At 40.3% G+C, this 57,398-nt stretch carries 67 protein-coding genes and 1 pseudogene (2 of these 68 cut by a window edge); 10 read left to right on the top strand and 58 right to left on the bottom strand.

Annotated elements, in window-relative coordinates:
• Together BLU58_RS10520 and BLU58_RS10515 are read right to left on the bottom strand one after the other, a co-directional pair.
• A protein-coding gene (locus BLU58_RS10520; protein WP_093292170.1) for a hypothetical protein crosses the window boundary here: on the bottom strand, positions 1–830 show its 5' portion. Its footprint begins 10 nt before the window's first position; only the first 830 of its 840 coding nucleotides appear in the window; it begins with the start codon at positions 828–830; its stop codon lies off the left edge, out of view.
• A gap of 279 nt (positions 831–1,109) precedes the next feature.
• The gene (locus tag BLU58_RS10515; RefSeq protein ID WP_093292169.1) at positions 1,110–1,478 is read right to left on the bottom strand and encodes a hypothetical protein; all 369 of its coding nucleotides are present in this window, start codon (positions 1,476–1,478) and stop codon (positions 1,110–1,112) included.
• Positions 1,479–1,940: 462 nt separating this feature from the next.
• On the opposite strand from BLU58_RS10515, the gene BLU58_RS10510 reads away from it, so the two are divergent.
• Together BLU58_RS10510 and BLU58_RS16465 are read left to right on the top strand one after the other, a co-directional pair.
• The gene (locus BLU58_RS10510) at positions 1,941–3,308 is read left to right on the top strand and encodes a helix-turn-helix domain-containing protein (RefSeq protein WP_093292168.1); all 1,368 of its coding nucleotides are present in this window, start codon (positions 1,941–1,943) and stop codon (positions 3,306–3,308) included.
• Positions 3,289–3,438 (top strand): hypothetical protein, encoded by a 150-nt coding sequence (locus BLU58_RS16465; protein ID WP_176786616.1) that lies wholly within the window; start codon positions 3,289–3,291, stop codon positions 3,436–3,438. Before BLU58_RS10510 ends, BLU58_RS16465 begins: the two co-directional genes overlap by 20 nt.
• Positions 3,439–3,504: 66 nt before the next feature.
• Here BLU58_RS16465 and BLU58_RS10505 read toward each other — a convergent pair whose 3' ends face one another.
• The 17 genes from BLU58_RS10505 to BLU58_RS10425 all read right to left on the bottom strand — a co-directional run bounded on the left by BLU58_RS10505 (position 3,505) and on the right by BLU58_RS10425 (position 14,934).
• Positions 3,505–4,098, bottom strand: coding sequence for an N-acetylmuramoyl-L-alanine amidase (locus BLU58_RS10505; RefSeq protein WP_176786615.1), 594 nt, complete (start codon positions 4,096–4,098; stop codon positions 3,505–3,507).
• Positions 4,091–4,336, bottom strand: coding sequence for a phage holin (locus BLU58_RS10500; protein ID WP_093292166.1), 246 nt, complete (start codon positions 4,334–4,336; stop codon positions 4,091–4,093). The genes BLU58_RS10505 and BLU58_RS10500 overlap by 8 nt, the downstream gene beginning before the upstream one ends.
• Before the next feature lie 15 nt (positions 4,337–4,351).
• Positions 4,352–4,660 (bottom strand): hemolysin XhlA family protein, encoded by a 309-nt coding sequence (locus BLU58_RS10495; protein WP_093292165.1) that lies wholly within the window; start codon positions 4,658–4,660, stop codon positions 4,352–4,354.
• An 18-nt stretch (positions 4,661–4,678) separates the two neighbouring features.
• The gene (locus BLU58_RS10490; protein WP_093292164.1) at positions 4,679–5,566 is read right to left on the bottom strand and encodes a hypothetical protein; all 888 of its coding nucleotides are present in this window, start codon (positions 5,564–5,566) and stop codon (positions 4,679–4,681) included.
• A gap of 6 nt (positions 5,567–5,572) precedes the next feature.
• Entirely contained in the window at positions 5,573–6,721 is a 1,149-nt protein-coding gene (locus tag BLU58_RS10485) for a Gp37-like protein (RefSeq protein WP_093292163.1), read from the bottom strand.
• A gap of 4 nt (positions 6,722–6,725) precedes the next feature.
• Positions 6,726–7,580, bottom strand: coding sequence for a phage distal tail protein (locus BLU58_RS10480; protein ID WP_093292162.1), 855 nt, complete (start codon positions 7,578–7,580; stop codon positions 6,726–6,728).
• On the bottom strand, positions 7,573–9,450 hold the full coding sequence (locus tag BLU58_RS10475) for a tape measure protein (protein WP_093292161.1): 1,878 nt from the start codon (positions 9,448–9,450) through the stop codon (positions 7,573–7,575). Before BLU58_RS10475 ends, BLU58_RS10480 begins: the two co-directional genes overlap by 8 nt.
• 200 nt (positions 9,451–9,650) lie before the next feature.
• Positions 9,651–10,040 carry a hypothetical protein gene (locus tag BLU58_RS10470; protein ID WP_093292160.1) on the bottom strand — a complete coding sequence of 130 codons (390 nt, stop codon included), beginning with the start codon at positions 10,038–10,040 and terminating at the stop codon, positions 9,651–9,653.
• 11 nt (positions 10,041–10,051) lie between these two features.
• Entirely contained in the window at positions 10,052–10,525 is a 474-nt protein-coding gene (locus tag BLU58_RS10465; RefSeq protein ID WP_093292159.1) for a phage tail tube protein, read from the bottom strand.
• The gene (locus BLU58_RS10460) at positions 10,518–10,931 is read right to left on the bottom strand and encodes a minor capsid protein (protein WP_093292158.1); all 414 of its coding nucleotides are present in this window, start codon (positions 10,929–10,931) and stop codon (positions 10,518–10,520) included. Before BLU58_RS10460 ends, BLU58_RS10465 begins: the two co-directional genes overlap by 8 nt.
• A gap of 2 nt (positions 10,932–10,933) precedes the next feature.
• Complete coding sequence (locus BLU58_RS10455) at positions 10,934–11,272, bottom strand: hypothetical protein (protein WP_093292157.1); 339 nt, start codon at positions 11,270–11,272, stop codon at positions 10,934–10,936.
• Positions 11,269–11,568: a hypothetical protein gene (locus BLU58_RS10450; protein WP_093292156.1), complete on the bottom strand. Its 300-nt coding sequence runs from the start codon at positions 11,566–11,568 to the stop codon at positions 11,269–11,271. The genes BLU58_RS10455 and BLU58_RS10450 overlap by 4 nt, the downstream gene beginning before the upstream one ends.
• A complete protein-coding gene (locus tag BLU58_RS10445; protein WP_093292155.1) occupies positions 11,565–11,924 on the bottom strand; it encodes a hypothetical protein in 360 nt (119 codons plus the stop codon). The genes BLU58_RS10450 and BLU58_RS10445 overlap by 4 nt, the downstream gene beginning before the upstream one ends.
• 59 nt (positions 11,925–11,983) lie before the next feature.
• A complete protein-coding gene (locus BLU58_RS10440; RefSeq protein WP_093292154.1) occupies positions 11,984–12,829 on the bottom strand; it encodes a phage capsid protein in 846 nt (281 codons plus the stop codon).
• A gap of 64 nt (positions 12,830–12,893) precedes the next feature.
• A complete protein-coding gene (locus tag BLU58_RS10435) occupies positions 12,894–13,454 on the bottom strand; it encodes a phage scaffolding protein (RefSeq protein ID WP_093292153.1) in 561 nt (186 codons plus the stop codon).
• Positions 13,455–13,610: 156 nt separating this feature from the next.
• A protein-coding gene (locus BLU58_RS10430) for an IS5 family transposase (protein WP_093292152.1) occupies positions 13,611–14,383 on the bottom strand; the annotation gives its coding sequence in 2 pieces (ribosomal slippage) (positions 13,611–14,053 and positions 14,053–14,383; 774 coding nt in all).
• Positions 14,384–14,532: 149 nt separating this feature from the next.
• Positions 14,533–14,934, bottom strand: a complete 402-nt coding sequence (locus tag BLU58_RS10425) for a nuclear transport factor 2 family protein (protein WP_093292151.1) — start codon at positions 14,932–14,934, stop codon at positions 14,533–14,535.
• A gap of 123 nt (positions 14,935–15,057) precedes the next feature.
• Here BLU58_RS10425 and BLU58_RS10420 point away from each other — a divergent pair, with 123 nt between their 5' ends.
• Positions 15,058–15,639, top strand: a complete 582-nt coding sequence (locus BLU58_RS10420) for a CGNR zinc finger domain-containing protein (RefSeq protein WP_093292150.1) — start codon at positions 15,058–15,060, stop codon at positions 15,637–15,639.
• A 174-nt stretch (positions 15,640–15,813) separates the two neighbouring features.
• Here the strand turns inward: BLU58_RS10420 and BLU58_RS10415 are convergent.
• The 18 genes from BLU58_RS10415 to BLU58_RS10330 all read right to left on the bottom strand — a co-directional run bounded on the left by BLU58_RS10415 (position 15,814) and on the right by BLU58_RS10330 (position 31,530).
• Positions 15,814–16,586 (bottom strand): IS5 family transposase gene (locus BLU58_RS10415; RefSeq protein WP_093292149.1). Its coding sequence is split into 2 segments (ribosomal slippage): positions 15,814–16,256 and positions 16,256–16,586, totalling 774 coding nucleotides; the frame shifts between segments, so codons are not numbered across the junction.
• 516 nt (positions 16,587–17,102) lie between these two features.
• On the bottom strand, positions 17,103–18,182 hold the full coding sequence (locus tag BLU58_RS10410) for a phage minor capsid protein (protein WP_093292148.1): 1,080 nt from the start codon (positions 18,180–18,182) through the stop codon (positions 17,103–17,105).
• Complete coding sequence (locus BLU58_RS10405; RefSeq protein ID WP_093292147.1) at positions 18,179–19,684, bottom strand: phage portal protein; 1,506 nt, start codon at positions 19,682–19,684, stop codon at positions 18,179–18,181. The genes BLU58_RS10410 and BLU58_RS10405 overlap by 4 nt, the downstream gene beginning before the upstream one ends.
• 4 nt (positions 19,685–19,688) lie before the next feature.
• Positions 19,689–20,948 carry a PBSX family phage terminase large subunit gene (locus BLU58_RS10400; RefSeq protein ID WP_093292146.1) on the bottom strand — a complete coding sequence of 420 codons (1,260 nt, stop codon included), beginning with the start codon at positions 20,946–20,948 and terminating at the stop codon, positions 19,689–19,691.
• Positions 20,941–21,396, bottom strand: coding sequence for a hypothetical protein (locus BLU58_RS10395; protein WP_093292145.1), 456 nt, complete (start codon positions 21,394–21,396; stop codon positions 20,941–20,943). The genes BLU58_RS10400 and BLU58_RS10395 overlap by 8 nt, the downstream gene beginning before the upstream one ends.
• Before the next feature lie 88 nt (positions 21,397–21,484).
• Complete coding sequence (locus tag BLU58_RS10390; RefSeq protein ID WP_093292144.1) at positions 21,485–22,219, bottom strand: hypothetical protein; 735 nt, start codon at positions 22,217–22,219, stop codon at positions 21,485–21,487.
• 263 nt (positions 22,220–22,482) lie between these two features.
• Entirely contained in the window at positions 22,483–23,232 is a 750-nt protein-coding gene (locus BLU58_RS10385) for a hypothetical protein (protein WP_093292143.1), read from the bottom strand.
• Positions 23,233–23,249: 17 nt separating this feature from the next.
• Positions 23,250–24,527, bottom strand: a complete 1,278-nt coding sequence (locus BLU58_RS10380; RefSeq protein WP_093292142.1) for a Tle-like phospholipase domain-containing protein — start codon at positions 24,525–24,527, stop codon at positions 23,250–23,252.
• Positions 24,528–24,650: 123 nt separating this feature from the next.
• Positions 24,651–24,821: a hypothetical protein gene (locus BLU58_RS16460; protein ID WP_176786614.1), complete on the bottom strand. Its 171-nt coding sequence runs from the start codon at positions 24,819–24,821 to the stop codon at positions 24,651–24,653.
• Positions 24,822–25,043: 222 nt separating this feature from the next.
• Positions 25,044–26,552 carry an alpha-helical endospore appendage domain-containing protein gene (locus tag BLU58_RS17185; RefSeq protein ID WP_093292140.1) on the bottom strand — a complete coding sequence of 503 codons (1,509 nt, stop codon included), beginning with the start codon at positions 26,550–26,552 and terminating at the stop codon, positions 25,044–25,046.
• A 330-nt stretch (positions 26,553–26,882) separates the two neighbouring features.
• Complete coding sequence (locus tag BLU58_RS10365) at positions 26,883–27,320, bottom strand: DUF1492 domain-containing protein (protein ID WP_093292139.1); 438 nt, start codon at positions 27,318–27,320, stop codon at positions 26,883–26,885.
• Entirely contained in the window at positions 27,286–27,615 is a 330-nt protein-coding gene (locus BLU58_RS10360; RefSeq protein ID WP_093292138.1) for a hypothetical protein, read from the bottom strand. Before BLU58_RS10360 ends, BLU58_RS10365 begins: the two co-directional genes overlap by 35 nt.
• A gap of 18 nt (positions 27,616–27,633) precedes the next feature.
• On the bottom strand, positions 27,634–27,792 hold the full coding sequence (locus BLU58_RS16455; protein ID WP_176786613.1) for a hypothetical protein: 159 nt from the start codon (positions 27,790–27,792) through the stop codon (positions 27,634–27,636).
• On the bottom strand, positions 27,789–29,120 hold the full coding sequence (gene dnaB, locus BLU58_RS10355; protein WP_093292137.1) for a replicative DNA helicase: 1,332 nt from the start codon (positions 29,118–29,120) through the stop codon (positions 27,789–27,791). Before dnaB ends, BLU58_RS16455 begins: the two co-directional genes overlap by 4 nt.
• Positions 29,117–30,022, bottom strand: a complete 906-nt coding sequence (locus BLU58_RS16450) for a hypothetical protein (protein ID WP_176786612.1) — start codon at positions 30,020–30,022, stop codon at positions 29,117–29,119. The genes dnaB and BLU58_RS16450 overlap by 4 nt, the downstream gene beginning before the upstream one ends.
• A gap of 33 nt (positions 30,023–30,055) precedes the next feature.
• Positions 30,056–30,253 carry a hypothetical protein gene (locus BLU58_RS10345; protein ID WP_093292136.1) on the bottom strand — a complete coding sequence of 66 codons (198 nt, stop codon included), beginning with the start codon at positions 30,251–30,253 and terminating at the stop codon, positions 30,056–30,058.
• Positions 30,243–30,992 carry an ATP-binding protein gene (locus BLU58_RS10340; protein WP_093292135.1) on the bottom strand — a complete coding sequence of 250 codons (750 nt, stop codon included), beginning with the start codon at positions 30,990–30,992 and terminating at the stop codon, positions 30,243–30,245. Before BLU58_RS10340 ends, BLU58_RS10345 begins: the two co-directional genes overlap by 11 nt.
• A 274-nt stretch (positions 30,993–31,266) precedes the next feature.
• Positions 31,267–31,530 carry a helix-turn-helix transcriptional regulator gene (locus BLU58_RS10330; RefSeq protein ID WP_093292133.1) on the bottom strand — a complete coding sequence of 88 codons (264 nt, stop codon included), beginning with the start codon at positions 31,528–31,530 and terminating at the stop codon, positions 31,267–31,269.
• A 173-nt stretch (positions 31,531–31,703) separates the two neighbouring features.
• On the opposite strand from BLU58_RS10330, the gene BLU58_RS10325 reads away from it, so the two are divergent.
• On the top strand, positions 31,704–32,189 hold the full coding sequence (locus tag BLU58_RS10325) for a helix-turn-helix domain-containing protein (RefSeq protein ID WP_093292132.1): 486 nt from the start codon (positions 31,704–31,706) through the stop codon (positions 32,187–32,189).
• A 1-nt stretch (position 32,190) separates the two neighbouring features.
• Here the strand turns inward: BLU58_RS10325 and BLU58_RS16445 are convergent, their stop codons facing one another.
• Positions 32,191–32,352: a hypothetical protein gene (locus BLU58_RS16445; protein WP_176786611.1), complete on the bottom strand. Its 162-nt coding sequence runs from the start codon at positions 32,350–32,352 to the stop codon at positions 32,191–32,193.
• A gap of 215 nt (positions 32,353–32,567) precedes the next feature.
• Between BLU58_RS16445 and BLU58_RS10320 the strand changes: the two genes are divergently transcribed.
• The 4 genes from BLU58_RS10320 (at position 32,568) to BLU58_RS10305 (ending at position 36,414) form a co-directional block, all read left to right on the top strand.
• Complete coding sequence (locus tag BLU58_RS10320; RefSeq protein ID WP_093292131.1) at positions 32,568–33,035, top strand: helix-turn-helix domain-containing protein; 468 nt, start codon at positions 32,568–32,570, stop codon at positions 33,033–33,035.
• A 36-nt stretch (positions 33,036–33,071) separates the two neighbouring features.
• Positions 33,072–33,476: a hypothetical protein gene (locus BLU58_RS10315; RefSeq protein WP_093292130.1), complete on the top strand. Its 405-nt coding sequence runs from the start codon at positions 33,072–33,074 to the stop codon at positions 33,474–33,476.
• A gap of 107 nt (positions 33,477–33,583) precedes the next feature.
• Entirely contained in the window at positions 33,584–35,137 is a 1,554-nt protein-coding gene (locus BLU58_RS10310; protein ID WP_093292129.1) for a recombinase family protein, read from the top strand.
• A gap of 23 nt (positions 35,138–35,160) precedes the next feature.
• Positions 35,161–36,414, top strand: coding sequence for a sulfatase family protein (locus BLU58_RS10305; protein WP_093292128.1), 1,254 nt, complete (start codon positions 35,161–35,163; stop codon positions 36,412–36,414).
• A 31-nt stretch (positions 36,415–36,445) separates the two neighbouring features.
• Here the strand turns inward: BLU58_RS10305 and BLU58_RS10300 are convergent, their stop codons facing one another.
• From BLU58_RS10300 to asnS, 16 genes and pseudogenes are all read right to left on the bottom strand, one after another.
• Positions 36,446–37,141, bottom strand: a complete 696-nt coding sequence (locus tag BLU58_RS10300; protein ID WP_093292127.1) for a DUF4937 domain-containing protein — start codon at positions 37,139–37,141, stop codon at positions 36,446–36,448.
• Positions 37,142–37,219: 78 nt separating this feature from the next.
• Positions 37,220–38,608: an alkaline phosphatase family protein gene (locus BLU58_RS10295; protein ID WP_093292126.1), complete on the bottom strand. Its 1,389-nt coding sequence runs from the start codon at positions 38,606–38,608 to the stop codon at positions 37,220–37,222.
• Positions 38,609–38,623: 15 nt separating this feature from the next.
• Positions 38,624–39,166: pseudogene (gene cysC, locus BLU58_RS10290) on the bottom strand (adenylyl-sulfate kinase); the annotation flags it as partial.
• A gap of 112 nt (positions 39,167–39,278) precedes the next feature.
• Positions 39,279–40,250: a CgeB family protein gene (locus BLU58_RS10285; protein ID WP_093292124.1), complete on the bottom strand. Its 972-nt coding sequence runs from the start codon at positions 40,248–40,250 to the stop codon at positions 39,279–39,281.
• A 4-nt stretch (positions 40,251–40,254) separates the two neighbouring features.
• Positions 40,255–41,025 carry a glycosyltransferase family 2 protein gene (locus BLU58_RS10280; protein ID WP_176786610.1) on the bottom strand — a complete coding sequence of 257 codons (771 nt, stop codon included), beginning with the start codon at positions 41,023–41,025 and terminating at the stop codon, positions 40,255–40,257.
• Positions 41,012–41,503: a glycosyltransferase gene (locus BLU58_RS16105; RefSeq protein WP_143123765.1), complete on the bottom strand. Its 492-nt coding sequence runs from the start codon at positions 41,501–41,503 to the stop codon at positions 41,012–41,014. Before BLU58_RS16105 ends, BLU58_RS10280 begins: the two co-directional genes overlap by 14 nt.
• Positions 41,504–41,520: 17 nt before the next feature.
• Complete coding sequence (locus BLU58_RS10275; protein WP_093292122.1) at positions 41,521–41,976, bottom strand: dTDP-4-dehydrorhamnose 3,5-epimerase family protein; 456 nt, start codon at positions 41,974–41,976, stop codon at positions 41,521–41,523.
• A complete protein-coding gene (gene rfbD, locus BLU58_RS10270; protein WP_093292121.1) occupies positions 41,969–42,835 on the bottom strand; it encodes a dTDP-4-dehydrorhamnose reductase in 867 nt (288 codons plus the stop codon). Before rfbD ends, BLU58_RS10275 begins: the two co-directional genes overlap by 8 nt.
• A gap of 21 nt (positions 42,836–42,856) precedes the next feature.
• Entirely contained in the window at positions 42,857–43,825 is a 969-nt protein-coding gene (gene rfbB, locus BLU58_RS10265; protein ID WP_218122192.1) for a dTDP-glucose 4,6-dehydratase, read from the bottom strand.
• 35 nt (positions 43,826–43,860) lie between these two features.
• Positions 43,861–44,574: a sugar phosphate nucleotidyltransferase gene (locus BLU58_RS10260; RefSeq protein WP_093292120.1), complete on the bottom strand. Its 714-nt coding sequence runs from the start codon at positions 44,572–44,574 to the stop codon at positions 43,861–43,863.
• 116 nt (positions 44,575–44,690) lie between these two features.
• Positions 44,691–46,022 (bottom strand): helix-turn-helix domain-containing protein, encoded by a 1,332-nt coding sequence (locus BLU58_RS10255; protein WP_093292119.1) that lies wholly within the window; start codon positions 46,020–46,022, stop codon positions 44,691–44,693.
• Positions 46,023–46,192: 170 nt separating this feature from the next.
• Positions 46,193–46,519, bottom strand: a complete 327-nt coding sequence (locus BLU58_RS10250; protein ID WP_093292118.1) for a c-type cytochrome — start codon at positions 46,517–46,519, stop codon at positions 46,193–46,195.
• A 21-nt stretch (positions 46,520–46,540) separates the two neighbouring features.
• Positions 46,541–47,392: a cytochrome c oxidase assembly protein gene (locus tag BLU58_RS10245; protein ID WP_176786609.1), complete on the bottom strand. Its 852-nt coding sequence runs from the start codon at positions 47,390–47,392 to the stop codon at positions 46,541–46,543.
• Between the two features lie 252 nt (positions 47,393–47,644).
• Entirely contained in the window at positions 47,645–49,864 is a 2,220-nt protein-coding gene (locus BLU58_RS10240) for a YheC/YheD family protein (RefSeq protein ID WP_093292116.1), read from the bottom strand.
• 115 nt (positions 49,865–49,979) lie between these two features.
• A complete protein-coding gene (locus BLU58_RS10235) occupies positions 49,980–50,699 on the bottom strand; it encodes a DnaD domain-containing protein (RefSeq protein WP_255404676.1) in 720 nt (239 codons plus the stop codon).
• A gap of 121 nt (positions 50,700–50,820) precedes the next feature.
• On the bottom strand, positions 50,821–52,116 hold the full coding sequence (asnS, locus tag BLU58_RS10230; RefSeq protein ID WP_093292115.1) for an asparagine--tRNA ligase: 1,296 nt from the start codon (positions 52,114–52,116) through the stop codon (positions 50,821–50,823).
• A gap of 175 nt (positions 52,117–52,291) precedes the next feature.
• Between asnS and BLU58_RS10225 the strand changes: the two genes are divergently transcribed.
• A complete protein-coding gene (locus tag BLU58_RS10225) occupies positions 52,292–53,476 on the top strand; it encodes a CapA family protein (protein WP_093292114.1) in 1,185 nt (394 codons plus the stop codon).
• Between the two features lie 363 nt (positions 53,477–53,839).
• Positions 53,840–54,619 carry a sulfotransferase domain-containing protein gene (locus BLU58_RS10220; protein ID WP_093292113.1) on the top strand — a complete coding sequence of 260 codons (780 nt, stop codon included), beginning with the start codon at positions 53,840–53,842 and terminating at the stop codon, positions 54,617–54,619.
• Between the two features lie 183 nt (positions 54,620–54,802).
• On the opposite strand, the gene glnA is transcribed toward BLU58_RS10220, so the two are convergent.
• The 4 genes from glnA to BLU58_RS10200 form a co-directional block, all read right to left on the bottom strand.
• Positions 54,803–56,140, bottom strand: coding sequence for a type I glutamate--ammonia ligase (glnA, locus tag BLU58_RS10215; RefSeq protein WP_369813742.1), 1,338 nt, complete (start codon positions 56,138–56,140; stop codon positions 54,803–54,805).
• A gap of 31 nt (positions 56,141–56,171) precedes the next feature.
• Positions 56,172–56,588 (bottom strand): MerR family transcriptional regulator, encoded by a 417-nt coding sequence (locus BLU58_RS10210; protein WP_093292111.1) that lies wholly within the window; start codon positions 56,586–56,588, stop codon positions 56,172–56,174.
• A 99-nt stretch (positions 56,589–56,687) separates the two neighbouring features.
• A complete protein-coding gene (locus tag BLU58_RS10205) occupies positions 56,688–57,170 on the bottom strand; it encodes a DUF456 domain-containing protein (RefSeq protein ID WP_093292110.1) in 483 nt (160 codons plus the stop codon).
• Positions 57,171–57,190: 20 nt separating this feature from the next.
• On the bottom strand, positions 57,191–57,398 hold the end of the coding sequence (locus tag BLU58_RS10200; protein ID WP_093292109.1) for a methionine gamma-lyase family protein. 1,055 nt of this gene lie beyond the right edge of the window; the window shows 208 of its 1,263 coding nt (coding positions 1,056–1,263); the start codon falls outside the window, past its right edge; it ends in the stop codon at positions 57,191–57,193.

Raw genomic sequence — 57,398 nt, 5'->3', positions numbered from 1 at the left:
GAGTAAGTCACGGAAAACGTATCATTTCCAACAAAGAAACGTAGAAGATTTGTGTAACTACCTGCGCCCCCTGTAAGCACATTGTCCCATCTTAGGTACGCTCTAGCCCAACTTGCGCTATCTTCCCTTTTTTTACTGATCGTGAATGCTCTTTGTGTAGCTGTACCCGCTCTTGCAGATACAGCAGGGTCCCAAATACTTTCGATCATATCTTCTGACCCTGACATGGTAACATATCGAACAAAAAATGATCCGCTTGTTAATGTACCCCATCGATAGACTTTGCGATCATATGTGCAATATCGTGTACTACATTGTTCTCTTATTTTTGTACTTGATGATCCATCACCTTTAACTTCAATTTTACCGGTTGAAACCAACTCATCCAAACTCAGTACACTATTTAACCTCACATCAGCTTTAGAATCAGCAATTAGGCTACTGTCCTTCACAGTGTAGACCTTACGTACAGTAGGTAAATTTGTTTTCGTAGGGGAAGACTCTGTTGGTACTGCTCCAAACTCTTCTACAGACCCATCTGGATATACGACCTGTTTGATTTCATTACTATCCACAGTCACATTGAAGCGGTGTGGCTTATCTGCATCCAACATTTTACCTTGTTTCAGTTTGGTAAATAATGCTTCCTGTGTCTTCTTTGGAATATTAAGAGCATTCATCCTCTCACTAATTGTAATAGTGTTCACACCATTTAAGTTTACACTATTTTGAGTATTTTTTTCAATTTGAATACTCTCTTTCGCCATTACCAGTTGAGGAGAAGCCACCACTACCAATGCCATCACCATTCCGGCAATTTGTTTTTTCATTAGAATTCACTCCATCATGTATATAATTTTTTGCACTAAAAAATAAGAGAAACTATTTTAACCATCATACATTTCGATCATTCATTTAACTCATATGGATTGCCCACTCAAAATTAGCTTCATTCTTTTACATTAGTCTTGCACGTGCCAAAATACAAAGGACGAGCGTACATTTCTACTTCCCTCGTACTTACTAAAGCCCAAACCGAATCGACAACTTGCTAAATGGAGTAGGTTTGCTTGTCCTACATGTGATCACCCCCTTCTCCTGTAGAATTTTCAACTATGTTCGTAAAAGGATGCTTTGAGCTTCTTCCACAATTCGTAAGCTTCATTTTCCTTCCTTATCACACTAAAAAAATCGATTGACCTCCCCGTATATACCTTTACATCCTCTACTACATTTGCTTGTACTAAATCGAACATCTCGAAATCAAACCTTATTCCATTTGTATCGATAATACGAATTAAATTCTTTCTTCTATCCGGAAGAGAACGAAGGGTACATCTTACGCAATGATGAACCTTGTTATCTACAATCTTGATTTCAATATGCTGATCTAATACCCTCACGCTAGGGCTTCTATAAAGTTCATACATGAAAGACTCAACCTCTTCCTTAGAACCTTCCATTTCAATCTCTACCATGTCATCACTACCTTTCTTTTATAGAAAAATAATTGCAAAATACATTTTTTTATATGAATGGAGTAATAACGAAGCTGTCAAGTATGTATTTTTGACAAATACTTTAGAACAAAATCCATCTATAGAGTGTTAAATAATAAATCCTAAATCTTAAGCTTCCGTTTTTATAGATCACCTTTTAAAATAACATTCGATCTAGTTAGATAATAATGAAAAAAAAGTTGATCGTCTATGCTTTTTTACAAAGTTGGCGCGCCAACTTTAAAATAACAATCTACGTTTTATGATTCAAATGAAAAATAATTCTATTTTTCTACAAAATCATAAGCTTGATTCTATGTTACTGATTTTTTATTTTATATGAAATTGTTGAATTATTTATAGCTTCACTATATATTACAATTATGATAGTTAATTTTTTCATAATTTCTTTTTTATGTCACAGAAAGGAGATCTACATATATGAAGACAACTGATTTAGATCCACAAGTTGTTCAGTTAATCGAATCTAATCAAAAGGAGATAGGACAACTGATTAGAAAGCTAAGGAACGAACAAGGTCTTCGTTTAAGAGATTTAGGAGATGGGGAGGCATCATCATCTACTATCAGCAAAGTAGAGCGTGGTGTTGGTAAGTTTAAACTAGATAGAGTCGTCTATCTCCTTGAAAAACTCGGTGTTCCACTAGCTAATATTTCCGACATACTAGATCAAGAAAGAAAGAACACATCTTTAATTGAGATTCAATTAAGATCTGTAGAAACACTCTTGAGGTTTGGACAGTATAAAAAAGCCTTATATCACCTAGAAAGGAAATCTATAAATGAGGCACACTATCTCGCACCGACGTATTATTATTTGAAAGGAAAATGTTTAATTGGATTTGGTAATCTCGATCAAGCCGAAAAGACATTTCTGCATACTATTAAATTGCTAGAAGATGAATCGAAAGAAGACAATATAGAAGCGGCTTGTTATGCAGAATTAAGCTTCTGTAAAGACTGTCAAAATGACATACAGGAAGCACTATGCTTGACCGATAAAGGAATTAGTTCGTTTGTTCCTGATGGGGATAGACAACACATTATATATGCTTTATATTTAAATAAATCACTATATTGTTATAAAATGAATAAATCTGAAGGTATTCTGGCATTAGATTATCTAGAATCGTCTCTCGATCAGATCCAAGATCCAAATGTTCAATTAGTCTATTATTGGCTAAAAGCAAGTCATACTCGTAAATCAGGTAAACTCACAGAGGCTCTACAGTATGCAGAAAAAGGGCTTAGATTGGCTGGTATGGCTAAATCCTATAACATGATGCTAGAGTTTTGGCTTTGTATTGGTGATTGCTTCTTTTCTATGGGGAATTTCGAAGAAGCCGAACATCATTTTGAATTGGCCCTTGAATTTGATGAAAAACAAATTAACCGCCCAGAAGCTGTCTCATTTATCTATCTAAAGTTAGGTAAACTCTATTTAGAACAGAAGCTGTGGGACAAAGCACTACCTTTTGTTTCTAAAGCATGTAAAACCGCAACAGACAATAACGATGCTCACAGTCTCGTCCATGCTCTATTATTATCGGGTGATATTGCTCTCAACCTAGATAATCATTCCTCAGCGGTTCAATATTACCAACAAGCACAAGTCCTTTCCCACCAGCACAGTTTTAAGATTCAAGAATACAAAGCATGGTCTCGTCTTGCTGATTCATGGCACCCTGTAAATCAAGTAGAGTATCAATTATGTGCAACTCAAGCTTTTGAATTGCAGAAGTCTGCGAATTTGAAAGGGGACTACTACGATGACGATGAAATCCTTTAAAGTTTTATTGAGTATTTCTATACTATCTGCGTCTGCTCTTGCTTACACGGTACAGAGTACAACATCAGTATCTTCTCTTACTACGGTTGCTCAAGGAATAAAACCAATACCGCCTCCAGTTCAGACATAAAGCCACTTGAATATATGTAAAAAAGGGGTACTGTTCAGATCAAGTGAACAGTACCCCTTTACATGTCTATTTTTTCTCTATTCCTAAAGCTGAAACAGTCCCCTGTACGATAACCTTTGCAAGCCCATCTAAGAAATTTGTATCCTTTAATAACTTGTTCTCGTTTGGATTGTCTATAAACAGGCACTCTAATAGGACAGCACTCATCTTTGTATCACGTACCACGGCGATTCTACCCCGTGCCGCCTGAGTATCATTTTTTGATGCATTCCCATGCGATCCGATCCTGTGACCTTTCAAGAACCCTAGTATATAGTCATTAATTATCTTTTGAATGCTCTTAGTACGGGCCGGTGCAGGTTGTGCCACATAAGACTCGAATCCGGACCCTTTACCAGCGTTGCAATGCAAAGAGAGGTAGAAGTCCGCACCCTTCGCATTTGCATAAGCAATCCGCTTTCGTAGCCCCTCTTTGCCATTGGGATAGCTTGAAGATGTATTACGGTTCCTTGTCAGTGTAGTAGAACAATTATAGCAGCCGAAATGCTGATTAACTAGTTCTGCCAACTTTAATACAACGTCAGCTTCTTTTAAACCAAATCCACAAGCCCCCGGATCTTTTCCCCCATGACCTGCGTCAATGCATATAAGTTTACTCATTATTAGTAACCTCCTTGTTATCTGAACCCTTTGCATCGTCTAGAAAGCCTTTATTTCCAGTAGTAGGATTGTTTAAGATTCCCAACACTACGAGCAACCCTACTATTGAGTCAATAAGGGTTGTAATTGCTCCTTGTTTGACTGGAGATACATCAACCCCGATATTTTGTAAAAATAAAAAGACTAGCCCCGTTAGACTGATCCACATACCACCGTTTTTCCATCGATTATTTTTCATATACTTAATCCCCCGTTATAATGTTTTTTTTAGAAAAGAAAAGAGAATCGTAATCGCCCCTGTGACTAAGGAACTAACTAAGATTCTCCATAACCATACTTGCTGATTTTCTATTTTCGAAGCCATATGATAAGCCTCATCCGCTTTCCTGAGTGCTTCACGGCTTCTTTCTTCCGTCTGTCCCAATCCTTCAAACTTTGATTCCAACACACTAAGACGAGTTAAAATCTGCTGTGATGTATCTCGAAATTCATTTCCAATCTGCGTTATAGACTCGTACATTTCCTTACCCGAAATGAATATGCCACTCTTCTCTGTATCCATCCAACTATCACCCCCTTTCTATGGCTCAACCTTAATAGGAGCGATCCACGTTATACCCGCTTCGAATATCTCTATGTCCATATCGTCACCAGTAATCTGCGCACCTTGAAGGTTTAGGTAGTCCCCTTTGAACATCTTGGCCATCCCTGAACAAGATATATCGATTGGATATCCGGCCGTGTAGACTTGATTGACTATACCAATGTCCTCTCCATTTTTTAGGATTTTCAATCCTCTGAGTCCCGGAGGTTGACTCCACGGAAATTTGATACGCCCATGTACCATATAGATTCCATCTTGGGGGACAATGATCTGATCCAATATCTTTTGACCAGACGTTGAATTCCACGCAAATTCACGTAGCGGAAGGGTTGTATAGACATCATTAGGAAGCGTAAAAACCTTGTTCGATTCAGATTTTTGCTTAGTTGATGGAACCAGGGCATAAGAAACAGAGCAATCCCTCATATCTTGTATGGAAAACACAGAACTATCTTCTGCATCTTTTGGAATCGTGATTTTGGCTAAAGCAATCTCCCAAATGGTCGAAGTTTGTGTTAGTGTGGTAGAAGCTTCTAGAACAGCATAATTCATGCTATTTGCGGTGAAATCTGCCCTTAGAACCACGGTGTCTACCCGTTCGGTTCCTGTCTGGTTGGGTTTGATTGATAGAAGATAATAATCTCCTGTGTGTTTAAAGAAGTGACCTTTTATGTAACTGTAGCCCGGTGCAATTTGGACTTGCATACCGATACCAGATGTAACAGCCAAGTCATACTCTTTTTCATCCATCACTTCCCCTCTAACGATCACTCCAGAGCTTCGGGAAAATCTCATCATCTCTCGCCACTCCACCTCTGAACTGGCTTGGTTTGACCAAGGGAAGCTACTTAATTCTGCTGTCATCTGTTCTCACCTCCTTTCTAGGTTTCCAATACGTGATTCTAAATTCCGATATTGGTCTAATAGACGTACTCCCTTTAGGGAATTCCCCACCGTAGGTACAATCTGTTCCCCGTCTTTATCTAATTTCAAAGTAATAGACCTAATCACATCTTGGATACGTTCCTGTCTAACTTCAACCGTGCAGATATCTCCTAAATCGTAATCAATCAGGTATCGTGTCGGCGAAACATCTAGAGGCGATATTTCTAGGTTGGCTTTTTCGTCGTTATCATCTAAGGATTTGTACAGGGATTGTAAAAGTTCTTCTTGTTCGCTTGTATTCCGCTGATCTACAAACATTTCTATCCTTCCGTACAGACTTCTATTAACTCCGTCACCGCCACTATACATAAATGTCCTTTCTGTATCTTCACCTCCTCCACCAATTATGATTAGATTGCCCGTCGGCGCTTCTAATTGATAACGATACGCCCCTAGGTTTCCTCTATCACGGGAGAATACCACGATATCCGTTTTATTTTGGGGTTGATAGACTTGGAAATCTAGAACTCCGTTTTGTGTCTGGATCATCCTAAACCCTAAACCACCCCCAATCGTAGCCGCCTCTTGAAGTTTTGTAATAAGCGGATGCAGACGGGAGCGGATCGCCACAACTTCCCCTCTTCTTAAATCTTGATTTGTTTTTAATCCCCTGATACTCCTAGACGATGAAGTCGTTTGATCTCCTATGTTCTTCCGAACTAGATGTATCATAGCGGATTCAGCTCTCCCTCTGAATTTGTCATATCCGTATCCCACTCCAGCAATGTAATGATAGGGAGGCGGCAAAGCTAATCGTGTGGCCAATAATCCGTTATCATCTATGCCGTAGAAGGTGTAACCGTCTTCGTCTCTCTGATCATCCTTTAACTCGACATTGCGAATCGGCCCCGAAAAGATAGGAACCCCATCACGGGTTACAAGAATCCCGCCAACACCATTTCCCTGTCTCCGCACCTCTAATAATAAATTAGCTTCTGGAGATTCAATAGGGACTTCCAGCACCCACTTACCTACATCATTGAACTTCATGACCATTTCAAACTTCTTAAAGTGCGTAACCGATCCGACCCTATTCAAATTCCGATCCCGTACCCAAATTTCATAGTTAGCCATACTATCAAGCTCCTAAGTAACGTTCTTGGTAAGAAATTTCTATTTTAGATGCTGGAGTCGCCTCTGACATCTCTACACGGATAATATTCGATCCTCTAACTAATTTCCAAAAGGTAGAACCATAATCGAGAAACGGATAAAGGCTTGTCCCGTCGTCTTTTTCGATTAACCGCTGTTTCGTATCAATGGTGATATATTGGCCTTGCCTTAAGGACACATCGTTAAAACTGATAGTCGATCCAGTCGTAAGGTTTTTGATTTTCGGGTTCTCCCCCTGACCGATTATTTTCCAAATAGGGTAAGTTTCAATATCTCCCGCATTTAGTATCGTAATCTCTCCAGAAATGGCCTCGCTCCCTAAACGTAACGGAAGAATCGGGAACCATTGAGGCGGTATACTGTCCATTTGAAAGGAGTTCGAGAAGATTGAAGTTGAATAGAAAAAAGGATCGAAAGCCCGAAACGTCAACGTCATTTTGCGAAACGATGCCATTTCGATAGAAAGTTCTCCTTCCATCCCTTTTGCATATACACAATGAAGGAACCGTTCTAATCCATCAGAAGTAACTACTTTCAGCTTCCCTATTCCTCTATAGCTGTTCAACATCGAACGCAGCCGTCGCAAATTCTGGTATAAATCGCCCCTATTCTTACCGTATACAATCAGATCTATATCCATTTCACGAGGGGGCGTTTTCACTCGTTTTAGTTGTGTTCCATAATCGAATAGGATTTCGCTTTCTACATAATCAAAAGAGGCCATATCAAAGCCCCGTAAGCCCGCCACATCCACCCAAACCTGATTAGTTAACTCTTGTTCCTGTCCCTCCGCCGATATCCAAATAACCCGCTCAACCATACAACCAATTCAACCGGATCAATTCATTAGAGATTGTTTTCTCTGTGAGTTGAGATCCGTTCCCCTCTATATGAAATGTATAGTGGTTGTTTCTGGTGGAGGAGACGGCAGAAGGATTAGAAGTCGCCGATATATTCGGCTTGGCGGCCATTGCTAGCCTGTCAGCATGTTTTGTAACATTATTTATTGAACGTTCCATACCAAGGGCTAATCCCTGACCTACAAATTGCCCTAACTGAAATGTCACTCTAGACGGTGAGTGAATGTCGAGTGCGCTTTTAATCTTATTCTTAATGCCATTAGCTATAGAGGCGGCTTTATTCATAAGTGAACCCACCATCGCACTAAGACCATTAATCAAGCCTTGGATAATATTCCGGCCAATCTCATACAGGTTGATGCTTTTGAGCGGTTGAAGGATCTTAGTAGAAAGCGTTTGAAAAACAGTAGCCACTAACTGAACAATTGGCCGAATCGCTGACATGAAACTATTCACCAAGCTACCTCCAAAACTAACCAATGAGGATATCCAACCCTTGACTACAGAAAGGGTTGAGCTTGTCATAGTCACAAACGGTTGAACCATCCGGCTTAATCCAATTCCCAAAATGCTAAACAGACTGCTAACCCATGTAGAAACGAGATTCCATATTGCAGACACGGCCGTGGAAACAATGTTTTTCGCCGCCTCCCAAGCCTTCGACCAATTACCCGTAAAGATACCCGAAAACAATTGAATGATATTCAGGATTTGGGTGACAGCCGTTTGTATTACTGTTTTCAACGTCTGCCACAGAGCGGGTAGAACTACGCCCAACACGTCTACCATCTGTTGTACAAACGGTTGCAGGAACGCCCATATATTTTGCAAAGCCTGCATAATCACAGCTCCGTTTTGTTGCCAAAAAGCTTGTAGCTGTTGACCTAGACTGATCATGAAGTGGACTGCATCTTGAACAAGTGACTGAATTACTTCAATTACAGGAGCTAGAAAGGTACTAGCTTGCCCGCCTACACTCGTAAACAGGGAGCCGACTTGTTGAAGGTACATAGGGATTTGTTTAATCATCTCAATTACAAAGGGTAAAGCCTCCTTGATACCATCAAACAGAGGCTTAGACAGCTCCGCCGCCGTCTGGAGAAAGGTATCTTTTAGATTCGCCATGAGTCCGTTAAACGTCCCCGCTTGCTTCTGCATCGCTCCGCCAAAGCTTCGATCCATACCTTGTATAATTTTAGGCAAGGCATCGGATGCCATGAGTTTCCCTTGTTCAGAGAGTTTCATCACTTCCGCTACGCTTAGTCCCATCGAATCGGCTAACAACTTCCAACTTGGTATGCCTCGTTCGGCTAATTGGTTCATTTCCTCGGCTGAGATCTTCCCCTTGGCTCCCATCTGGAACAATGCCATTGAAACGCCTTCTAACTCTTCTTGGCCGCCGCCCACGGCCGATACAGAATCCCCTACGATCCGCAATGTATCGATAAGGTTCTTTCCCTCGAATCCAGCCATATGAAGGAGTTTAGCGGACTTGTCCAATCCCTCAAACTCAAAGGGCGTTTTTGCCGCCAACGATTGCAATTCGGACATAATAAATTTCGCCTTCTCTTGTGATTTGGTTAACGTCTCCCATGATATAGCCGACTGTTCCAGCATCGCATTGTACTGAATTCCTTGTTTGAGTGCCGCTCCCATAGCGACGACACCTGCCGCAACCGCTCCAGCTATTGCCGCCCCTGCCGCCGCCATTGCTCCACTTGCAAGTGAACCCAACTGACCGAATCGGGAACCTAGTCCTCCTAGTTGTGTGTTAACCCCTTTATCATCAATCTTTAGAGTTGCGTAAAGCTCCCCGACTTGTAAAGCCATCTATCCACCTCCCCTCACAAACTTTAATACTTCTTGTTCCGCTTCTTCTGGATCTTCTATTCTCTCTGTCTGATTGCTATAAGCTTGTATAGTTCGGCTTTCAGGGCTAAGGCCCATAAGCAACACAAGAAAATGACGAAATGAAATCTCTTTAAGCTCATCCAGTAGATTGATTTTGTATTCTCGTTGAAAGTCAGCTTCTACGAGATGCCATTGTTTGATGGAGAAGTATAAAAAGTCTTGACCTCTCCCTCCTTTTGCTTTCCCATGTCTTTATTTTCAGCTCCGTCTGTCATGCCTTTTGACTGTTCCTCAATCACGAGACGTAACAATTGTGTAAGCTGTTCAAAGGTGAGCTTGCAGGAAATCTCTTCTAATACTTCGGGAGAAAACACACCTTTCAGCATGTCCACAGTCTCCTGTGTGCTTAACTCTCCTGACATTCCTTTCTGTTGTTCTACAGCGATTATTTTAAGCATAAGATCCGCACGGGGGGCGGCTGGAATTTCGTAAGTCTCCCCTCCTACTTGGATCTTAATTGTTTCGTGGTTTTGTTCCTTTAAGAACTGGTCAAAGTCGATAAATGCCATTAATAGCCCTCCTAGTTAAATTCGGTTAAATCGGCTTCCGTCGGTGTAAACTCTTCGATCTTCCCATCAATCACCCATGAGAAGTTCCATGTCATAACATCCGTAACCCCTCCACCCATATCGGAAATAGAAGGAGTACCCAAGATGTAAAAACCGTGTTTTCGAGAGGGTGCAACCATCTTGAGTCTAGATTGTGCTTCTTGTCCTAACTCCTGCGCTAACTGATCTATATAAGCTTGTCCCGGATCTCGTTCCCCTGTGGTAATGTCCTCTAGATAATTGGATTCAAATTCCAGCTTCCAGCCCCGTTGTACCACCATTTGCCCCTTATATCCTTGTTTGGAAAAGCTATTTGTTTCGGCCGTTTCATCCTCTCCTCCAAACTTAAAGGATGTAATGCCGTTTAGCTTTAACCACCTAGAAGCATCGGCTTTTTTATTTTCAATAGAAAAGAGAAACTTTGACGCTACCACCTCTTTAGCCATTGCTTAATTCCTCCATTCGTAGTGAGAGATTGATAGTAAATTCATATCGTCCGTTCTGATCCGTCCCGATTCCACTCGGTGGATAGCTGAACAAAGATGAAACGTAATTGCCATTTGTGACCAAGTAACCACAAAAGTTGTGTAATGTTCGATAGACTCGATAAGTACGCTCAAAGGTTTCTTTGCTGTTTAGTCCTCTTACCAAGATCTGAACATCTCGGCGGATCACATCTCCATCCTGATCCATCAATTCAGAGAGTCCGCCACCTGTTGCGTAGATAGCAATTGCATTGTGTGGATCAGATGGCATTGAGTGTATAAAGATGGTTCCTTTCGTGCCGTCTGCATCAAAAAAACCCAACTCCTTTGCTTGAAGGAATCGGGCTATTTGCTCTAAGATTGTCATGTTCAAACATTCCCTTTAATCGTTTGTTGGACTGTCTTTACTATCTCGTTCTGCTTTTGCTTGGTTGTGTCTTCTAGCCACTTTCCCTTTCTGCCTTGCTGGAAGCGATACTCTGGATGCTCATGAAGCCGTCTAGCATAAGGAGTGTTATAGGACACGCATCCCGATAATTTAGACTCACTAAACGAGGCGACACCCGACCGAAGGAGCGTCCCTTCGTCAAGTGGCACATTTTCATTTGATAGTGAGAGCATTTTTTCCGTCCCCGCTATGACTCCACTAAATAGTGCATTACGAAAACGGGATAAGCCCACTCTATTAGGTTTAAATCGGTAACTCATTGTAATAACACCTCCACATGTGAAAAGCCAAATCCATATTGTTCAGCCACACTTATTACCTTGTATTCTTTGCTCTGATAGAAGACAGAAGAGCCTATAAAAATCCGTACAGAGGCATCAAAAAAAGCCCGATATCTTGGTACATTATCCGTGCCCTTCTCATCTCTTACTATTTGGTTATAGGGTTCGATTCGACATTGAGCGGTAAAAGATTCACCATACGAAGATCCATAAGCATTATGTCCTATAAGGGATTTCACTTGTACTTCATGAACTAGGAGAAAAGAGAATATCATTTGCTTGTCACCTTGGTAGTGAGTAACCCTGCTTTCATGAGGGATCTTATTGCACTTGGATTGTACGGCATCATCGCCCCTCTTTCCTCCGATCCAGAAGAGAAAGAGAAATTTCCAACGTTAACAGATCCAGCCACGTTCACAGCTACATCAAAACCATCTTGTAGTTGAGACATGTACGATGCTTGGGATAGAACGGCAACTTTTAAAGCTTCCTTTTGTGTCTCCGTCAGACTAGATAGATCTTGAGTAACTAGCAAAGAAACGGACTCCAAAGCTTTTTTAATTAAGCTCGCTGCGTTCAGAAAACTCTTTCCTGAATAGCCCTCTAAGTCCTCTATTGATACAGATATCATAATCTATTCCTCCTATGCGGTTACATCTCCATATAGTAGGATTTTGTTTGTTCAACAAACTACTTTACAATTGTTTTGTTTGCTGTCAAAACGGCTAGCGCCTTGGGCTTAATCGCTTTAGCTCCATATAAAGCTAATCCTTTCACAGCATCTGCAAAGCGCTTCTCTGGTCTGTACGCTTCTAAATTGGTGAGCTGTTGGGCAAATGTTATGGCGCTAGGATGCCCCGCAATTACTTTATATTGCGCCCCTCCTGTACTTGGGACGTTGTTCGAGGTGAACACATTAAAGCCCGCCGCCCGACCTACAAGACCATTTAAGAGAACGTTATCTCCAAGCGGTGTAGATTTAACAAAGCGATCATCTTTCAATAGAAGCCCGTGGAACCATTCAGGGATAACTACCCACCGATTTGTACGAGGGATGTCGTTCTCTGAAAGCACTACGGCTAAGTCTACTAAGTGGTCATAAGCATTCTCACTAGTAGGCACAATAGGCTTTGTATCGTCCCCTATTTGGCTTCCTGCATCAACATAGCTACTAGCAATAAAGCGATCTTTCACATCGGCGAGTGCATAGGATGCCTCCTCCATTGCCTTTTGCATAATCTTAGGGTTCTGTTGGGCTTTGTCAATGTCGTCGACTTGGAAGTTGAACGCTTTTGCTTGGTTAATGACAAGTGCCCTAGTTCCATCGTTCAACATCTGCGGGCTGGACATGTCCGTATTTTTCGTGTAGTCAAAGATGTTGATTGATCCTATATTCTGGATATGGACGGTGTCTCCATACTTGGTTATTTCGCCCTCATAATCAGTATTTACTACGCTTCCATATACAAGATTTTTCCGTAAATTTTCCAATAACTGCGCTGACCATATTTCAGGAATAAAATTATCGATTGCCATGTATATCGCTCCTATTTGAGTAAAATAAAAAGACCAAAACAGCTACACTATAACTGCTTGGTCTCTATCGGTTTAATAGATGATTAAGTTCACCAGATGCCAACGCTTGATTTACCTCTTCGGGCTTCATCCTCTTGAGATCTTCACGGGTTATCCTCTTGTTTCCGCCTTCTTGGAAAGCTTGTCCGCCTTTTGTGGGTGCCATTACTTCCCCTTGATCCACCTGTTTCACTAGGTACGGCTTAGATTGAACCAATACATCAAGGACTTCTCTAACACCTTTTACACTCCCATCCTCGGCAATCTCCAATCCTTCCCGATCCATCAGAGCGAATGCCGCATCTGAATCTACTATACCTAAATCGGTTGCTATCGACTTTACTTCTGCTTTTAGTAGGCTCTCATTTGCCTTCTCTTTCCATTGCTGAATATGTTGCTCTAGGTCGCTATCTGTTTTTAAACCTAGTTGGGAATGAATGCTTTGTTTGAACCCATCGAACTGTTTTTGAATGTCCTTTACTTGATCTTTATACTTTTTAGTCTCGTCACGAAGCGATTTAATATATTTTTCATCATAGGTATTTAATTGTTGGTTCTCTTGTTTACTCTGCTCTTGGGTATCCATCGGAACACTCCTTTAATTATTAAATAAAAAAGACACAAAATAGACATAATTATCAAAGCCCGCATTATTACTGACTTAAATATAAATCTAATTTAAATTTGAACCCTAAAATTAAACAAAATTAAACTAGGTAGTGTCTGAAAACTACTTATTGACTCATTGAGTCAATTTAAAAACTGATGCCACATACACAAATGCTAAAAAAGAGATTGCTAACTTGTCATAACGTGTAGCTACTCTCCGGAAATGCTTGAGTTTACTGAAGAAACATTCGACGAGATGACGTTCTTTATACACATACCAATCGACTTTCCATGAATTCTTTATGTTTTCTCTTGGTGGAATCGTGTAGCTCGCACCGCGAGCAGTAATATATTCTCTAATAACTTGCGAGCCGTAGGCTTTATCACCAAGGATATTGATTTCAGCAATTTCTAAACGGGAGAGCATATCACAAGCAGGGAGGGAGTCGTACTTATTGCCACCAGTCAATTCAAAAAGAAGTGGATTACCTAAGCCATCCACAATGGTATGTATTTTGGTGGTTTTACCACCACGACTGACTCCAATGTGCTGGTTATTCTCGTGATTTAAAGCCCTTTTTTAGCACCAGCGCTGTGTTGGTGAGCTCTGATGCTAGTCGAGTCTATACTAAGATTTTCATGGTCAGCTTCATCATTTACTGCATGGAAAATATTTGACAACACACCTCTATCACGCCATATACAAAAACGACTGTATACTGTTTTCCAAGAGCCATAACGTTCTGGTAAATCTCTCCACGGAGCTCCGCTACGTGCTATCCATAAAATTGCATTGAACATGGAACGATTTCCTAATTTGGGTGGTCGACCTGTTCTATATGGAGGAAACAAATCTCTGATCTGTTCCCATTGTTCATCAGTAAGCTCGTAGCGTCGTTGACTCATGGCATAATCCCCTTCGTAGTTACAATTACTGAATAGGATACCATATCAAAAGTTTTCAGACACTACCTAGTGTGTTTATATGTTTTTCGCTTTTCTCTTTGTTCATTTTAACTCTGCCAAATGTTTAATAGATGCGCAAGAAGGAATCCTTAGTATCGCCGCTCCGACTCATCAATCGGGTAGTCATTTGCGCTCATATCTCTCCTCTTCATCAAGCCTTTTTCATCAAACTCCCAATGTTCATTTCCATGTGTTCTCATCCACCTTCCTGTATCTTTATCTACCCACTCGTATTCAAACCTTACGGAAATACGATCGTTCCTGTAACACCATAGTTCCTTCATTAAGCGGTAATGAAGCTCCCTCGACCACTTGCGTTGTAAGAACTCACGAATCGCATCTCTTCCTACAAAAAACTCCGCTCTATTTCTCCACTCCGAATCAGGTGTATAAGCCTTTACGACAAGATCCGGATCACATGTATTCCACACATCTTCAGCTGACTTCACTTTAGCTAGTGCCATTTCATACGTAAACGGGGGTTTAATCATTTTGTAATCCTCCTATAACTAACCTATTAAAATAGTTTATATAGGTTAGTTTATTTGGTTGTAACTAACTTGTCAATATTATATTATAGGGTTAGTTATTAGCTTGCAAAGGGGGCTTTCAAAATGGAAGAGACATTTCCGCTCATCTCTAGGCACATCTCTCTTGATTTAGTAAATACAGAGGTAGTACGGTGGGGGACTCGCCATGACCTACTATCATCGACAGAACAATTAGATTTATGGCTCAAACAAATGAACAAATCTCAAGCAATACCTTTGATTCGTTCATTTCATTCAATCCATTCATATAGCTCCGTCGAAGTATTACACACTCTGCAACATTTCCGCTCAATCCTACGAAACATATTTGAAGCCGCAATAAAAGAACAACAGTTCCAGACAGATTGGACATCTTATCTGGAAAGCCTAATTGAAAAAGCACCTTTTTCCTATAAAATCATAGAAGACAGACTAACCCCCATCCCCATTGGAAGTCCCGTTGACTCTCTTCTCTCTCTCACTTCATTGGATGCATTACAACTACTTGCAAGTGAGGAGTGGAAACACCTTCGATTCTGCGCAAATCCCGATTGTGTATTATTATTCATTGATAAGAGTGGACGGAGAAAATGGTGCTCGATGAAAATCTGTGGAAATCGAGTAAAAGTGGCGCGTCATAAATCGCGTATTGGGGATAAGATATAGGACTCTATATTCTCTCCCATACACTCCACATATACGCTTCTAATCGCAAAACTACATCGTAGAATATGATAATGAGCCGATTGGCTATATCCAATTGTTGGCTATTAGAGTACACGATGTATGATGAAGGAAACTAACAAATAACTAGGTAGTGTCTGAAAACTACTTATTGACTCATTGAGTCAATTTAAAAACTGATGCCACATACACAAATGCTAAAAAAGAGATTGCTAACTTGTCATAACGTGTAGCTACTCTCCGGAAATGCTTGAGTTTACTGAAGAAACATTCGACGAGATGACGTTCTTTATACACATACCAATCGACTTTCCATGAATTCTTTATGTTTTCTCTTGGTGGAATCGTGTAGCTCGCACCGCGAGCAGTAATATATTCTCTAATAACTTGCGAGCCGTAGGCTTTATCACCAAGGATATTGCTTTCAGCAATTTCTAAACGGGAGAGCATATCACAAGCAGGGAGGGAGTCGTACTTATTGCCACCAGTCAATTCAAAAAGAAGTGGATTACCTAAGCCATCCACAATGGTATGTATTTTGGTGGTTTTACCACCACGACTGACTCCAATGTGCTGGTTATTCTCGTGATTTAAAGCCCTTTTTTAGCACCAGCGCTGTGTTGGTGAGCTCTGATGCTAGTCGAGTCTATACTAAGATTTTCATGGTCAGCTTCATCATTTACTGCATGGAAAATATTTGACAACACACCTCTATCACGCCATATACAAAAACGACTGTATACTGTTTTCCAAGAGCCATAACGTTCTGGTAAATCTCTCCACGGAGCTCCGCTACGTGCTATCCATAAAATTGCATTGAACATGGAACGATTTCCTAATTTGGGTGGTCGACCTGTTCTATATGGAGGAAACAAATCTCTGATCTGTTCCCATTGTTCATCAGTAAGCTCGTAGCGTCGTTGACTCATGGCATAATCCCCTTCGTAGTTACAATTACTGAATAGGATACCATATCAAAAGTTTTCAGACACTACCTAATACTTTAATTATTAAACTATTAGTTTAACCCTTTATAATGACCGTCATTTGTCATATATTTTCCGAACATATATAATCTTCTCACGGACTTAGTTGTCCTGCATCCTCTTATAGAAAGGAGGATAACCATGACATCCATCAAAAGGCCCAGAAACAAAATTAAAGAATGGCTAATGTCTCTAATTGCAGACACACCATTCCTTAGAGTAAAAGTAGCGATTAGGCTACAGAAAAAAACGAAACGGAACTGATTTCTTGTAGCACAGAGCATCTGACCATGCTTTGTGCTTTTTTCTATTACCAGATTACGAAATAGCGAAATGGTAATAGGATATGCATGTACATTATACGTGCAATACGTACTTACATCAAAACTACTACATATTACTAGACAAATCAACTAATATGTAGCTAACTAAATTAGCATGTTATATATGTTGCTCGTGTCATTTAGCCTTCCCAATCTGCTCCCGCGCATAATCACGTCGCCGATCCGTACTTTGTATAAACTCCCTCATCTCCGCTTGCCATTCCCTAACCTTACCTCGTGCCTTTTGCTGTTCTTCCCTTGTAAGTGCTACGGCTTCCCGTTGCTTCCACTTCCTGATCTGACGTTCAATGTAACGTTGTTTCTGCCTCTCAAGATATGCCCCCTCTTGAACGTCTACGGGTTTAATCTTTTCGCCTTCCTGATATGCAGACAACGAATGACGACAATTAGGATGGAAGAGTCCGCTGTTTATAGATGTTTGCAATGACAAGTACTTAGGATGCTTACCAGAAATACTAAATACCTTACCCTGCCACGGCTTACATAGTGGAGATGGATCAAAATGCGAGGATATCTTTACTAAGTCGTATCCGTTATGACTTAATCGGTCTACATGTCCTTTGATCTGCGCTCTGGCCACGGCTGATCTAGTGGACATCTCCGTATACGAAGACATGTCCCAATTGCGCCCCGACCGATCAATGAACGATGTAATCCCTCTGTCTGAAAGCTGATTAAGCAGACGTTGCGCTCCTTGCCTTCGGGTATCTACACCCGTTATAGCTCCCATAGACGAACGGGCCACTATCTCACGGTATCGATCACCTAAAGAGTTAAGAATCACGCCATGTGTACCAGAAAGAACCGTTACAAGCTCCCCGGCTAAACTCTCCACTGCCAATGTGTGGACTTGGTTAAATGAATAATCATAGGAAGTTTTCTCGGCACGATTCAGCGCATTTTGTAGGCTATTTGGCGACCTAGCCCGCTGTAATTCCTCATCTACTGACTGGATTCCGACCTCATAAGCTCTTTCTATCACTTCATACACGGCTTGAGGTGTAAAGACTCCTAACTCTCTCATAATCCGTCTTAACTCTTGATCTAGCTGGTTGGCTATCTCCGCTTGGCGGTTTGGATATTTGATTCCCTGTTCCACAGACTTTTTCATTTGTGCCAGTAAGCGGATCTGAACATCTATATACAGATCACTAACCTTTTCATAGAGTCTTTGTTCATCGTATCCGCTTATCATGAGCCTATTTCCCCTGATGGGATGAGAGACCGACTAAACGACGAAAAGCCCACCGCTTCGGGATCGGTGAGACTCATTCCATTTTCTTTCTGTATCCGCTCCACTTCTTCTGTGACTTGCGAATCTGTCCAGCTTGGATTAACCCACCTTACCGCCGTTTCAATTGATAAGGCTTTAGCTTGTTGCAACTGATTTATGACTCCCGATAGCTGGTTCATGTCGGTTTCAATGCTGTCTGCAAAATCTAATCCAATCGTGGTATCTAGATCATAGCTAGCCCCTAGATGCGTATTCGCTATGGTTCGCATGATTTGAATGGTGTCTAATATGGCCTTTTTAGCTAATCTCTTTTTCTTACTTGCTGTCATTAAAGACTTTCTTTCCCGTGCGCTTATCTCCGTTGCGGTTACATCGGAGCGTTCGCCCATTAATCCAAAACTGGACAAGCTGTAACCTGCTAAGGTAACAATTTGACGTATTAAATCATTGGCTGTTTGCTCATGCTCATTACATCTAATCGCAAACTGTGTAGCCGTCAAGTTGTTCAAGTCAAACGAATTTATTCCCTGTAGCTTAACGTATACCTCGTGATCCGTGTCAAAGGAGCTTTTGCCCATATTATCAAAGTCCATCATCGTCTCTGGTACATGAATGCGGGATTTAGCTAACCGGATATCTCGTAACCATGAGCCGTATACCTCGTCTAGCGAATCAAATAGAGTCTCTAATCCAGCGTAATCACTCGCCCCAATACCAGAGCCACGAAACAAGCGATTAGGAAGACGGTTAGGGATATATCGACAAGCAACCCCATTAAAGCCCGTATGGACTTGTGGGAGAATGTACGCCGTTTCTTTGTGTTGATCTAAAAGAACTGATTCTCCTAGTTTTGTAACTGTGCCTAGATGGGTAGAGGAATTTATATTTCCTAGATGATCGTATTGCTCTATCAGCCAAAGAACTTGACCGGGCGAAATCTCTTTTACCCTCTTATAAAAAATCACACCCATCAACAAGCCGTTACGAAATATAGGTACGGCATTTTCTGGTGGTGTGATTGATAGAATTGGATAGTCAGTTAGTTCCTTGTCCCAAATGGGTTTAAGGAATACCCCACCTAAAGCGGCGGCAACCTCAAATGCTTCTAGAAGACGACTATTTACATCGCTCAGTTCGATAAGATCAAGTAACTTTTGTTGCTCAATCTTCATAAGGGGGTTATCTTCGTCTTGCTTGGCCTCTTGTATATACCAAACAGGAGCTTCACCCATAATGAGATCACTTGATATTTGTGCGATTGCCCCGGCCACGGGTACATGAATAGCCTTTTTAGGCTCCTTGCCCGCCCAATACCAGCCCGATTGTCCCGCATAGTACGATCTCAATGTATGGGTATCCCCACTATACCACGCCGCATGCTCTGCCATCTTGTCGCCTATTCGTGACAAATCTAACGGCGTAGAGCCACCACCGTAGGCATTGTAAATGTCATTAACGATCAACTCATCACCTCCGCATCCAAAGATGTTTTAACGTATAAGCACAATAGCGTACGGCATCTAACGTGTGGTCATGCTGTTTTGTCGGGCGATCTTCGCCCCTCTCCTGTGCCTTTTCATCCCATGTGTAGGCGTGGATCTCTTCTAGGAAGTGTTTACACCTTGACTGCACAGAAAAACGGTCACTCTCTATCAAAGAGGCGACCGTTTCTATACCAGGTATAACGTCATTCTTGGATGGAGCTATTTTCCTGCGTTCTGTTGGCGGTAGCTCACTGTATAACTGTAACGTAAAAGCCTGTGCGCTCGGATCTATCAATATGTATTCAATAGGCCACGAGTGACGAGAATAGAATTTCTGAAACTCTTCTACGTATTGACTAGGGGACTTTTTAAGTCCATCCCGTCCAGAGTGATAATACTCATCGAGTACATGGAATCGCCCCATACTATCCAGTCCGCAAAGCATGAATGTAGTAGCGTTGCTGTTCCCATAGTCCACCCCGATCCACGTCTTCACGATGTTTGTAGGAGGTTGTTCCACTACATGCCGTTCCTCATCAAACATAGAGTAAATAACACCCTCGGCTGTTACCCATTCGCCAAGTATATTACGACGATAGAAAACTCCGCTAAATTGGCGCTTTAGCCTGCTTATAACCGATTCATCTAAACTTAAATTATCTTCCAGTAAGAAGTGCAACCGAACAAACTTTCTTTCCTTCGCTTGGTCTATAAAGTCCGTTTTAAACCAATGTCTCGGCCCCTTCGGGTTACAGTTAAAAAAGAATTTAGCACCGTGAACAGAGCACCGCCCCACACATTGATCGACAAATGACCTCGGCATCAAGGCCACTTCATCCAAGTATATCCCCGCCGCGGTCAATCCCTGAACCGTGTCCTGTGATTTCTCGTTAGAACCCCCAAAAAGGTAGTAAATATTGCTCCCGATTCTGATGTGTCGATCTTCCCCAGAGCGAACATATTTGTATTTGATCCCCTTCGCTGTCAGGATGTCGAAAAGGGGTTTTACTACGTTTCGGTTCAAAGCCCCAATACTACGACCGCCGATGATAAACGTTTGATTCTCGAAAGTAGTAAGCGACCACATCAAAAAAGAATCGATCATGCTTATCGTCTTGCCTGCACGAATCGACCCCTCTGCTATGACCCCATCAAATCCAGCGTATGGACTTTCCGGCATCCACCACATGAGTAGTTGCTTCTGTTTCCGTGAGAACGGTTTAAACTGAAATCCCTTACTCATCGAAAGTTCCTTTTACTTCGCCTTGTAGAGCATCCAGATAGATTTTCACATTAGGAGTTTCAGATGCTTTGTTCTTCTGTTCAAGCTCCTTGCGCTTTAACTCTATTTCTTGCCCCTTGTAAGCTAACTCGATTTCTCTATTAAGCTTGTCCCAGATAGTCCCGATCACGATAGCGCTATCTCGTGCGTTCGTCTTCTGGATTAGCTCAGGGTTTCCGACGTGATCCGTGTAAGCATGAATGACCGACCATGCCTTTTCTATATGCTCTTTCTTTTTCTGTTCTCGTAGTTTGTGAAACGAATCTGGATTAGCAGCTACTATTTTTTTGACAGTCGACCACGAAACACAGAATCGTCTAGCCGTCTCATTCGCATTGCCACATGATGCATAGTGAGCCTTTATCTGCTCTCTCAGCTCATCACCTAGCTTCTTTCCTCGTCTTGCCACATACTCACCACCTTACAAATAGAAAAAAGCGAGTCTCACTAATAGAGAACTCACCCAACAAACCATTATTTAAGATCTTATCATCAGTCTACGTATCCAAATCTTCATCGGTCTTTAAATACTCCAAAGGCGTAGGCACTTGAAACTCATAAAAACCATACATTCTCTGCTGGTGTTCTAGGCGATTTTTTACTTGCTTCAGCTCCTGCACAATCGAGTCTGGTATATCTTTTCGCTCATACATATTATGAAGAATGTTACTTATTGAGAATATTACATTACTCATTACTAGATAGTGTTGATATCTCAGTTTATACTTTGATGCTCTCCCCGCCCCTACTCCCGTAGCGATTGTTGTTACAGGAGTATCTATTACATCCTTTAGTTGTTCTTGTACGTTCTTCAACTCTTTCTTTGCAGATTCTGGTATATCTTTTTGTACACTTATATCACCAAGATTGTTAGCTATAGAAACCACTTGCTCTTTCATCGCTACTTGTTCCAATCTAAAAGAGTTTATTTCATCTCTAATTGCATTTAGCTCATCCACTTGACTACTTATTTTATAAAGTGCCTCTTGAACAATAGCATTTTGAGAGGATGCTTCTTGAGTTTGAAAAAATGCATAAATCATAGCAACAACAGCTAGTATAATCGAAGCAATACTAGAGCCAAATGAAATCTGATCTACCAACAATTGAGCATCAGAGTACTTCCACACAACAACAGCTATTAAAATTAATATCAAGTCGATAGCCAAAAATAAATAAATCAAGTCCTTCTTTTCTACCTTGTCCAATATGCTTTTTCGATTCTTTTCCATGTAATTCCCCTCCTATCAAAAGTATACTTTGATAGAGGGCAACAATCATTAGAAAATTCATTTTATACTTGAAAATGTAATTCAAAAAAGCCCACCTTATAACATAGAAAAAGTCCCCCTAAGAATAGGAATGGGACTCGTTTTGTCATGTCCTTCGCTCTAAAAAGAGCTATGTCTTTGCTTTGACCTTCTCATACTATCATTTTAACACGTTATATACCTTCTTCATTCCCGATAACTTCCCAGATTTGACCCAATCATCGCTACTCTTTGATTTTTGTTTTATATGGTTCTAGATTGTTGATATCAATGGTTTGAATATCATCGGGAGTAATATTGTATCTATACAGCAAATACTTATCTGCATCCTCTTTCTTTGGAGCTGACTTTAAGCGATTATCGTACACATACACCACAACCGTCACTTCATGGAAATTCATCTCTTTTAACGATTGTAGGAAGTTTGAAATCTCCTTTTGAGCTTGATCGCTTTTCTCGTATACTTCAAGGTTAACTTGAAAATATAAAGCCTTATCACCTTTCTTTAGAACTTCAAATACCGAAGGAATTTCCCCTGTATATTTCGCTCCCATACCATCTCTAAAGCTACATATAAGGTTATCTTCCATCAATCTCAAGTCAAATATTTGTTCCGCTAACCTCTTAATAGGGAGTTTTAATTCGTCAGAAAATAATCTACGAATATATGTATCACGTATTTCTTTTGGCGGCTCTATCATTACCGTAAAGGGAGTATTTTTTCCATCTTGAATCGTACCTCTCACGTCATAGCTGGCTCCCGTGACACGACTCTTGAAGATCTCTTTAACCGCAAACTCTTTATGATATTTTTCTTTGATATACTGCCTTGCTTGTTCCTTCACCTTTTGTTCTTCTTCTGGAGTCATTTTAGATAGATCTTCTCTTGGTGAACCACATCCAGCAAGTGCTATCAGCATTAAAACAACTAGTAAGCCTAGGCATAATCTTCTGGTTCTCCGTATCTCCATCATATAATCACATCCTCCAATCATTTTCTTGGAACTATATTTCCATTGTTTTTCGTGTAAATGGAAGTAATAGGAGTAGAAACAGGCTTTCCATCCACTTCTCCAGTGAAGTTTGACATTGTATGGTTTTCAGTTACTCCATTATTGATACTTGATTCGATCCCTTTCACGATGTTATTATCCAACCCTTTCTTATGAGTAACTTCGCCCTTTCGATCTATTACATATGTTTCTCCGGGTCGGTACCCTACCGAGCCGACTACGTCTTCATAGGAGTTATAATTCCTAATTAAGCCATCAAAGTTACCGGCGGCTTCGTTATAAGCTTGTCTACGATTCCGATAATCACTCATATTAATTGCATATGTTCCCGCTCCACCTGCATAACCTGTAGCCAGTGAAGCATTTATATTAGGATAGAGGTTTTTACCGGGTGCGTTAAAAGCGACTGTGGGTATCCGATAGGTCATTCCTACCTCATTAGCTATATACCCGCCAAGGGAATGGCCTGTTAAAGAAAATTGATATCCTTTATATTTTGGGCTATTAATTAGTTGTTCCACAAACTGTTTAGCGGCTCCTGATTGTGGTACATATGAATCAAGACCTACTGCTAAGATGGCATCTGAAAAATAGTCACCTATTCCTTCTGTTCCTCTAAATGAAATAATAATTTCATTTGTTTCTCCATTGACAAAAGTCTTTGCTTGAAGTCCATTTATAGAATCAATTTGTGGTCCTAGTTTCCATTCCACACCCAACTTTTCTAATTCATCATCAGGAATATTGTTATGATACGCAAAATCCGCCGCATATGCCAATTGCTTATCAGTTACCTTTACATCGCTTAACTTTCCATGTGGGTTGTTACTGTCTATGCCTGTTAGGTATTCTCCCGCGCGTTGGAACATAGCTGGAAGGTCGTTCCGTTTCCTTTTATACATCATCCAAGTCATTAGAACGCCAACTCCCATTACAAAAAAGCCAATAAACTCCATGACAATACTAGCAATGAAAGCAAACAAATCACATATTTCTTGCCAAATTCCAGCGGCTATATCTTTAGCTCCCTCCCAAATAAAATCCCACGTATCCGAGAGCCAATCACCTGCCTTCTCCAAGAATCCTTTCTCTTTTGTTGTAGATGTACCTGCTAAATCATCCTTAAACTCTCCATTAATTGGTGTTTGATCGATAAAATTCCCTTCTGCATGTACCATTCCATTGCCAACGAATCCGACCACTAGTAAAGCAATCATCATAATGAATACAAATTTAATAGCTTTGTTGTCTCGCATAGATGTTATCTTCTCCCTTCCAATCCAGCGAAAAAGGACAGGATGGATACCTGCCCTCATCGGTTTACATGCTATGATAAGAAGCCTATTCTAATATTGTATAACAAAACTACACTTTTTTCATTATTTAATCATATAAGGAATATGTCCCACTACCTCGCCGTAAATAATAAGTGCCTTTTCCTTGATTCGATAAAAAGTCGATTTCTCTATACTCATTTCTAACTCTATCTTCCTTCGATCTAAGTCATCTACATAGAGCCTCTGCACAAGCTCCTTTTGCTCACGGCTCATAACTGACAAAACATTGTCTATACGATCTATACAGCGCTTTGGATTGGCTCTCTCAGCCTCTAACTTCATCCGTTGACAAAGAAATGATTACATTCAATCTGAAAGGTGGGATCACCAGTACCCGACTAGGCAACCTCAGACTATAGACGAAACCCTTCTGAAAAATACAATCAGAAGGGTTTCACGATATACTTTTTGATTAATCAACACACCTAACACTGACTAATTTATTCTCGTTACAGACATATAGGCATTCATTTGGCCAACATCGGCCCCTGATATTGTTTGAGTAATTGTCGAAGTATTTTGGATTGTAATTTGATTCGTAGGCACAAGAGATCGATAGATTTCCCCTGATATTGGCCAGTTACCTGTTGCCAGCCCTGTTATGCCAGGAATTGATTCATGAAACCTAGCATTAGGTATAGGAGTTCCATCAATAGCTGGAGTCCATCTAAATGCTACGCCTACAGCAGTAACTCCCACTAAAGATGTAGTAACTTGAAATGCAATCCTGTAGGTCCCCGTTGTTCCAATTGATATAGAAGAAGTCGCGGGAACGAAAAGAGTATCTGGTGTGCCAATATTACTATGAGAATTCGATCCAAATGGAACAACAGCACCCACTGCCACAGGGAAGCCACTACCACCACTACCAAATCCGATATACCGAAATGAAGCAAGGCCCGGTAGTCCTGTTGGTCCCGTGTTACCTTGAGGTCCTGTAGCGCCAGCAGAGCCAGCACCGGTAGGTCCTTGTGGCCCAGTCGGTCCTTGTGGTCCCGTAGCGCCATCCGAACCGGCGCCGGTAGGTCCCTGAGGCCCGGTGTTACCTCGAGGTCCAGTAGCGCCGTCAGAGCCAGCACCGGTAGGTCCCTGAGGCCCAGTGTTACCTTGAGGTCCAGTAGCACCGTCAGCACCAGCGCCGGTAGGTCCTTGTGGCCCAGTGTTACCTTGAGGTCCAGTAGCGCCGTCCGCCCCATCTGCCCCTGTAGGTCCTTGAGGTCCAGTAGCGCCGTCCGCCCCATCTGCCCCTGTAGGTCCTTGAGGTCCTGTGTTACCTTGAGGTCCAGTTGCACCCGTAGTGCCGTTTGCACCTGTAGGTACTTCTAGTTTTACGATGGCAGAACCGGGGGTTACCGTGATTTCTAATGTATCCGATATGAAGTTGAGTGTATCTCCAAATTCGACTGGAGCATTTCCATTTGCTCCTGAGTTTCCTTGAACTAAAAATAAGAAGTCCCCTGTAGCAAAAGATCCCGTCGGCCCTTGAGGTCCCGTAGCCCCTGCTGGACCGGTTCCCCCAGTAGCTCCGACTGCTCCTGCCGGACCAGATGGCCCCTGAGGTCCCGTAGTCCCCGGAGGTCCGGGAGGTCCTCCTGATGATCCCGTGACTCCCGCAGGCCCTTGGGGTCCTGTCGGTCCTCTGGTAACGTCTGTGTTTAATACATTTTCTAGCTTCTCATTTAGTATCCATTCTTTCTTGCCGATTACATTAATCGTATCGCGAACACTATTATTGATCGTGAGCAAATCGCTAATGGTGGGTTGGAAGGATGTTGAGACTCCGGGAAGCGTTCCGAGAACGTATTGGAGTTTTTCTCCTTCCGCATTAATAATGTGGCTAAGACCTAGCTCCTCTAATGCAATGGATGATAATAACAGATTCACTGCGTCTTCTCTTGTAATGGAAATATTAGGTGAAATATTAGGTATATTGGCTTGAGACATGTTTTCACTCCTTTTATAAATAATAAATTACATTATCATCAATATTCATATTCATATTCATAAAAATAGCAACCTATTCATAGTCCCATTTTTTCAAAGCCGACTGTTTTTGTTCATGACTTCCTATCTCAAAAAAATAGAATCTAGTTGTTGAAAATATAATCATTTCAACAACTAGATTCTATTCATCCTTAATCAAATAATATTTCGTGACACGATTAATGTAATCGAAGAAAAAGAATGGATACTTAATGAGAAATTAGAAAAAGCATTAGACGCAGCCATACTCCAACTATCCAAATGCTATTTGTAAGAGATATATCTGCTTTACTATATTCCATATTGGGAAGGAACGTGCCCCGCTACTTCGCCATAGAAAATAAGTGCCTTTTCCTTGATTCGATAAAATGTAGATTTCTCTATATTCATTTCTAACTCTATCTTCCTTCGATCTAAGCCATCTACATAAAGCTTCAGTACAAGCTCTTTTTGCTCTCTATTCATAGCGGACAAAGCATTGTCCATACGTTCTATACGGCGCTTTAGATTGGCTCTCTCAGCCTCTAGCTTTATCCGTTGGCAAACAATCTGAAAGGTAGGATCACTAGTACCTGACTTCTGCACGTTTGCGGTGTCCTGATTCCTGTTTGAGCCTTCATAGAAAGAATCTATTAGTTGATATTCAATCTCTGTTAGCCTAGCTCTCCATTGCCTATATCGTCTTAAATCGTGTTCAATCCTTGCCTTTACTATTGGATCTAGAGCCATTCTCTCTCCTCGCCTTCGCATCATGAAGTAGTTTTAAAAGAGTCTCAACAGGTAGAACAGCCAACCATTTTTGCCGATCTGCCTTAACCGCCAATGCATCATTACCGTTCAGCCATCCATAGATCTGTTTAAAACCGCTACCTCTCACCTTGCACTCCCATTGCAAGCCAAGCCCTTTCACATCCCCTTTATACGATCCGCCCAAGGCTCCAGACAACGGAACCCTTTCTCCTTGGATGAGCTTGGCGAATTCCCTTTCTGATCTTGCTCCCTTGTCCCTCTGTGCTTTCCCCATATATGTATAACCTCACTATTAACAATGGATTTGAATACGTGAATCAAACTCACTCATGCCCTCGGCTACTTCCGATACATCCACTTCTTGAAACTCACTTAATACCATTTCCCATTCTGGTAGCCGTCCAGTTCTCATAAAGTACTGTTTGCAGAACTCGTATACGTACCATTTCACGAAGCATGCTCCCTTCTCGAAAGATCTAGGAATTTACTTTGTTCCTTTACGAATAATAGTTCGGTCTTTCCGATGGCTCCGTTGCGATGTTTAGAAACTAGGATCTCTGTTATGTTTTTCTTCTCCGAATCTCCATCGTAATAATCGTCACGGTAGAGGAATGCCACAATGTCTGCTGTTTGTTCTATCTCTCCCGACTCCCTCAAATCGGACAACATCGGGCGCTTGTCCTCTCTTTGTTCTACCTGTCGCGAAAGCTGGCAGAGGCAAATGACGGGTACATCTAATTCCCTCGCCATCTGTTTAATCGCCCTTACATTCTCAGAGACTGCCTCATATCGGTTCATATTTCGATCCGTGCCCATCAATCCAAGGTAATCAATGAAAATCATGTCTAGTCCCTGATCTTTCTTGATCTTACGGGCTTTGGCCTTCATGGTTGTTATATCGATACTTGGAGCCGTTTCGAGGAATAGAGTACTTCCTAGTTTCTCATAGAGGTATCCCAAGGCTTTTGTATATTGTTCGTATTCTTCGTCACTTAATAGACCTGTTCCCAATTGAGAGCTATCAAGTCCCGCTCCATTAGCGACAATCCTATTAACGATTGATTCTTCACTCATCTCAAGTTCGAAGAAAAGTGTCTTGTGACCACTCTCTGCCATTCCCATTGCTAGATCGATAGCGAGGGCCGTTTTCCCCATGCTCGGACGGGCCGCAAGAATAATAAGTTCTTGCTTTTTAAAGCCTGTTAACATGTGGTCTAAGTCCTGAAAACCACTAGGAATCCCAACAATCGGAGAGCCTGCCGCATACTTCTCTTCTAAATTACCTGCGTACCTCAAAAGGGCATCAGACAAAGGGGATAATGTACCTTCCTCGACTGTACTGTTCGTTACTTCGCTTATGCGCCTTTCCGCTTGATTGATAGCTTCTCTAATCTCTTCTCGACCCCGCATATATCCCATACTAGCAAGATCTTGTCCGATCCTTACTAAGTTGCGCAAACTAGCTAAATCCCTTAATCGGGTAGCATGATATACCACGTTTGCCGTGGTAATCGTGTTCGCTACAATATCTACCATGTCGCTAATGGAAAGATCGTGCTTTGTTAAAAAGGGTTCCAATTCAACGATATTGACATATTGCTCGTCCTTCTGCCACAGGTGATAGATTTCTCTAACTAAACCTTGATATTTTGTATAGTAAAAGTGTTGCGGTTGAACAATCTCTACCACGTCAGCTATACACACTGGATCGAACAGCATAGTACCTATTATCTCTTGTTCTAAACGTATATCATGCGGCGCTAATGGACTAATACTCATTGGCTTCCCTCTTGCTGGCTTTCCTCTCGCTTTCTTCTTTTTTGCTCCTCAAGCTCTCTCAGTCGCTTGACAATAGGGGGCAATGAATCACCGCCTACATTCCCTCTGACTGGCTCATGAGATCTACGGGTAGGCATTTGCTTGTTCTTCCAAGTCTTCATACGGCTTTGTAGCTGATCGAAATTTGACCGAAGCTTCTTAGCTGACAAGATATTGCCTTGCCAGAAGCTGTCTGCTGTCGCAAAGTCGATAACATCATATATTTCCGGTTCCGTTCGTTTGTCGATCTCCACTAGCAATCTGAACTCATCAGTCCACTTGTAAAGATTAGTAGGCATCTTTGCATTCGGCTTCCAAGCAAGGATTTTATTTTTTAAGTATGTTGCTAATTGCATATAAGGGGATTCTTCGTCGTAAACTCTTTTTCGTTTGCGACAAGAGATCTTTTTTTCTTTTTCTTTTTCTTTTTCTTTTTCTTTTTCTTTTTCCCCATAGTCTACAGGTACAGTATCGATATGGTATCCATACTGTTTACATAGGGTATAAAAATCATTTACAAACCCTTGATTCTTCAACTCTTTCAACTCTTTTAAAATACAAGCCTTCACCTTCGGACTATTGACCCAGTTGTATTTAATCCAGTTCAATAGGAAGATCTCTTTTGTGTCGTCACAGTATCGAATCTTTCCGTACTCTTCAAACCTTCTCAGGAGCTTGTCTACTGTCTCTCGGTTATAGCCTGTTTCGGTTTCAATGATCCGCTTAGGAAGTTCATAGATTCCACATTGCGCCGTCTTACTGTTTGTCATTAAATAAAGGAAAAAGTATTTCTCTTCTGGTGTAAGATCCAGCACAAACCCATCCTGCCAAAACTCCACACGTACATGCCTGTATACCGCCATATTCTGCTCCTCTCCCCATCAGGGGAGCCAGCTCTACACTGACTCGTTGTATTTGTTATCATCCATTACGTTCTCTCTTGTTTGGCTTATTGTAAATTTCATATTCTCGACTAAATGGTTTATGATGTCTCTCAACTCTTGCTCGGTATATTGAAACTGAATTAAGGTATCCCTCATTTGAACCAGTTCATCTTCTAGTTGGTCTAGGCTATTTAGTAGGCTATTCTGCATGTTCTGCGCCCCCTGCTTCTTCCGTATCAGGCTCTTTGTCAGGATGATTATAGAAAGCCTGTTCGAACCTTTTGAAGCTAAGAGGAAGGGTTGCAGGCAGTTTACGGTTAAACGCATGCTCCGTGCGGTCCCCTGCCTCCCAATGTTCGTCGGGTTGTGTATGAATCACTCTTACAGCCCCCTCATTCGTTCGCATACTCTCCGCATAGAGGATAATATCTACCATGCCTAGCACGATCTCCCGTCCTGACTTAGGAATGGATGGAATCGCCTTCGAGATAGTAGAAGTACGTGTTTTCATCTCAGTTATCTCGACATGACTGGTCATAACAAGACCATATGGTAAAAGGGAGAGCTTCCGTATCACTCGAAAAAACTCATCTTTCACGAGCTGCCAACCCTTCCCGAATCCTAAATCGCTCTCATGCTGAATCCCTTGTTTCTCTCTCACAAACTCGGCGCAACACTTCCAAAGGTTATCAATTGTATCAATCACAATTGTTCGATATGGATGTTTGCCACGACTAAGTTCTGCACATACTTTTACAAAGATTGTCCAATCAGGAACTTTCACCTCATAGCATGACAAAGCTTCTAACCCCGGCTCCGTGGCAAGGAAAAGAGGGTTGTCCATCCTGCTACAAAATGTCGACTTTCCGATCTTTGGTTGACCGTAGAGAAGGACTGAATAGTCTTCTAATTTCTGCTTAGGATGCGTTTTTTCTGTGGGTAGTAACATGAAGTATCCTCCGTCTAGCTTATTAAGTTGTATAAATCTCTTTTTTTTGGTATTCTGTCAGTACAATTGTTTTTGTCAGGGTGTTACCCTGTCGGCTCGCTTACACCACTAAGCGGGCTTTTTTGTGTTCCTAGCGATCTCTCTTCTTATCTGTTGGTTGGTATGCAAACTTATAATCGTGCACTTGATCTCTTCCAACCGCCGTTGTTTTTCTTCCTCTGTGATCTTAGGCGCTACTACGTGGATTGTCGTATTACCGATCTTGTAGGTAGCATCATATTCTGTATTCTCCACCTTGCAAACTTCCATGTTTGTAATCCTCTCCTTGCTCTGTTATATACTGATTAAAAAATACATCTTGAACCGTTAATCCATAGTAGTTAGCGATCCTAACTTTAATTTCATCAAGAGGAATTCTACTACCATTTTCGTAACTGGATAATGCAGATACGCTTATTTGAACGGCTTTTGATACCTCCTTCCGCTTTCTATTTCCTCGCAAGTACCTCAGCGTACTTCCGATTAGTTTCTTGTTCAAAGCTCACACCTCATTACTCAATATGAGTTATATATTAATTATAAACCTCATATTGAGTTAAAGCAACGTTTTTTCTTGATAGCTACTAAAATACAGACAATATGTGTTACAATCATATCTATATTAACTCAATACGAGTTAATGAACGCATTTCGTAGTAGAGGAGGGATACGATGAATATTCTAGGAAAGCGCTTAAAGCAGGAGAGAATGAGGAAAGAGATTAGTCGAAAAGACTTAGCTAATTTATTTTCTATCAATCAAAATACTCTCGGGCAGTATGAAAGAGGTGAGCGAAAACCTTCTCCAGAGATGGTTAAACGTTTTTCGGATTTTTTCGGCTGTTCCATTGATTACCTATATGGCACGACCGATATATCCGTACCCACCCATGAACTGAATCAATTATTTATAAATGACCAGTTAGATCCACAACATCTACAAACATTTATAACCGCCTTAGAGAAAATCTATTTGAAATCGCAAAGCTCAAACTGGGAACAAGACCAAGAAAAAGCCTTTACAGAAATCCTTGAGATTTTAAAATCAATGACAGTCGCCGGAAAAAGCATACCAACAAGCACATTACAGCTTCTTTTACCTGTTTTAGTAAGGGTTAGGCAAGAGATTGAATCCGATAATGAAAAGTCATGGGAGTAAATTAACGCATCTTCTTTAAGCAAGAGATCAATTTTGCTACACTCCCTTTCTTTATGCTACCGATGACTTCGTACAATAGTCCCGTATAAAGAATCTCTTTCTTAGTTCGAGATTTGACTTCTTCTCCTTGTTGAGAAGTCTTATTAAGTTCGTCGATGCTCATTATCAATGCCTCCAAACTAATAAATAGCTTATTTTATTAACATAAATGTTAAGTACGACATATACTTAACTAACTTGTTAAGATACCTATACACTTATACAGAAATTTACATATCAAGTCAAAGGTATGATTTACCATTGAATGGATACCATATCTAAGATAACTTTACTTTGTTGTTAAGTTATAGACTAAAATAGTTAGTAGAGGTACGGTAAATGTTCTTTAAAAGAGATAAAAGCAAGCAAAAAGATACCCCTTTAGATACAGAATCTAGTACCCCTAAACAAGAAGAACTTAGAGATTATCTACGGAGTATAAGGAAGCAAAAAAACAAGACTTTGGCACAAATAGCTGACACTCTCAAAGTTACAGAATCCTATATGTCTCAAATCGAAAACGGGAAAAGGGTTCCTAGTGATTTATTCATACGGGAATTAGCTCAAACCTATCAAATTGATGAGCGAATTCTATTTGAGAAAATGGAGAAAATCCCTTTAGGTGTTTATGAAGCATTAGAGTCCAACAAGACCCTACAAAATATCCTATCTGGCATCCGCTATAATAAAAAGCTCCCAGACGAGGAGAAACAAAAGCTAATCGATGAAATCTATCAACTTTATATTGATAGATTAAAATATTATGAAGAAAGTATAAGGAATCAAAAAGGAGGAGATAAGAGGTGATTAATAGAATAGTTTCGTAAAAAGGAGACTTTTTACATGAGTAATTTCTTTCTAGATTTATTTGGTTGGCTTGCCGGAAACATTATTAAAAATCTATTCATTGGTGCGGTTGGGATTGCCGTAGGTATACTGATTTCCTTTGTTTATTTCAGTTGGTTCATACTTCGCTTTTTCAACGAGGAATGTCCAAGTTCACTTAGTCGGCTTCATGTCACAGATCCCGAAGGGAATGTAAAAGAAATCATTGCCCCTCAGACCCTATCAGAAGGGATGAGCATTCTCATTTCATCCGTTGTTTCCGCTGCTACTACAAAGTCGGGGTTTACCATCAAGAAGAGTAAAAAAAAGAACTTTGTCTTCTTCTCTATCATCTTTATAGTAGTCTTCTTATCGATGGTTCTATTTGGTTTTTCAACATCGATCATTCATTTCAGTCACTAATTACATTTAGATATAGGTATTGGGAGTACACCCAATACTTTACTCATGAAACAATCATATAATTTCATTCATCATTCATATAAATAACAACAAGGGAAGTGAACAACATGGAACGAGTTGCAATGTATCTCCGTAAGTCCAGAGCAGATATAGAGGCGGAAAATCGAGGAGAAGAAGAAACACTCGCTAAACATAAAAGAGCACTCTTTAAACTGGCTAAAGACATGAGCTTAAACATAATTAAAGTAAGGCAAGAGGTTGTTTCTGGAGAAAGTTTATTACACCGTCCTGAGATGATGGAGTTATTAAAAGAAGTGGAAAATAAACTTTATGATGCGGTACTGGTAATGGATATGGATCGACTAGGCCGTGGCAACATGCGGGAGCAAGGTTTGATTTTAGAAACGTTCCAGAAATCAGAAACCAGAATTATTACACCTCGAAAAACATATGATCTTCAAGATGAATTTGATGAGGAATATAGTGAATTTGAAGCATTTATGGCTCGTAAAGAATTAAAGCTCATTACCCGACGTATGCAAAGCGGGATCAAAAGAGCTGTCATGGAAGGAAATTATTTAGGCACTCATGCGCCTTACGGCTACCAAATAGTCAAAGACAAGAAGCAACGAACTTTAGTTCCAGATCCTGAAAAATCTCTAGTAGTAAAAATGATCTTTGACTGGTATACAAGCGATATCCCAGAAAACAGAATAGGATCTAGGAGAATTGCTCATAAATTAAATGAGCTAGGTTATCTCAGTTATACAGGAAGAACATGGGATCCGGCATGTGTTCTGGTTATATTAAAAAATGCCGTTTATACTGGACGAATCCAATGGAAAAAGCAAATCAGAAAAAAATCCGCAGATCCAAACAGGAAATACGAACAGTCCCTACAGCCAAAGGATAAATGGATCGACGTTGAAGGACTGCATGAACCAATTATTTCAACAGAAATCTATGAAAAAGCCCAGGGAATACTTAAGAATAGAGTTCACGTCCCCTATAAAAGTAATAAAAAAATAACAAACCCACTTGCAGGCTTAATCAGATGTAAAAAATGTAACAACTCTATGGTGAAGAGGGCACAGGGTAGAGGCGCAAGAGACCGTCTTTGTTGTAGAGAAATAACTTGTAAATGTAGATCTAGTGTTTTCGAGTTTGTCGAACAACGATTATTAGATTCTTTACAACAATGGTTAGATGAATATAAAGTAAGTTTATCTGAGCATGATTTGAATTCTATAGGAAAAGACGATACATCAAGCATACGGCTGCTTGAAACCAGTATTACTACTTTACAACAAGAATTACGAAGCTTAGAAACACAAAAAGGAAATTTGCATGACTTCTTAGAGCGTGGCATTTATGACGAACAAACTTATTTGGAAAGATCCATCAATATCGCAGAACGTACCAAACATATTCAGGAGTCACTCAGAAAAGCTATCCAAGAATTAGACGTAGAAAATACACGTCTTAAAGCAAAAGTAAAAATCATTCCTAGTGTCGAACATGTTCTATACCAATATCCACGGCTAGAAGACCCCAAAGAGAAGAATATGCTCTTAAAGAAAGTAATTGATTATTGTAGTTACGAAAAAGAGCCACATCAAAAGCTAGACAAGTTTACATTGGTTGTATATCCAAGACTTTAATACGAATTAGCCAATCTGAATGAATGGATTGCTTTTTTAATGTTTATTACAGTCATCTGTATAACGTAACCCAAAGCAGCTTTACAACGATATTTACCGGCAAAAATCCACATCAACACGGCATTGTCAACATGAAACCAATCAAATTTCCACAACGCCTGATCTCATTTCCTGTTATCCTCCAGAGAAAAGGCTATAAAACGGCTGCTGTTGATTGTAATTACCGAATTACTGGTAAGTCGAATCCGTGGTTTAAAAGGGGATTTGACACATACTTAGATCCCTCAGAAAATCGATCCACACACCTTAACCTCAGTGCAAAAGAAATTAATCAACATGCGATTCCTTGGTTAAAGAAACACGCACAAGAACCTGATTTCTTTTTATTTCTCCATTATTGGGATCCGCACTATCCCTATCAACCAGAGAATAAATTTGCAAATTGGTCCTCTGAGCAGTCACCTATTCGAGCACAGGCAAATGAACCATCATTAAAATCCTGCCTACGTGAACCGCTGTGGAGCTTTATATCTAAATACAATCAGGGTCAGAAGAGTATCGCCCAAATCCAAAAAGATTATGATGGCACTGTTAAACAGGTTGACCACTATTTTGGGGAACTAATAGAAGAAATCAAGCAACTTGGTATCTATGAAGACACCATGATTATCTTAACTTCCGATCACGGTGAGAGCTTAGGGGAGCATAAAATTTTCTTTGATCATCACGGACTTTATGAATCCACGCTTCACGTTCCCCTTATCATCACCTATCCACAAAAACTACCTAGTCATAAACGTGTTACCAAACTTGTTCAACATGCTGATATTGTACCTACTATCATGGAAATGGCTGAGATACCCATTCCAAAAGGGATGGATCCGATTGATGGAACCTCTCTACTATCCCTCTCACTCGCTAACAAGCAGAATCATCGTCCATTTGTCGTTTCTTGTGAAGCAAACTGGCAGTGCAAACGCTCCATTCGGAATCAACAATGGAAACTGATCCAGTCCCTAGAGCGCGATGTTTATGGAAATCCTAGGTTCGAACTTTACAACTTAATCCAAGATCCACACGAAAAAAAGAATGTCATCTCTCAACATCCACAGATAGCAAGGCGTCTCCAGCACCAGATGAAAAAATGGGTTGCCCAGATGCTTCGAAAATATCGCAGACCTGATCCTCTCTCTAATGGAGTTAAAGTAAAAATGAACCGGCTAACCGTAGCGGAGGAAGAAAAGGTGAAGAAGCGGTTAAGTGAGTTAGGATATTAAGAAAAACAAGTAGCCTTCCTATCGTGCAAGGCTACTTGTTTTTCTTAATATCTAGGGAACTGTATATATGTAAATTGCGGAGCTTACGAATATACTTCTTTGGATTTACAATCCATTTTTTCTCAATATGCAGGAGAGATCCTTTCGCATGGGTTAGATATTCCCCTGACTCTGATTCTGTTTGCTCACGAAAATGTTGAAACGCATGCAACATATAATTCTCATGATTTACCATGCGATCCCAAAAGCTTACCACCAGAAACGTAGAATCTTTACGCCCTAAACACATCCCTAAAACACCCTCGAAACTTGATACATTTGGTACAATCATTTTCTCTTGTGTCTCGATAAATCGATGTGCTTGCTCGGGTACAACCTTACATAAGATAGCTTGTACAACACTCGCTTCCTTCCAGATCTTATTGATATCTATATTCAGGGAATGCTTTATCACTTGAAAGGTTTGTACTTCCATAGATTGAAAAATATCCTTTTGCTTGATTTTGTCATAGATGGAATCATGTTTCTCTCTCATGAAAGTCTGGTAGTTTTCTTCTGTATCCCATAGAGACAAGATCGTTGCTTGCTGGCGATCACGGTCACCCCATCCTCCAATTTGCCCTTTAAATCCTTTGGATTTTCTTATCTCTTTCCACTTTTGTTGGGCTTTTGAAAATGCATTTTTGTTATTTATTTTCACATGACATTGAATGAATTTTAATAGCATATGGGACTCCTTTTTATCAAATTATATAAACTAATACTAATAGGAGCAACTTGTTTGAATAAAGTTACTCCTATTTTCTTACCATACTTTGGCTTTCCCTAAAATCCCTTTCATCATCGGAATCTGAAAGATATTTAAAATAGTAGGGGCTACATCTGTGATATGCAAGCGATCTACACGTTGAAATTTACGAGTATCCTTATTCTTGATCCCTTGAATGAAAATACCGTTATAATCGTGATTTGCACCATCTGGACCCGTATCATTTTCTTTCACAAAAAGTGTTCCGTTCCCCACCGTTCCAACCGATCTCCAGTATAAATCCCCAAAATAGATCAATAAATCAGGAGGAATATTTTTCACGGTTGTATAGCGTTTTTGGGGTTTAAAAACTTTGTTGTTCATGAGGGTCCCTTGTTCATTTCGTACACTCTTAATCTTTTGGATGATTTCATTTCGAAGCTTCTCAGCGTGTTTAAAAGGGACGATTCCATCGGGTTCCCGACCTTTGATATTCAGACATAACCGTCCGTAATATCCCCCGTATCCCCATGCTTTCGTCTTATTCCAGTTAACTAGATCCGGTGTCAGTGGAGTTGGTTCAGTAGCGGGCCCTTTTAACGTGAGATAACCTTCATTTATGAGCCATTCATTTAAACAAAATCCACCATCCATCTTCTTTGCTCCATGATCAGAGACGATAAATACATGAGTTCCTTCTGGAATTTGTTCTAATAACTCCCCTATCTGTTGGTCGACATATTGATAATATCGAAATATAACTTTTTGATAAGGGGAAGGTTTGTGTAGTACATGTGTCTCATCCATGTAATGCCAAAATGCATGGTGCATCCGATCAATCCCCATCTCAACCATAGCAAAGAAATCCCATTCTTTATGTTCCAATAGATATTTTGCTGTCTTAAATCTCGTCTCCGTCATTTGATAGATATCATTAGTTAATTCCTCCACTAGATGCGTACGAAAATGCTTTACATCAAATTGATAATCCCCTATCTTTTCTTTGATTTCTTCTTGTAATTCAGGGGGATAAGTATGTGTTGCAGACTGGTCTGGAGTTAAGAAGCAGCTGATGAGACATCCTTTCATTGGTTTAGGGGGATAGCTTGGTGGAACTCCCATTATGATCGATTTATAGCCGTATTTTCCTAATTGGTCCCATACTGTCGGTTCATTAAGTTGACTACTGTCCACTAAGCCTACATCCAGATAGTCATATCCTGCTCGATTTCGAAACCCGTAGAAGCCTAATTGTCCTGGATCTTTTCCCGTCATCATACATGCCCATGCGGGTACTGTTATAGGGGGATCACAGCTACGCAGAGGGGCATATACACCACTTTCCATAATCCGTTTGATATTAGGTAGATCGTCGATCCAACGATCAAATACTAAGCTGGGTTCCGCACAATCAAGGCCAATCAATGCTACTTTTGGTCGTGCCAACTGTAGCCCTCCTTTCTAGATGAGCTGTTTCTCTACTATATATGAAAGAACTTTCTCTGCACTCTCTTCTGGCAATTCAGTTACGGTATCTAAAATTAAATCTGGTCTTAGGGGAATTTCAAAAGGATCACTAATTCCTGTAAATTGATTGATTTGTCCAGCTATGGCCTTTTTATAAAGACCTTTCACATCGCGTTGAATACACTCCTCTAGAGAACAGTCCACAAAAATTTCATGGTAATTCGAAATATGAGAACAACAATACTGCCTCATCTCTTCATAAGGGGTAATAAACGAAGCAAGTACATGAACGCCATTTTGGTTTAAGAGTCGTGTCATAAACACAGCACACTTTATTTGCTTCATCCGATCCTCTTTACTAAATCCTAAATCTTGATTGATTACCTCTCTTAATAAATCTCCGTCTAATAACTGCACCCGAACCTTCATTTTATCTTGTAGTAGGGATTCAACCAACTTGGCAATTGTTGTTTTTCCTGCACCGGATAGTCCTGTGAACCATAGTGTAAACCCTTCCTTCGACATCAGAAATCTCCTCCTATTTTTACTATATGTGTAAGAAGAAAACTTGGAGTATGCTTTTACCTACTGTTTATTCGTTTACTTTACGTATTCTCGCCTATTTGGAGGCACAGTTTTGGAAAGAGCATTACATAACACAGGTCGCAAGTATTTTTTGTATCCGCTTTTCATAACTGTGGTCACTCCGTGTCCGTATATAGGCAGCACGTGCAATCTTTTCGCGTAGTCGTACACGAGGTAGATAAAACTTACTTTTCTCTTGAAAATCTTCCACACCTGAGAAAGAAATGACTTCTTTGCCAATCTCATATAAAGAAGATAGGTCAGGTCGTTGGTCTATTAACTGAAACGATTTGCACGCAGCAATTTCAAATAATCGATTATTTGGAGTATACGCCTTAATTTTTTGACTGTTTTGTTTTAAATGAGGATCATCATGGGAACGGTGCAAATTCAGCACCATCTTCGCACCACAGTAATAGTAATTTGCTTCAAGCCCCGAAACCCAATGCGGATGGACTTGAACCTCTCGCATTTCGGAAAATGGTGACCACCCAGGACCTACTAACTTCATTTTCATAAGGTGTAACGATTGGCTCGATGCTTTTAAAAATCGAATCCGGTTTTCAAATCCGCATCCGACCATTACTAAATCTGAGAAGTACTTTTTTGAGATTTGTTTTCGAGGTTGATAAGTATCAGAGGATACCGCTAGAGGAAGGTGATGGATACTCGCTGAGGGGCACTGAGCTTGATAGATGGGGACTGCCTGCGATTCATTTGTAAAAATGTAGTCAAAAAATGATGCAATCGTTTTCGCTTTATCAATCGCATACGGATCATCTGTAAACCAGATTGCTTTCGGGAGAGTGATCGATTTCAAAAGCTGTCGATTACTAGGTGTTAACCTTTCTCCATGCATGGCTAAAACAAGTTGAGGACTGATCCGACATTTCATTCGATCCCAATTTTGATCAAACTCATCTCCAGGGCTCCATGTAATCACGTTATGTCCTAATGTTTGGCAAGCACGGATAATCATCTGATCAATGAAGGTAAATGGCTTTTTGATGCCTGATCGCAAATAGACAATTTGCACTCCCCTACTCTCCTTTTCGTTCTCCAGGCGGAGAAATACCCCATTTTCGGATAAAATAGGCCCTGTTCTGCTTTAATAGCTTTTTAAATTCTTGATACGGTCTCTTTTGAAAACTTTGACTTCCATAGTGATGGAGATAAGTATCACCCGCAACCATACAATAATAGCCGGCCTTTCTCACACGGTAGGAGTAATCATCATCTTCATAGGTACCTAAACCATATCGCTCATCCATTTCCCCTATCTCTTCATAGATAGAACGTGGAAACACAAGACAAAAGCCTGATAAGCGAATGCTTTTTCTCCACTTTGATGAATCGGTGTGATTATACTCTTTTGTGAAGGTATCAATATCTGCTTTTGAATGGAATGAGGGAACAGGTATCTTCTGTTCAGGAATTACTCTGTTTGAGACAGGGCCTACCATTCCACATTGCGAGGACGCCTGTAAAACGTGTATCATTTGCGCTAACCAATGTGGACCGGGACGTGTATCATTATTTAAACATACCAAATAATCTCCCGTCGCAATCCGTAAACCCTGATTCGTAGCACTGGCGAATCCCCGATTCCATGGGTTATGAATCCATGTGATGGAGCCATGTTTGAGAAGAAATGGTGGCGGATTCTCCTGTGAGCCATTATTTATTAAAATAATTTGGACCTGTCTACACTTCGTATGTTGTAAAATCCTCACGACACATTCTCTGGTTAAGACCCACTCATCCCTCACTGGAATGATAATACTTACAGAACAATCTTCAAACCTCCTCATCCCAATTCCCCCAGTAGACCTTCCCCATTCTCTTCGCATTCGCTCGCATAGTTAACCACACAGATGGCTCTTTTACCATCATTTCTACAGCTGACACCAAGTTCTCTCTCCATTTTCTTAAATCGACTATATAGCCCGTATATAGATGGTTAACATAATAGCCATGGTCACCTTCATCGTCCGTAATCACAGGAATACCATGCAATAATGACTTACTATGAACTCCCTTCATACTGGTAGAGGGGGAAGCAAACGTAAGAACGGCATGAGCTTCTTTCCATAATCGTCCACTCTGTGCCAGTGGTATATATTGGATATTTTGCTTTTGATTTGATCTTTTGTTTGTGAAACAAACTAATTTGCAATTTGAATTTCTGAAAATATCACCCATGTAGGAAAAAAATTCGCTTTTTAAGGAAGGGCGAATCCATTCTTCATGGGTTGCAATCCAAAATCGACGCCTCCCTGATGAAATCATTCGCCCTTCCTCCTTCTTTATTTGAATTGTGTTTCCCAATTAAAGTTGATTTCCTTATCATTATAAGGAATCCGGTATTCATCTGGATCACTTGCCTGATAGGACTTTGTTGTTAAATACACGATGACAGCAGGCTCATTTCCTAAGACTCTGTAACCATGCGCAATCCCTTTCGGAATCAATAACACACCCGGATTTAATTCTCCTAAATAATACACATCTGTTTGGCGGTATGTGCTAGAGTCTTCTCGTAGATCGTATAAAACAACTTGGGCATTGCCTGCAGGAAAGTACCATATATCATCTTGCTTCTTATGATAGTGAAATGCTTTAATCACTCCTGGATACGTCAAAGAAGCTGACATTTGTCCGAAGTGTTCCAGAAGATTCTCATCATCTCTCACTAGCTCAGTGAAATAACCACGATCATCACAATGCTTTACACATTTTTTATAGACTACTCCCTCAATCAAGAAGTCCTCTCTCCCTTCCATCTAAAAAGAATCTAGCCAACCCTTTTGTCCAATGCGGTAAATGGTTAATTCCTTCTCCCGACCGACTGTGGATTAAATTTGAATTCACAGGTCTCTGGGCAGGTCTGATAAACTCTTTTGTTTCCACAGGAACGACCTGCATCTCCAAATCAGCAAATGAAAATATTTTTTTAGCAAAATGATACCACGTACAACCACCTACATTGCTCATATGGACAATCCCTTTTACTTGTGGGATATGAACGAGTTGATATAATCCATCTCCCAAATCTCTTGTATAGGTAGGTGAGCCATATTGATCATCTACTACATAAAGCATATCCTGCTTCTTTGCTAGATTTAGCATAGTCCAAACAAAATTGGCTCCATCTATACCATATAACCAGGAAGTCCGAACGACTACACTATTTTTACATAATGCCAACGTCCAAAGCTCACCTAATCGTTTTGTTTGCCCATACCAATTAAGTGGCTTTGTGGGTGCAGACTCCGTGTATCCAGATAATTGATTCCCGTCGAATACATAATCCGTACTGACATAAATCATCCTCGCCCCCACTTTTTGACAAGCTGAGGCTACATTACGAGTTCCCTCTACATTTACTTGATAGGAGGAATAACCTCCCGTCCCTTCAGCTTCATCCACTTTTGTATAGGCAGCACAATGGATGACCACATCTGGTTGTTCATCGTTCATAATATGAATAGTTTGCTTATCATTTGCAATGTCCCACTCCAAGCGGCTGAAACCCTTTACTGATATCCCCTCTAGAGTAGACCAATCTTGAATAATCGATTGCCCCAGCTGTCCGTTTGCACCGTTTACAAGTATCTTCACGTTCTATCCCTACTCACTTCTTTAGTATTTCACTCCTGACCACCAAACGGTCTGAGATTGATACCAATCCATGGTTGTAGTAATCCCATCTTCCCATGTCATCGTCGGATTCCAGCCTAATTCTTGATTTATCTTGGTATTATCTAAACAATATCTTGTATCATGGCCAGGACGATCATCTATAAATTCAATCAGTGAATGAGAAGCACCCATAAAGTCACATACCATTTTTGCTACGTCGAGGTTTGAAATCGGTTTCCCGGAACCTATATGATAAATTTCTCCTATGTTCCCCTTCGTTCGTACAGCTTCTACCCCTGCACAATGATCGTATACATAAATCCAATCTCTTTGCATGGACCCATCTCCATACAAGGTAATCGGTTTACCCGCTCGTAAAGATTGAATCATCTTAGGAATCAACTTCTCAGGGTGCTGTCTAGGACCGTAGTTATTCGTACAACGTGTAATCATAATCGGCAAATTATACGTATTCGCATAAGACATGCATAATAAATCAGCCCCCGCTTTACTTGCCGCGTATGGATTTCCAGGAGAAAGATTTGTCTGTTCATCCGCACTCCCTTGAGGAAAATCACCATATACTTCATCTGTGGAGATCTGGATAAATCGATCAATGCCCCGACGTCGGACTTCCTCTAGTAAACGATGCGTTCCCACGATATTCGTCATCAGGAAAGGCTCAGCACCAAGATGAATACTTCGATCCACATGTGACTCTGCTGCAAAATGAACTACATCCGTAAATGCAAAGCGATCAAATAACTGCCCTACTTGAAGAGAGTCAACAAGATCAACCTGCACAAATTGATATTGAGGATGTAACTCCACGTCTATGTTGTTAAATCGATTGGCAGAATAAGCTAAGCTGTCAATATTAATTACCGTGTGATCAGTATTCTCTAGCAAAAACTGAATATAATGACTCCCTATAAACCCAGCTCCACCTGTTACTAAAATGGTTGCCAAAACTGACTCCCCTTTCTTGCGATACCTTCATCTGTCTATTTTATTTGGGATGCAAATTGATTAGCTCTTATCAGAGATTCAAATGTACCTGCATCAGTCCACCAATCCGATAGGATATTGTAAGAACAAATATCTTCCTCAATATATTTATTGTTTATATCCGTAATCTCATATTCACCCCGCTTTGAGGGTTCTAGTTGCTCAATATATTGATAAACTTTTGAATCATACATATAAACACCCGTGACACAATAGGAACTCTTAGGCTTTTGCGGTTTCTCTTCAATCGATCGAACACGATTTCCATCTAACTCAGCCACTCCAAAACGTTGGGGGTGTTCAACTTCTTTCAACAAAATTTTTGCACCACTCCCTTGAACCATATAATCTTCTACATATGGTTTAATTGAATCTGCAAAGACATTATCTCCTAACAATACTACCATTAAATCATCACCAGTAAAATGTCTGGCCAAATATAACGCTTGGGCGATTCCTCCTGGTTTATCCTGTACACGATACGTAAACTCTGCTTCAAACTCTTCCCCACTCCCTAATAGCCGGACAACTTCTCCCATATGCTCTACACCCGTCACGATACATATCTCTCTAATCCCTGCTTCTATCAACTTTTTGATGGGGTGATAAATCATAGGGGTATTCCCTACAGGTAATAAATGCTTGTTGGTCACTTTTGTCAATGGATAAAGACGCGAGCCTGTTCCACCTGCTAATATAACACCTTTCATATCTAAATCCTCCTAGAAAGAGTATGATATGTATAGAATATTCAACCAGAATCAAACTAGTACAAAAGAAAGACCCAAGGACAAAGCCTTTGGGTCTTTCTTTTGTACTAGTTTGATTATATGGTAGTCTGTAATTCCCTCTTTTCTTGTGACACAATTCTGTATAGACGTTCCAAATCACGAAACGTTAATTCTTGTTTGAGCACCTCTTGACATTGGATCACTTTCATTAAGGAAGTTTTAGATTGATGGACAAATCCGTGCCTCTCTGCTTGTTCCAATGCAGATTGATAGGTCCGGAGAGCTTCACCATCTTCGCCTTTCCCTTTTTCACAATCCCCGAGCGCCTCTAAAGCCATCACATAATATATTTTATTTGTATGGTTCTTCGCTTTTCTAACGGCATCTCGGAGCCAGCCTTCTGCTTCACTCCATCTTTCTTGATTATTATATAAGTTCCCTAAAGAAAGATAAGTTTGAATCATTCGGTATTCGTGCGAATGTTTCCCTTTATGTGTCGCAGCTTGTAACAAGACTTTCTCTGCTGATTCAACATCGCCTTCTTCGATATAGATCTTTGACAACACATGTAGCAAGTCAACTGCACCCTCACGCCACATGCACATCTTAGCTAATTCAAGTCCTTGGAACACAGAAGAAGTAGCTTCAGCCAGATAACCTTGCTTGCACCAGAAAAATGCCTTTAGACGGTATAAATCCACCTTAAAGTATGGATTTATTACCTGATCAAGGGATTCCCACAACTCATTCACGATCCCGAGTGCCTTCTCCCAATCTTCTTGACCCATATAGATCTGTGCCTTTAGTAACAATAGCTCATAGCAAATCTCTCCACGATCTCCTCCTTGAACAAACGATTGGCTTCCCAGATCAATCCAGTTCTGTGCCAGTATAATATCACCATGTTCTTCCATCGCAATCTTAGCAAAGAGATATTGACAAGCAGCCTTTATGTTTGTAGATTCGAGCTCTGTTCCAGCTTCCAATAAATCTAACGCACTTTGTAGTTGCCTTTTTGCCTTTTCCCAATTTTGTTTAAGGAAATAGCATCTACCTTTCAGATATGTATATTGAGCCAACCATCTGCTCTTTCGATCGATTTTAAAACTACGTAATTGATCCAGCCCCTGATCTGGACCAAATAGATCCATCGAATGCTCAATAAAATTGAGTTGATTTCGCAATTTCGTATCTCGCTTCTCTTCCACTTCCACAAACACCGAAAACTGATCAACATCCAGATCCAATTTACTGCATAAGTATGTAATTTTCTCAAAAGAAATATTTTTCATCCCACGTTCAATAGAACTAATCGTGGCACTTGAAATGTTTTCGTCCTGTAGGTCTTTTAGACGTAAAGAACGTTCTTTTCTACAAGAGCGGATCAATCTACCTAACCGCTCCCGATCTAAAGGAAAATAGCACATGATAGACACCTACTTAAATTTTTTAAGTTAATCGTATGAATTATAATACTTTGAATGGTTTCATTCAATCCCTTTATAACAAGCATATGAATTTTTTATTACATTCACACAGCATTTTAAGCCAAAAGAAAAAACAGCTCTTCATATATAGAACTGTTTCCTCATTTTCATTATTTCTTTTCTGAGAGCCATGTCGACAATTTCTCTAAGTCCTCTGCACTAATATAGCTTTTTTGTGCAGGCATACGGCCCTTGCCTTTTTCCAAGATGTTGTGAATATCCTCTTTACTCAGCTTGCTACCAACTTTCGTAAGATCAGGACCAATTCCTCCCTGCAAATTCATCCCGTGACAGTTCATACAATTTTTTTGATAAGTAGCTTCTGGCGTCCCAGCATCTACCGTAGGAGGCGCATCAGTAGTTGATTTAGTTTGACCTGAGCAAGCGGTTATCAATATAAAACTACATGTTAAAACAGCAATCCAACCCTTCTTCATGCATAACACTCTCCTATTTCATTACTCTTCCGTAACTGGCTTTCTAGACATAAGCTCTGCCAAATCACGCTCATCTTCTTTCTTTTGCTCTTTCATCCATCTTTTTAGGACAATCCCAATAGCTGATATATAAACGAGTTCTTGCACAATCTTCATAATAACTCCACCTAGTTGCTGATCATTTAGAGGAGTTAAAATCGGTGCAAGCTGAGACATTTGACGATACGTATCAAATAGCACATGATCCCCAAACATGATGAGAGCACACGCAGGTGTCAGCAAGAACCCATTTAAAAAGATAAAGGCTAACTTGAACAATGGCTTCGTTTTATCCCATTCTGGAACCGGACAAACAATAGGCCACCACATGCACAAAGCCAGAATCAGTAGAATCGTATGGGACACAAAGTGTAAGAAATGACTTTCCATGATAGCATCAAAAACAATGGGCACATGGTATAGAGAAATGGCACCATTGAATAAAAAAAGGATCACGATGGGGCCTGTTAAAAAGCGAAATACTGGACGGATTCCCTTACATTCAATTACTGGCCGAATCATCCAATCTGGAATACCAAGCCATAAAAATGGTGGAAGCACGATAAATAATAACGACATCTGGAGCATATGCATACTAAACAACTCATGCGCCAAGAGATCTAACGGGCTACTTATCGCTAGATTGGCGATAAGTAGCGCAAACATAAAATACAATTTCTGAGAAACAGAAACCGGATCCTTGCCAGGAAATTTATGTCGGTACGGTCCTGTGATAAGTAAATATACAACAGCAAGTCCAATAAATAATAAGTTTAATTGCAAATTCCAGTTAGCAGCATATAAAAATAACTGCATAAAATCATAAAAAGACATTGGAAGTCCTCCTCCCATACCTTAACTCGAGATTACTACCAACCACATCTTATCACATATTGGACACATAACAAAAAGCCTCTTTGTGACACTTTAAAGAATATGTGAATGATTGAACAAAATATCCTTTTTACTATCTTAATAACTTCAATCTAAATATGTAGTTTGTGAACAATTTCTCCTGTATGTAAAATTTTGTTTGTATTAAAAACCAGTCTGGAGCTGGAGTATATAGATCCCCAGCTCTCTTTTTTACTCTCCTCTCATCAGTAACTGATAATAGCTTTTTAAATCCTCCGCAACTCGCTTCCAGCTAAACTTTTCTTCTATCATTTTACGAGATTGTTTTCCCATTTCTTTTAATAGCTGTGGATTATTTAGCCAATGTAGTACAGTCTTCTCGATCCGTTTGCTCAGAATGTCTGGAGATAATAGTTTTCCGTTTACTCCATCCTGGACAACTTCTCCAATTCCTCCCACAGAGGTACTTAAAATAGGTAATCCAGTGGCCATCGCTTCCAGATTTACTAGACCAAAAGATTCATTTCCTACTGATGGTGTGACTAGCAAATCTGCAAGTTGGTAGATAGAGGGAAGCTGATCATTTGGCACATAACCTAACCATTCAACTTGTGTTGCACACGGCTCTACTATTTTCCTACATTTTTTAAGATATTCGGTCTCAATCTCTTTGCCATAATAACTACTTCCAGCAATCAATAACTTCGCATCTGGCTCTTGTTTCACTACTTCTACAAACGCTTCTAGCAGATGATGGAGGCCTTTTTGGGGAATGAGTCGTCCTACGAAAAGCAGGACAGGCTTTCCACCAAGATTTCGCTTTTGGCGTTCTAAAATTCGATTTTGTAGACGGTCCGGTTCATGAATAGAAGGAAACATATCTAAATTTACACCGAGTGGCACCACATGGCAACGATCAGAGAGACTACCCTCCATCTCAATCACTCGTGATCGGAGAAACTGACTATTTACCAAGATCATATCGTATTTCTTTAAAATCTTGCTTCTTTCTTTCGGATTGATGTATGGGGCTCTAATATAGGTTTCTGAGTGAAGAAAAAGAACCTTTTTTCCTGGTAACTTTTGAACAGGGGGATTCATTATCCAGATGGGGCGATTTTCAAATTGGATAATCTGACTTGGATGATGGAGCAAATACTTCGCCACTTCTTTTCGATAACGCTTCCGTTCAGCAGAAATATTAACTTGCCGAGCCGGAACTTCCTTGAAATGATGAATATGAGCCCCTATTAATGTAACAGGTAACAGATGACTTAGATGATTTGTAATCTGACGCGAACAGATTTCTACTGAACCACTCCCTGCTTCATCAACGGGTAAACTCCCGGGAGTAACAATACTAATTTTGGGTCTCTCTTGTTGCTTCTGGATCATTTTCCTTGCAAGATACCCTGCATATTGCATGGGGCTCTGTATGGTCTTATGCCATGAATCAAAATCTTGTGCTTGATAAAACGTAATTCGAAGATCTCGACCGTTCACTTCAATAATCCAAATTTTTTCATCTACATCAATCGCAATATCAAATCCTAAATCGGCTAAGCCAGGATTAGTCGTTTCAAGCTTTTGAGCCGCTAGAATTACCAACCTTTCGATCCTCTCCTTCATCTCCTGAGGATCGTTTATCTCTAGATCACATAAAACCTCGTCTATCTTCTTCGATTTCCCACCAACAGCTAAATTAGTCGCAATCCCGTGCTTCACACCTAGGCGGGCAACCATACCAGAGACGGTCCACTCCCCATTCACTCCTTTTTGAACTGCTATACGGAAGTCAACCGCTTGATCATGAATGGTCTGAACTGTAATAGCTTGTTGAATTAAGAACTCCTCTTTTTCAGCTTTTCTTCCTAACTGAATTTCCAGTTCAGAGTTTGGATATGTTTCCTTTACTCCTGTAGAATGTATCATTCGCCATATATTTTCCTGTTGATCGATACGACATATATCAATCCCTAAACTTTTTTCCAAAGGCTTCACATAGATAGCCGGGTATTGCTCCTGTAATATTCGCCAATTGTTTACAGAAAGCAGCTCCGTTGTGGGAAGATAAGGAGCAATCTCTGGAAATTGAGATAAATCTTGATGTACCTTCCACTTATTCAAACGATTATCTTGGTTAAATACGGTTACACCAGGTGTTCTTACTAGTTGGTCTACTTGCTTTTTCGTATTCACGGGCTTCACTCGATTATGGATGATAGCCGGTATTGGGACAGTTACTCTTTGAAATGTATTTTGTTCTTCTCTATATCGAAAACCCTTCACAGTGCGATTCCTGAAATTCACGTGAGAAATGGTAAAGAAAATGGGAGTAAGACCTTCTCTTTTCGCAAATCGATGGTACATAACGAAGGATTCATATGCTGATCGCTGACGCAAGCAATCAGATAAAATCTTCTGACTAATGAGAATGCCTATTCGCGACAAGACCTCCACCTCCCTCCTATTTCAATTAGATTATGCCTGAAGTGAGAAAAGTCACAAGTATATTTGTCCCCTATCTAGAAAAATAGACGTATGCTGATTGGTTGTCAGCATACGTCTATTCTTGACTTACCCAGTTATAAAAGGAAAAATTTCCTGCATCCACCTCTGTCGGCTTCATTTGCTTATACAAAACTCCTTTGGATCGAAAACGTCTTGTATATTCAAAAGCTTGCTCCGAAGTTTGAATTTGATTTCTCTCCCATTCCAATAGGATTCGATCTATGTAACGAAAGCTTACTTTTCCGCAAAAAACAGCTTCTCGTAATGCTGCCTCTATTAAATCATCCGAGTATCCATCTTCATCGATCCACCGCGACAATGTCTCACACTCAAACGGAGATAAAGCCCTCCCAAATTCTCTCTCAAATAATTGAAATAGACCTTGGTAAGCATTTTCTTCTTCTATTTCAGGTGTTTGGCGACCAATATAATTAGCGGCTAGCTGTCTGTAGAGTGGAGTTAACGAATATCTTTCAGATTGAAGTCCATTTTCATCCGTAACATCTTCCAATTCGATAAAACCATGTTGCACCATGTGATGAAGAGCATTGCTTATCTCTTCATAGTTCATATGCATACGAGATTCTAACAATTGAATCGAAGGAAGTGGATTCCATTCCTTCTCTTGAAAATTGATCAGATGGATGAGAATCATAACATCTTTCTCTGTTAAACCAACCTGCTTATATTCTTGTAAAAGGATAACTGGTACAGACACCGATCCTTGCAACAGAAAATTAACTAATGTTGTCTGAATAGACCCAGATTGTTCCAAGAAACACCCACCTCGCTTACTTCATCCTTTAACTATACCACGAATTATTTAATAAAATAGTCTTGAAAAAAGGAAAAGCATCTTCATCATAAAATCCGATTAGTAGATGCTTTTCCTTTTATTAAGGATAGAGACGATTTAACATACGAGGGAATGGAATGGTTTCCCGTACATGATCCAAGCCACAAATCCAAGCAACCGTTCTCTCTAGTCCAAGCCCAAATCCAGAATGAGGAACACTTCCGTATTTACGCAGATCTAGATACCAAGCATAAGCTTCTTTGGGTAAGCTATGTTCCTCATACCGCTTAGTTAATAGCTCAAGATCGTCAATCCGCTGTGATCCACCTATAATTTCTCCATAACCTTCTGGAGCAATCAAATCCGCACATAGTACCACTTCCGGTTTGTTCGGATCTGGTTTCATGTAGAAAGATTTAATCTCCGTTGGATAATGCGTAATAAATACAGGTTTATCAAAGCTTTCGGCAATTTTTGTCTCATGAGGCGCACCAAAATCTTCTCCCCACTGAATATCCTCAAAGCCTTCACGATGTAATAACTCGATCGCCTCATCATATGTAATTCGCGGGAATGGCGCTTTAATCTTCTCTAACTTCGAAATATCGCGCTCAAGGGTTTGTAATTCGGTTTGACAGTTTTGCAAAACGGATTGAGCTACAAACTCGAGCATCTGCTCTTGATATTCTAGGTTTCCTTCATGGTCCACAAATGCCATTTCCGGTTCAATCATCCAAAATTCTATTAAATGACGACGCGTCTTGGACTTCTCCGCACGAAATGTAGGCCCGAAAGAATACACCTTATTTAATGCCATTGCTGCCGCTTCTGCATATAGCTGTCCACTTTGTGACAGGTAAGCATCTTCATCAAAGTACTTGGTATGAAACAAATTGGTTGTACCTTCACAGGAAGATGGTGTTAAAATCGGCGAGTCTACTAATGTAAAGCCTTTTTGATCTAAAAATAGTTGAATCGCCCGAATGATTTCTGCACGAACACAAAGAATCGCTGCTTGACGGGCAGAACGGATCCAGAGATGACGATGATCCATAAGGAAATCGGTGCCATGCTCTTTTTTCGCGATTGGATACTCTTCGGCAACTTGAATTGTTTTCACGCTTGTTACGTCGAGTTCAAAACCAGAAGGAGCTCGATCATCTTGACGAATGGTTCCCGTAACATATAATGAACTTTCCATCGTCAAAAGTTTTGCTTCATCCCAAATTTCGGAAGCCACCTGATTCCGCACTAAAACACCTTGAATCGTGCCTGTCCCATCTCGTAATTGTAAGAATTGAATTTTACCACTGGAACGTTTATTATACATCCATACCCCTATGGTAACTTCTTTTCCTACATATGCTGAGACTTCACGTATTGTTATCATTGACATAAATACCCCCATCTGTTCAGACGCTTCTTTCCATTATAAACCGCTGAAATTTTCATCGTCAACGAATTCGACCAATGGATTTTCTTATTTTAGACAGAATTTGAAGTAAAAAATCTACTATAATAGACATATTGCGTTTAAATAGTAAGTCGGGCCACGCAAAGGAGTGAAACATTTGAAACGAATTATATCGATTATCACAGCTATTTTAACGGTTATTTTGTTTGTTATATTTTTCCCATTTGGTAAAGCGGCAATCTCTCCTGAAAGCAACAGTGATCTGCCTAGCAAGTCTGAGCAAAAGGAGACTGCACCAAGCAAGCTTCAAATTGCTGCATTTGGGGACATCATGATGCATACTCCGCAGATTAAAGCTGGTGCCTTAGGAGGAAACAACTACGACTTTCGTTCGTTTTTTAAGGAAGTCAAACCTTATATTAGCCAAGCAGATATCGCGATTGGAAACTTTGAGATGACACTTGCAGGTCCCTCTAAGCCGTACTCTGGTTTCCCCCAATTTAATGCACCTGACCAGATCGTGGACGCACTGAAAGACTCTGGAGTTGATGTAGTAAGCACATCAAACAACCATGCCATGGATACCGGGGCCGATGGGGCCATTCGAACCCATAAAGTCGTAAATGAACGTGGAATCAAAACGACAGGCACCTCACCTTCTGCAGAAAAACGGAAACCACTCATTGTCGAAAAAAATGGAATCAAAGTGGCATTCCTCGCTTATACAGAGCTTACAAATGGAATCCCGGTTCCATCAGACAAGCCGTATCTTGTTAATCTGATTGGAGACGGAACTGGGATAGCCAAAGATATCGCTCAAGCGAAAAAAGAAGGTGCAGAATTAGTTTGTGTCTCACTCCATTGGGGCGTCGAATACCAACGTAAACCTAATGAGAGTCAAAAGTCGATTGCAGAGAAAGTATTTAAAGCGGGTGCAGATGTTATCTTCGGTAGTCATCCTCATGTACTACAGCCGATGGAGAAAATGAATGTGGATGGAAAAGAGAAATATATTATTTATTCCATGGGGAACTTTGTTTCTAACCAAAAAGACCCTTATACAGATGAAGGGATTATTGTATATGTGGATTTAGAGAAGGATCCAAAAACCAATGAAGTGAAGCTAAAAAAATTCTCCTTTCTTCCTACCTTTGTCTATAAGTACAATGCAAATGGGAAGCAACAATATGCCATTATCCCTACACCGACACAAGAAGCAACCAGCTTACCTTATCCGGGGTTATCAGCTTCCAAATGGAAATCGGTTTGGAATAATACCGTTTCACATGTCAGTCCTAGCGAAGCAATTCCCGTTTATGCGAATCCAGCTCAAAAACAATAATCGAGTAGAGGGGGTGATTAGCCCCCCCACCCTAGCATGTGGTTCAATAGGCGAGTCAAGCGTCCTATAGAGTAATATGCTAACATTCGAGTTTTACCCCATAAGGCTTCTTCGTCGTCTTTTCGTTCTTCGTGTTTGCTGGATTTAAAGGGTTGATTCCAAGTTCCAGCTATCGAAGATCTAAGCTTGTCTTCAGGACACTCTTATTTTTATTTTCTACCACTAACGTGACATAGATCCAATTTTATTGAAGGAGAATCACAATTCTATTTATATTTTCATAAGAATGAAAGGAGTAAATTCCCAATGAATTGGAAATTATATGTATAGAACGAGAGATATTCGTCATTTATAGAGGGGGGAATGGATAAAGTGGAACTATCTCCATTTATTATAAATAGTGTTCCGAAGAGTGGACTGAACCTACTATTACAAATAGTTAAGGGTATTCCTAATCTAACCTGTGATATAACCCCACTAAATGAATTATCTTGTTACTTTCCAGAAAAATTTAATAAACAATTGCTTGTTATATTTGATAACAAATTGAAGAGTTTAAGAATGAACGAATTTCTTTTTGGTCATGCAGTTTACAACTCGGAGTATATGGAAATCTTGAAGAAATTAAATATCAAATCGATTTACTTATATAGAGATCCCAGAGATGTCTTAATTTCTAAAGTCTATTATATTGAGAAAGGATATTTTAAAAATTATCCTTTGGCAGAGGAACTAAGAGATACAAGTAGATATCATAGTAGGAAGCAACGTCTGCTAACCATATTAACCAGTGAAAAATATAATTTTCTACATTTCTATGATCCATTTTACAAATGGTTAAATAAAAAAACTGATAATTTCCTTCCTATTTCATTTGAAAATTTAATAGCTGAGACAACTAAAAATGATATATATTTATCTATAATTGATTTTATTTTAAAGAATGATATAGAGAACTGCGATAAGCTTTCATTGGTTAATTCAATGAATGGAAATACCAATCCTTTAAAATCCCGTACTTTTAGAAAAGGAAAAATAGGATCTTGGAGAGAAGAATTTGACGATGAAATAAAATCATGTTTTAAGGAATATGCAGGAAAATTGTTAACTCATTATGGATTTGAACAAGATAATAGTTGGTAAAATCAAATGAAGGAGCTATTAGCATTCATGAAGACAGGTTATCATCCTACCGTTATGAGAGCCGTATTTGATAAAGGTCCATTAGTCCATCCTATACTACGAGAATTTCTTTATACTGTATCCAAAACATAAAAAAGCTGAAACCGCCTACTTGCTGTAGGTGATTTCAGCTTTACATATATCCTAGTAGAGAGACATATATTGATCGCGTTCCCACTCATGAACAGTGGTGCGGAATAGATCCCATTCAATTTCTTTTGCTTCTATAAAGTGGTTAAGTGCATGTTCACCAAGCGCCTCTGCGATAACGGTATCGTTTTGCAGCTCTTGAATCGCTTCGAACAAGTTTGCTGGTAGGCTGTTGATGCCTGCATCTCTACGCTCTTGCTCATCCATCACATAGATGTTACGGTCTGTTTGTGGAGGTGCTGCTAGTTTGTTCCGAATACCATCTAAGCCTGCCGCTAACATCGTAGCTAGTGCTAGGTAAGGGTTTGCTGCAGGGTCTGGAGAACGCACCTCAATCCGAGTACTAAGGCCCCGTGAAGCAGGCACACGAACTAACGGGCTACGGTTTTTTGGAGACCAAGCTACATAGCAAGGAGCTTCATAACCAGGTACTAAACGCTTGTAAGAGTTGATTAGCGGGTTGGTCACTGCTGTAAAGGCACGAGCATGTTTTAAGATCCCAGCTAGATAGTGAAGTGCTGTTTCAGATAAGCCTAGCTCATCCTTCTCATCATAGAAAGCATTTTCGTTTCCACGGAAGAGAGATTGATGACAGTGCATACCAGAACCATTGACACCAAATAGAGGTTTCGGCATAAAAGTTGCATGCAAGCCATAGTTACGAGCTACATTTTTTACAACCAATTTAAATGTTTGGATTTGGTCTGCTGCCTTGATTGCATCCGCATACTTAAAGTCGATTTCATGCTGTCCAGGAGCTACCTCATGGTGAGAAGCTTCGATTTCAAATCCCATTTGCTCCAATGTAAGCACGATATCACGGCGGCAGTTTTCGCCCAGATCCAGCGGCGCTAGGTCAAAGTAACCACCTTGGTCATTTAGATCAAGTGTTGGTTTTCCCTTCTCATCCGTTTTAAAGAGGAAGAACTCTGGCTCTGGTCCTACATTAAAGGAAGTAAAACCAAGCTCTTTCGCTTCTGCCATCACTTTTTTAAGAATACCACGTGGATCCCCTGCAAAAGGAGTACCATCTGAGTTGTAAATGTCACAAGTAAGAGCGCCCACTTTTGAGTCCCCTGCCGCAACCCACGGATAAACTACCCACGTATCGAGATCTGGATACAAGTACATATCGGACTCTTCGATGCGAACAAACCCTTCAATCGAAGACCCATCAAACATCATTTTATTATCAAGAGCTTTTTCTAACTGGCTCCGTGGAATCTCTACATTTTTAATGGTTCCAAGTAGATCTGTAAATTGAAGACGGATATATTGAACATTTAGTTCAACCGCCTGTTTTAAAATATCCTCTTTCGTAAACCGTGCCATATCCATCATTCTCCCTTTCAAAGTCGTTAAATTATTGACGGAAAAACCTCGAGAATTCACCGTAAACTTCAGAAGTACGGCCTAGCTTAGGGTGTAGAAGATCGCGTTTTAATAACCGACGTAATTCTCGTTCGGACAACTCTTGCTTCACTTTTACAACCGCAGCTTTCGCTTTTTCCACCTCTTTGTGTGCCTCAAGAATCTGATGGTCTTTCTGTAACATTTCCTTGACACCTGCAAGGTTAACTCCTTTTTCGATCAACGATTTGATTTCAAATAAGCGTTCTACATCGTTAAAGGAAAATAGGCGTTGGTTTCCATTTGTACGCTCAGGTTGGATTAAACCTTGTTGCTCATAGTAACGGACTTGACGCGGTGTTAAATCAGTCAATTTTGTTACGGTTCCAATTGGAAACAAAGGCATATTTCGCCGCATCTCATCATTCATGATGACGGTCTCCTTTACGCTCATTTTACGATGTGTCAGTTTTTATGTCAACATATGTAAGGAAAGTTAACATAAAAACTTTTTCATGTACAACCATCCTTAAATTAAGACAAAAAACCATACCAACAGCGCAATTAAAATAATCAGTTTCACCAATATACCACCGATAAAACCAATCAATGTACTTATTCCAACAGAGAATGCTTTTTTGAAATCTTGGGTACGAATCCACTCAACCACTAAAACAAAAACGAATGGACCTACTATTACTCCAAGTGGCCCAAGAAAGAGCGAGAACACAATTGCCCCAAGCGCGGCTGCCCAAAACGAACCACTCGATCCACCCGCTTTTTTAGCCGCAATCCCACTAGCAAAGTTGTCGACCAGAAAACTTAACACCATCACAACACTTGTAATAATCCAGAACCATAAACCTAATGCTTGATCATCCACAAAAAAGTGGTACATTGCAAAACCAGCCATTAGCAAAGGGACGTCTGGCAAGACTGGAAATATCAATCCTAAGAATCCCAGAGCGAACAGGGCAATGATTATAATCCATACAACCGTTATCGTTACCACATATATCCTCCTTATTCCATTTATACTGGGAGCGAACCCGTTGTTCTCATTCGATCTAACGCTTGTAAAATAGCAATTTTTACATGCGAATAAGTAAGTCCACCTTGAAGAAAAGCAATGTAAGGCTCACGAAGCGGTCCATCAGCAGATAGCTCAATACTTGCCCCTTGGACAAATGTTCCCGCTGCCATAATAACAGGATCCTGATATCCTGGCATCTCTGCCGGA

Origin of the sequence: Thermoactinomyces sp. DSM 45892 (assembly GCF_900107305.1) — a bacterium.
Taxonomy (GTDB): Bacteria; Bacillota; Bacilli; order Thermoactinomycetales; family Thermoactinomycetaceae; genus Baia.
The sequence above is the reverse complement of the archived record's forward strand: the minus strand, read 5'-3'. Positions and strand labels throughout refer to the sequence as shown.

What these genes read in the sequence shown, in the direction of transcription:
- BLU58_RS16465 (WP_176786616.1), top strand. Translation starts at nt 3,289, where the DNA reads ATGACGATGAAATCCTTTAAAGTTTTATTGAGTATTTCTATACTATCT.
- BLU58_RS10475 (WP_093292161.1), bottom strand. Translation starts at nt 9,450, where the DNA reads ATGGCTTTACAAGTCGGGGAGCTTTACGCAACTCTAAAGATTGATGAT.
- BLU58_RS10515 (WP_093292169.1), bottom strand. Translation starts at nt 1,478, where the DNA reads ATGGTAGAGATTGAAATGGAAGGTTCTAAGGAAGAGGTTGAGTCTTTC.
- BLU58_RS10495 (WP_093292165.1), bottom strand. Translation starts at nt 4,660, where the DNA reads ATGGATACAGAGAAGAGTGGCATATTCATTTCGGGTAAGGAAATGTAC.
- BLU58_RS10465 (WP_093292159.1), bottom strand. Translation starts at nt 10,525, where the DNA reads ATGGCTAAAGAGGTGGTAGCGTCAAAGTTTCTCTTTTCTATTGAAAAT.
- BLU58_RS10435 (WP_093292153.1), bottom strand. Translation starts at nt 13,454, where the DNA reads ATGGATACCCAAGAGCAGAGTAAACAAGAGAACCAACAATTAAATACC.
- BLU58_RS10420 (WP_093292150.1), top strand. Translation starts at nt 15,058, where the DNA reads ATGGAAGAGACATTTCCGCTCATCTCTAGGCACATCTCTCTTGATTTA.
- BLU58_RS16105 (WP_143123765.1), bottom strand. Translation starts at nt 41,503, where the DNA reads ATGATTTCATCAGGGAGGCGTCGATTTTGGATTGCAACCCATGAAGAA.
- BLU58_RS10480 (WP_093292162.1), bottom strand. Translation starts at nt 7,580, where the DNA reads ATGGTTGAGCGGGTTATTTGGATATCGGCGGAGGGACAGGAACAAGAG.
- BLU58_RS10280 (WP_176786610.1), bottom strand. Translation starts at nt 41,025, where the DNA reads ATGAGGAGGTTTGAAGATTGTTCTGTAAGTATTATCATTCCAGTGAGG.
- glnA (WP_369813742.1), bottom strand. Translation starts at nt 56,140, where the DNA reads ATGGCACGGTTTACGAAAGAGGATATTTTAAAACAGGCGGTTGAACTA.
- BLU58_RS10380 (WP_093292142.1), bottom strand. Translation starts at nt 24,527, where the DNA reads ATGCGAGACAACAAAGCTATTAAATTTGTATTCATTATGATGATTGCT.
- BLU58_RS16445 (WP_176786611.1), bottom strand. Translation starts at nt 32,352, where the DNA reads ATGAGCATCGACGAACTTAATAAGACTTCTCAACAAGGAGAAGAAGTC.
- BLU58_RS10500 (WP_093292166.1), bottom strand. Translation starts at nt 4,336, where the DNA reads ATGAAAAATAATCGATGGAAAAACGGTGGTATGTGGATCAGTCTAACG.
- BLU58_RS10385 (WP_093292143.1), bottom strand. Translation starts at nt 23,232, where the DNA reads ATGATGGAGATACGGAGAACCAGAAGATTATGCCTAGGCTTACTAGTT.
- BLU58_RS10220 (WP_093292113.1), top strand. Translation starts at nt 53,840, where the DNA reads ATGGATAAAGTGGAACTATCTCCATTTATTATAAATAGTGTTCCGAAG.
- BLU58_RS10340 (WP_093292135.1), bottom strand. Translation starts at nt 30,992, where the DNA reads ATGTTACTACCCACAGAAAAAACGCATCCTAAGCAGAAATTAGAAGAC.
- BLU58_RS10390 (WP_093292144.1), bottom strand. Translation starts at nt 22,219, where the DNA reads ATGGAAAAGAATCGAAAAAGCATATTGGACAAGGTAGAAAAGAAGGAC.
- BLU58_RS10455 (WP_093292157.1), bottom strand. Translation starts at nt 11,272, where the DNA reads ATGAGTTACCGATTTAAACCTAATAGAGTGGGCTTATCCCGTTTTCGT.
- dnaB (WP_093292137.1), bottom strand. Translation starts at nt 29,120, where the DNA reads ATGAGTATTAGTCCATTAGCGCCGCATGATATACGTTTAGAACAAGAG.
- BLU58_RS10305 (WP_093292128.1), top strand. Translation starts at nt 35,161, where the DNA reads ATGGATTGCTTTTTTAATGTTTATTACAGTCATCTGTATAACGTAACC.
- BLU58_RS10260 (WP_093292120.1), bottom strand. Translation starts at nt 44,574, where the DNA reads ATGAAAGGTGTTATATTAGCAGGTGGAACAGGCTCGCGTCTTTATCCA.
- BLU58_RS10245 (WP_176786609.1), bottom strand. Translation starts at nt 47,392, where the DNA reads ATGTCTTTTTATGATTTTATGCAGTTATTTTTATATGCTGCTAACTGG.
- BLU58_RS10440 (WP_093292154.1), bottom strand. Translation starts at nt 12,829, where the DNA reads ATGGCAATCGATAATTTTATTCCTGAAATATGGTCAGCGCAGTTATTG.
- BLU58_RS10320 (WP_093292131.1), top strand. Translation starts at nt 32,568, where the DNA reads ATGTTCTTTAAAAGAGATAAAAGCAAGCAAAAAGATACCCCTTTAGAT.
- BLU58_RS10490 (WP_093292164.1), bottom strand. Translation starts at nt 5,566, where the DNA reads ATGACAGCAGAATTAAGTAGCTTCCCTTGGTCAAACCAAGCCAGTTCA.
- BLU58_RS10365 (WP_093292139.1), bottom strand. Translation starts at nt 27,320, where the DNA reads ATGGCTCTAGATCCAATAGTAAAGGCAAGGATTGAACACGATTTAAGA.
- BLU58_RS10360 (WP_093292138.1), bottom strand. Translation starts at nt 27,615, where the DNA reads ATGGGGAAAGCACAGAGGGACAAGGGAGCAAGATCAGAAAGGGAATTC.
- BLU58_RS10425 (WP_093292151.1), bottom strand. Translation starts at nt 14,934, where the DNA reads ATGATTAAACCCCCGTTTACGTATGAAATGGCACTAGCTAAAGTGAAG.
- BLU58_RS10325 (WP_093292132.1), top strand. Translation starts at nt 31,704, where the DNA reads ATGAATATTCTAGGAAAGCGCTTAAAGCAGGAGAGAATGAGGAAAGAG.
- BLU58_RS10400 (WP_093292146.1), bottom strand. Translation starts at nt 20,948, where the DNA reads ATGAGTAAGGGATTTCAGTTTAAACCGTTCTCACGGAAACAGAAGCAA.
- BLU58_RS10210 (WP_093292111.1), bottom strand. Translation starts at nt 56,588, where the DNA reads ATGAATGATGAGATGCGGCGAAATATGCCTTTGTTTCCAATTGGAACC.
- BLU58_RS10450 (WP_093292156.1), bottom strand. Translation starts at nt 11,568, where the DNA reads ATGATATTCTCTTTTCTCCTAGTTCATGAAGTACAAGTGAAATCCCTT.
- BLU58_RS10250 (WP_093292118.1), bottom strand. Translation starts at nt 46,519, where the DNA reads ATGAAGAAGGGTTGGATTGCTGTTTTAACATGTAGTTTTATATTGATA.
- BLU58_RS10505 (WP_176786615.1), bottom strand. Translation starts at nt 4,098, where the DNA reads ATGAGTAAACTTATATGCATTGACGCAGGTCATGGGGGAAAAGATCCG.
- BLU58_RS10445 (WP_093292155.1), bottom strand. Translation starts at nt 11,924, where the DNA reads ATGATATCTGTATCAATAGAGGACTTAGAGGGCTATTCAGGAAAGAGT.
- BLU58_RS10310 (WP_093292129.1), top strand. Translation starts at nt 33,584, where the DNA reads ATGGAACGAGTTGCAATGTATCTCCGTAAGTCCAGAGCAGATATAGAG.
- BLU58_RS10510 (WP_093292168.1), top strand. Translation starts at nt 1,941, where the DNA reads ATGAAGACAACTGATTTAGATCCACAAGTTGTTCAGTTAATCGAATCT.
- BLU58_RS10255 (WP_093292119.1), bottom strand. Translation starts at nt 46,022, where the DNA reads ATGTGCTATTTTCCTTTAGATCGGGAGCGGTTAGGTAGATTGATCCGC.
- BLU58_RS10315 (WP_093292130.1), top strand. Translation starts at nt 33,072, where the DNA reads ATGAGTAATTTCTTTCTAGATTTATTTGGTTGGCTTGCCGGAAACATT.
- BLU58_RS10460 (WP_093292158.1), bottom strand. Translation starts at nt 10,931, where the DNA reads ATGACAATCTTAGAGCAAATAGCCCGATTCCTTCAAGCAAAGGAGTTG.
- BLU58_RS16450 (WP_176786612.1), bottom strand. Translation starts at nt 30,022, where the DNA reads ATGGCGGTATACAGGCATGTACGTGTGGAGTTTTGGCAGGATGGGTTT.
- BLU58_RS17185 (WP_093292140.1), bottom strand. Translation starts at nt 26,552, where the DNA reads ATGTCTCAAGCCAATATACCTAATATTTCACCTAATATTTCCATTACA.
- BLU58_RS10410 (WP_093292148.1), bottom strand. Translation starts at nt 18,182, where the DNA reads ATGATAAGCGGATACGATGAACAAAGACTCTATGAAAAGGTTAGTGAT.
- BLU58_RS10485 (WP_093292163.1), bottom strand. Translation starts at nt 6,721, where the DNA reads ATGGCTAACTATGAAATTTGGGTACGGGATCGGAATTTGAATAGGGTC.
- BLU58_RS16460 (WP_176786614.1), bottom strand. Translation starts at nt 24,821, where the DNA reads ATGAGCCGTGAGCAAAAGGAGCTTGTGCAGAGGCTCTATGTAGATGAC.
- BLU58_RS10470 (WP_093292160.1), bottom strand. Translation starts at nt 10,040, where the DNA reads ATGGCATTTATCGACTTTGACCAGTTCTTAAAGGAACAAAACCACGAA.
- asnS (WP_093292115.1), bottom strand. Translation starts at nt 52,116, where the DNA reads ATGTCAATGATAACAATACGTGAAGTCTCAGCATATGTAGGAAAAGAA.
- BLU58_RS10300 (WP_093292127.1), bottom strand. Translation starts at nt 37,141, where the DNA reads ATGCTATTAAAATTCATTCAATGTCATGTGAAAATAAATAACAAAAAT.
- BLU58_RS10345 (WP_093292136.1), bottom strand. Translation starts at nt 30,253, where the DNA reads ATGCAGAATAGCCTACTAAATAGCCTAGACCAACTAGAAGATGAACTG.